Source organism: Roseateles sp. 22389, from assembly GCF_052044995.1.
In the GTDB taxonomy this organism is placed as follows: Bacteria; Pseudomonadota; Gammaproteobacteria; order Burkholderiales; family Burkholderiaceae_C; genus Roseateles.
In genome coordinates this window covers 1-57467 of record NZ_JBQEOF010000009.1, presented here as the reverse complement: position 1 = coordinate 57467, position 57467 = coordinate 1, and the positions used below count along the sequence as shown (strand labels likewise).

Below are 57467 nucleotides of genomic sequence, written 5' to 3'. Positions count from 1 at the left end.
GGCGGGCGTAGTCGCGGAACTCGTTGACCAGCTGCTTCATCGCCTGCACCTGGTTCACGATCGTGCCGACGGAACGCACCAGCATCGCCTGGTCGTTGCCCTCGAGCTTGGACTCCAGCTTGAACTGCAGCCGCTCGGCCGACAGCTGGATCGGCGTCAGCGGGTTCTTGATCTCGTGGGCGAGCCGGCGCGCGACCTCGCTCCAGGCCGCGGAGCGCTGCGCCGACACCACCTCGCTGATGTCGTCGAAGACCAGCAGCCGCGCCTCCTGCGGCAGCAGCGCGCCGCGCACCAGCAGGGTCAGCGCGGTCTTCTCGTCCAGTTGCAGCTCGAAGGAGTCCTGCCAGTGCTCGCGCTCGCCGGATTCGGGGCTCTGCAGCTCGAAGCGCTGCCAGATGTCCTTGCCGAAGGCCGCCAGCGCCGGCAGGTCCTCGAGCGGCCGGCCGACGTAGGCCGACAACGGCAGTTTCAGGATGCGGGTCGCGCCGGGATTGACCGTCTCGATGCGGCGGTCGCGGTCGAACACGATGACGCCGGCGGTCAGGTTGTCCAGGATGGTCTGCACATGGGTGCGCGCGCTTTCCAGCTGCGTCACGCTGAGCTCCACCTGGGCCCGCGCGTCGGCCAGCTGCTGGGTCATGTCGGCGAAGGACCGCGTCAGCCCGCCGAGTTCGTCGCGCGAGCGGAACACCGGCTTGGCCTTCAGGTCGCCGGTCGCGACCTCGCGCATGCCCTCGGCCAGCAGCAGCAGCGGCTGCACCAGCTGGTTGGACAGCGCCACCGCCAGCAGCAGCGCCGCGAACACCGCCAGGATCAGCACCAGCGTCAGCGTGCCCAGGTACATGCGCCGCAGGCCGTCGCGCAGCAGCGAGCGCTGCAGGTACTCCTGGTTGGCGGCCGACACGTTCAGCGCGTTGCTGATGACCTTGCCGGAGATCTGCTTGACGACCATCAGGTAGCGGTCGCTGTTGGTCAGCTGCAGCGCGCTGCTGGGCAGCAGCGCCAGCGAGCGGATGCGGGCCTCGCCCAGCACCGCCTGCTGCTCGTCCTCCAGGCCCTCCAGGCGCGAGGCGACGCCGTTGTTGCGCGCCTGCGCGAGCAGCGTGCTGCTGGGGCGCTCGGGGATTTCGCTCGACTCCCCGCCGGCGGACAGCACGACCTGCCCGTTCCCGGCGATCAGCGCGACGCTGCGCGCGTTCATCTGGTCGCGCAGCCGCTCCAGCGCCAGCGGCGCCAGCGCGCCGTCCTCCCAGCGCTCGGCCGCGGCGCGGGTGCGCGCGTTCTGTTCGGTGCGCAGGTTCTCCAGCGTGTCCTGGCCCAGCGCGAGGCCGGCTTCCAGCGCACTGGCCAGGCGCTGGTCGAACAGGCTCTCGATGCTGCGGTTCACGAACTGGTAGGACACCGTGTAGATCAGCAGCCCCGGCACGACGCCGACGATCGCGAAGATGCCGGCCAGTTTCAGCAGCAGCCGACTGCCGAAGCGGCCGCGCTTGACGCGCAGCGCCAACCGCGTGCCGGCCGCGCCGATCACGATGACCAGCGCGGTGGCGACCGCCACGTTCACCCAGAACAGCCAGACGAAATGGCGCTCCAGGAAGCCGCGCTGCGCGGTGGTGCTGATGGACAGCAGGAAGGCCAGCATGCCGCAGGCGCCCGCGATCGCGGCCACGGAGATCAACCACGCCAGGCGTGCCGACTTGGTCACGGGTCAGGATCCTTGCTGAGTCACGAGAGGCGGGAACGGATGGGGCGACGCGCGGTCAGGGCTGCGGCTTGTTGGGCGGCGGCGCGGCCGGCGCCTCGAGCGTGAGCGTCAGCGTGCGGTCGACGCCCAGCGTCCAGCCTTGGCTGCCGCCCAGGCCGATCTGCAGCGGTCTGGGCAACTGCGCGGTGTCCAGCTTGTAGCTGAACTCCAGGTAATAGCGGCCGTCGTCCTCGATCTCCTTGGCGTCCGCGACGCGCCAGCCGGAGACGCCGCGCAGCGAGGCGATCGCCTCGCCCAGGGTGTCGAAGCTCTGGTGCAGGCCGCCGGTGCTGACGCGGTACTGGCGGGTCAGCGGCTGCCAGGTCAGGCGCCAGGTGCGGTTGGCCTGGGCGACCCGGGCATCGCGCCAGTACCAGCGGCTGCGCAGCACCTGGACCTCGGCGACGAAGTAGATCGCCACGCCCTTGAGCAGCGCCTCCTCGGCCTGCCGGGGCAGCTCGAACCGCGTGCTGAAGCTGACCGCCAGGCCGTCCTCGGCGCGCTCCGCGTTGAGCAGCTGCAGCGCCACGCCTTGCGCCAGCGCCCAGCCGTGCAGCACCAGCAGCGCGCCGACCAGGGTCAGGCGCTGCCACCAGGCACGCAGCGGAACGGAACGGGACGGCGGGGACACGCGGACGGGATTCGACGAGGAGTTCGGGGATCAGACCTTGTGCAACAGCGCGTAATAGAAGCCGTCGGTGACGGCCGCCGCGCCGGGCGCGAGGTCCTGGCGGGCATTGTCCGCGAGCGGCAGCAGATGCCCGGCCCCCTGGTCGAACTGACGCGACCGCGCATCGCCATGGCGTTGCAAAAACGCGTCGATCTGGTCCTGTCCCTCGGACCGGAAGACCGAGCAGGTCGCGTAGAGCAGCCGGCCGCCCGGCTTGAGCAGCGGCCACAGCGCCTCCAGCAGCTCGGACTGGATCCGCGCCAGCGCCGGGATGTCGTCCGGCCGGCGCAGCCAGCGCACGTCGGGATGGCGGCGCACGATGCCGGAGGCGCTGCAGGGCGCGTCCAGCAGGATCGCGTCGAAGGCGCGACCGTCCCACCAGGCGGCGGTGTCGCGGGCGTCGGCGGCGCGCACCGCGCCTTCCAGCCGCAGCCGCTGCAGGTTCTGGCGGACCCGCTCCAGCCGCTTGGCGTCGGCGTCCAGCGCCAGCAGATCGAGGCGGTTGCCGGCCAGTTCCTGCAGATGGGCGGTCTTGCCGCCGGGCGCCGCGCAGGCGTCCAGCACCCGCGCGCCGGCGCCGAGCAGCGGCCAGTCCTCGCCGGGGGCCAGGTCTTGAGGCGCGCGCTGGCCGAGCAGCAGCGGCGCGGCGAGCTGCGCCGAGGCGTCCTGCACCGACGCATGCCCGTCGTCGAAGCCGGGCAGGGCCTGGACCGGTCGCGGCTCGTCGAGCACCACCGCCTGCGGGAACAGCGCGCCGGCCGGATGGGCGGCGATGCCGGCCTCGCCCAGCCGGGCGAGGTAGCCGGCGAGGTCGTCGTGGGCCGGATTGACGCGCAGCGTCATCGGCGGCTTCTGCTGGTTGGCCTGGAGCAGGCCTTCCCAGGCGGCGGGCCAGTCCGCGCGCAGCCGGTCCTGCCACCAGCGCGGATGGTTGAAGCGGGCGACCGGATCGGCCTGGGTGGCGGCGACCAGCGCCTCGCGCTCGCGCAGGAAACGGCGCAGCACCGCGTTCACGAAGCCGGCGCTGTTGGGCGCGCGCTGGCGGACCGCATGGACGGCCTGGTCGACCAGCGTGTGGTCGGCGTAGGCCGATTCGCCGGGCCAGAGCAGCGCCAGCGCGGTCAGCAGCAGCGCGTCGACGCGCGGCGGCGGGTTCTTGGGGGCGAGCGCCGCGCGCACCGCCTGCGCGGCGCCCAGCCGTCGCAGCACGGTGAAGCTCAGCGCCTGCACGCCGGGTCGGATCTCGGCGGGGCAGCGCGACAGCCAGTCGGTCAGCGAGTGGCCGTCGCGCACGGCCTGGACCGCGTCGGACGCATTGGCCAGCAGCCGGTGCAGCGGGGGCGCGCCGCCGCTGGCGGCGTTCTTGGGGGAGGGGACGGAAGACACCGCGCGAGTTTAGTGGGCCCGTCCCGACCGGGCCCCGCGCAAGGCCAAGCCCCGGCTTTCGCAATCCCGGGCGGAAGCCGCGACAATCGCCGGTCCCCCATGAGAACGCAGGCTTCATGACGAGCACCCCGATCCTGAGCCCCGAGGACTTGGCCGCGCTGCCGGCCTCGGAGCGCATCCGCTACCGGCTGGTCCAGGCCGGGCGGCGCCACCACGCCAACGACAACATCGCCGAATTCATCGAGGCGGGCGAGCTCGACCAGCTGCAGGCCGAGGTGCAGGCGCGCATGCAGGGCGTGCTGGAGGCGCTGGTCATCGACACCGACAGCGACCACAACACCCAGGAGACCGCCAAGCGGGTGGCCAAGATGTTCCTGAAGGAGGTCTTCGCCGGCCGCTACGCGCCGCCGCCGCCGGTGACCGAGTTCCCCAACGCCGAGCGCCTGAACGAGCTGATGATCGTCGGCCCGATCACGGTGCGCAGCGCCTGCTCGCACCACCTGTGCCCGATCATCGGCAAGGTCTGGATCGGCCTGCTGCCCAGCGAGCATTCCAACCTGATCGGCCTGTCCAAGTACGTGCGCCTGACCGAATGGATCATGAGCCGCCCGCAGATCCAGGAAGAGGCCGTCGTGATGCTGGCCAACGAGCTGCAGGAACGCGTCCAGCCCGACGGGCTGGCGATCGTGATGGACGCCGACCACTTCTGCATGCACTGGCGCGGCGTCAAGGACATGGACTCGACGATGACCAACAGCGTCATGCGCGGCTCCTTCCTGAAGGACGCGACGCTGCGGGCGGAGTTCCTGGCGCTGATGAAGCAGAAGGGCTGAGGCGCCCCAGGCGCTCAGCGGCTCAGAGGCTGCGCGCCTCGCTGAAGCCGACGAAGCTCATCAGCACGCGGGTGGGGAACTGTCGGATCGCGGCGTTGTAGGCCTCGACCGCCTGGTTGAACACCTGGCGCGAGAACGCGCGCTGGCGCTCGATCATCTTGAGCTCGTCGACGGCGCCGGCCAGGTCGGGCTCGATGCTGAGTTCGGCGTGATGCTCCACCAGCGACACCAGCCGCGTCAGCGCCGCGCCGTGCACCGCCGCGGCCACCGCCAGCGTCGCCACCGGATCGGCCGCATGCGGCCTGACGCGCACCGCCTGCGTCGCGGCGCGCGCCTCGACCTGCGCCGCGGCCAGCGCGTCCAGGCTGGCCTGCTCGCTGGGCAGGCGCTCGCGCAGCCGCTCCAGCAGCAGGTCGCCCTGCGCGAAGCGCCGGGTCAAGGCGTCGTCCAACTGCGCGAAGGCCCTGGCGATTTCATTGCGCAGCAGCATCACGCGGTTGTAGGCGCCGATGCTCCAGAACACCAGCACCGCCGCCAGCGCCCACAGCCCCCAGTTCCAATGCCACTGCATCGCGTCCGCCGCGCTCAGGCCGAGACCGCCGCGCCGCCGGAGCGGGCGCGCTGGAACTCGTCCCAGCCCCGGGCGCGTAACTCGCAGGCCGGGCAGTGGCCGCAGCCCCAGCCCCAGGCATGGCGGGTGGTGCGCTCGCCGAGGTAGCAGGTGTGCGTGTGCTCGACGATCAGGTCGTTGAGCGCCGTGCCGCCCAGCGACTCGGTCAGCGCCCAGGTCTGCGCCTTGGTCAGGAACATCAGCGGCGTGTCCAGCGTCATCGGCGTGTCCAGCCCCAGCGACAGCGCCACCTGCAGCGCCTTGAGCGTGTTGTCGCGGCAGTCGGGGTAGCCGGAGAAGTCGGTCTCGCACATGCCGCCGACCAGCACCGACGCGCCGCGCCGGTAGGCCAGCGTCGCGGCGAAGGTCAGGAACAGCAGGTTGCGGCCCGGCACGAAGGTATTGGGCAGGCCGTTGGCCTGCAACTCGATCTCGCGCTCCTGCGTCAGCGCGGTGTCGGAGATCTGGCCGAGCAGGCCGAGGTCGAGCAGGTGGTCCTCGCCCAGCTTGGGCGCCCAGTGCGGGAACTGCGCGGCGATCTCGGCGCGCACGGTCCGGCGGCAGTCCAGCTCGATGCGATGGCGCTGGCCGTAGTCGAAGCCCAGGGTCTCGACCTCGGCGAAGCGGTCCAGCGCCCAGGCCAGGCAAGCGGTGGAGTCCTGGCCGCCGGAGAACAGCACCAGCGCCTTGCGGCGCGAGGCGTGGACGGCGGGGATCGGGGCGGAGGCGGCGTCGGACATGGCGGACCAGCGGTTGACAAGGAAAACGGCAGGCCGGAAGTGTGCCAGCACCGTGATAGCGTGGCCGCCCCAAGGAGGAAAAGCAATGCAACGACTGTTCACGACGCGCGCCGTCGCGGGCGCCGCGCTGGCGGCGATGGCGGCCGGCCCGCTGGCCCTCGGCGAGGCCCGCGCGGCCGCCGGATCCGCGGGGGCGTCCACCATGTCGCAGGTGCTGCTGTACCCGGGTGGCGCGCAGGTCGACCGCGCGCTGCGCGTGCCGGCCGGCGCGACCCAGGCGCGCTTCGCCTGCCTGCCCGCCAGCCTGGAGCGCGACGCGCTGCAAGTCCAGGCGCCGCCGGGCGTGAACCCCGGCGAGCTCAAGATCGAGCGCGCCCCGCGCGACTCGCTGCCGGAATGCCGCCAGCGCGATCCGCGGGTGCGTGAGATCGAGCAGCAGCGCGCCGCCGTGGAAGCGGAGATCGCCGGCGTCGACCTGGCGCTCGGCTACCTGAAGGGCCTCTCCGATCGCGAGGCGCGGCCCGGCGCCGCGCTCGGCGCCAGCCTGGACACGCTGCGTCGCAACGGACAGGAGCTGACCGCGCGGCGTCAGACGCTGAAGGATCGGCTGACCGATCTCGGCAACGATCTGGCGGCGGCGAAGGCCGTGGCGCCGACGGCATCGGCCCAGGTGTCGGTGGTGACGCTGCGGCTGTCGACGGCCGAGGCCGCCGATGTCGGCCTCTCCTATCGCGTCGCGGGCGCGGGCTGGCAGCCGCAATATCGCGCGCGCCTGGACACCGCGACCGGCGCGCTGGCGATCGAGCGCCTGGCGCAGATCGCGCAGACCAGCGGCGAGGACTGGACCGACGTGAAGCTCAAGCTCTCGACGGTGCGGCCGCGCGATGCCGTCGCGCTCGAGCCGCTGGTGCCGTGGACGCTGGCGGTCCAGCAGGAGGTCTTCGAGAAGATGACCCGTTCCCGGATGGCGATCGCACCGGTGGCGATGGCCGCACCGGCGCCGGCTGCGGATCTGCGTTCCGTCGAGGTGACCGGCTCGCGCGTCGCGGAGACGATCCGCTTCGATCCGAGCGTCTTCGAAGGGGAGTTCGGCGCCGAATACGACCTGCCGCAGCGCGTGACGCTGCGCGCGGACGGCGCGATGTCGACGGTCAGCCTGGGCCGCACGGCCGAGCAGGCCCGGGTGCTCGCCCGCGTGCAACCGCGGACCGAGGCGGCCGCCTACCTCGTCGCCGAGCTGCCGCGCCCGCAGGGCTCGTGGCCCGCAGGGCCGGTGCAGCTGTTCCGTGACAACGCGCTGATCGGCCAGGTGCCGCTGCAGTTCGGCGGCGAGACGACGTGGACGCTGCCCTTCGGTCTCGACGACCGGCTGCGCGTGCGCGTGGAGCCCGACAAGCGCGATGGCGCGAACGCCGGCTTCATCGGCGGGCGCCGCGAGGTCGTGGTGACGCGCCAATGGCAGGTCGAGAACCTGCGCGGCAAGCCGGTCACGTTGCAGGTGCTGGAGCCGGCGCCGGTGTCGGAGCACGAAGACATCCGCGTGCAGACGCAGTTCACGCCGCCGGTGACCAAGGCCGACTGGCGCGACCAGCGCGGGATCCAGATGTGGGAGCTGCCGCTCGCGCCTAACCAGACGCAGCGCTTCCAGGCGATCTACAAGGTCAGCGTGCCCAAGGACGCCAACGTCCCGAACCTGCCCTGAGGCCGCGTGCGGCCGGGCGGGCGGGACCGCGTCAGGTCCTGATCTCGCCCTGGCCCAGCACCACCCACTTCATCGAGGTCAGGCCCTCCAGACCCACCGGGCCGCGGGCGTGGAACTTGTCGGTGGAGATGCCGATCTCGGCGCCCAGGCCGTACTCGAAGCCGTCGGCGAAGCGCGTGCTGGCATTGACCATCACGCTGGCCGAATCGACCTCGCGCAGGAAGCGCATCGCGCTGAGGTGGTTGGTGGTGAGGATCGCGTCGGTGTGATGCGAGCCATGGCGGTTGATGTGCGCGATGGCCTCGTCCAGCGAGTCGACGATCTTGATGCTGATGACCGGCGCCAGGTATTCGGTGTCCCAGTCCTGCGGCGTGGCGGGCTTGAGCAGGTCGCGCGGCACCGCTTCCAGCAGCGCCAGCGCGCGCTCGCAGCCGCGCATCTCCACGCCCTTGGCCGTGAACACCATGCCGATGCGCGGCAGGAAGTCGGCCGCCTGCTTCGCATGGACCAGCAGCGACTCGGTCGCGTTGCATGGGCTGTACTTCTGCGTCTTGGCGTTGTCGACGACGGTCACCGCCAGGTCCAGGTCGACCTCGGCGTCGACGTAGCTGTGGCAGTTGCCGTCCAGGTGCTTGATCACCGGCACGCGGGCCTCGCGGCTGATGCGCTCGATCAGGCCCTTGCCGCCACGCGGGATGATCACGTCGACGAAGGCCGGCATCGCGATCAGCAGCCCGACCGCGGCGCGGTCGGTGGTGTTGACCAGCTGCACCGCCTCGCGCGGCAGGCCGGCTTCCTCGAGGCTGTCGGCCACCAGTGCCGCCAGCGCCAGGTTGCTGTGCAGCGCCTCGGAGCCACCGCGCAGGATGCAGGCGTTGCCGCTCTTGATGGCGAGCGACGCGGCCTCGATGGTCACGTTGGGGCGGCTCTCGTAGATCATGCCGAAGACGCCCAGCGGCACGCGCATCTGGCCGACGCTGATGCCGGTGGGGCGACGCTTCACGCCGGTGATCTCGCCGATCGGATCGGGCATCGCGGCGATCTGCTCGCAGCCCTCGGCGACGGTGGCGAGCACTTTCGGGGTCAGGCGCAGGCGGTCGACCATCGGCGCGTCCAGGCCGGCCTCGACGGCGGCGGACAGGTCGCGTTCGTTCGCGGCGGCCAGGGCCGGGCCGGCCTCGCGCAGGCGGCGGGCCAGCGCCAGCAGGGCGGTGTTCTTCGCGGCGGTCGGCGCGGCGGCCATCAGCGTCGCGGCCGCGCGGGCCGCCTCGCCGACGCCGGTCATGTAGGCGGTGAGGTCGGTCATGGACGGGGATTCTGACCGATGCCCCGCGGTCTCCACCGCCCTGGGGCCATCGCAAGCGGCCAGCCTAGCCTTCGCGAAGCTTCATCCCCTCTTCCCGCGAGGGGAAGAGGGCGTTGCCGAAGCCCGGTCAGGGCTTCGCGGCGGAGGACGGCATCGACGGCGCGGTCACGCCGACCGGCGCGCCCTGCGGATCGCGGATCTCCAGCGGCTTGCGGCCCAGCGCCTCCAGCTGCGGCAGCACCTTGGCCTTGTCGCCGACGGCCACGACGATCAGCGCCGCCGGGTCGACGTGGGTCCTGGTCGCCTGGTAGGCGCTGTTCGCGGTGACCGCGGCGAACTTGCGGGGCAGCGCGGTGATGCTGTCCGCCGGCATGCCGACCGCCCACTCGCTGGCGTAGCTCGACGCCACGACGCGGTTGGTGTCGAACAGGCCAGGCAGCGCCAGCAGCTGCGCGTTGCGCACCCGGTTCAGTTCCTCGGCGCCCATCGGCTTGGCGCGCATGCCCTCGATCTCCTTGAACATGTCGCTCAGCGCCGGACCGGTCACGTCGGTGCGGACGCTGCCGCGGATGCCGAACAGGCCGCTGTCGCGGTTCATCGTGTAGGCCGAATAGATGCCGTAGGTGTAGCCCTTGACCTCGCGCAGCTGCGTGTTGATCCGCGAGGTGAAGAGGCCGCCCATCGCGGCGTTCATGACCTTGATGTCCTCGGCGTCGGGCGTGCCGGCCTTCGGGCCCGGAGCCACGACGCTCAGCGCGGTCTGCGGCGCGCCCGGCTTGTCGACCAGCACGACCCGTGCGGCCACCGGCTGGGGCGCGGCGGTGTTCACCGTCGCCGCCGCGGTCGACGGGCGCGCCCAGCCGCCGAACAGGCGCTCGGCCAGCGCCTTGAGCTCGTCGGCCGAGATGTCGCCGGCCACCACCAGCGCGGCCTGGTCCGGCCGGTAGTGGGTGGACCAGAACTGGCGCAGCGCGGCCGCGTCGGTGGCCTTGATCGCCGTTTCATCGCCCAGCGAGGCCTTCGCCAGCGGATGGTCCTCGCCGTAGACCACCCGGTTGGCGACGATTGCGGCCACCGCCGGCGGCTGCTCGCGCTGCTGCTGCAGCGCGGCCAGGCGCTGGTTCTGCATGCGCGCGATCTCGGCCGCATCGAACGCCGGATGCAGCGCGACGTCCGCCATCAGCGCCAGCGTCTGCGGGAAATTGCGCTTGAGGCTGCTGGCTTCGATGCGGGCCTCGTCGCGGCCGGCGCCGCTGCTGATCGCGGCGCCCAGCGCGGCGGCCTCGTCGGCGATCTGCTGCGCGGTACGCGTCTGCGTGCCCTGCTGCAGCATGCCGGCGGTGAAGCTCGACAGGCCCGGCCGGTCCGCCGGATTGGCGGTCTGGCCCGCGCGCACGACCAGCGTCGCGCTCACCAGCGGCAGTCCCGGGTTGGGGATGTGGATCAGCGTCAGGCCGTTGGCCAGCGTCAGGCGCCGGCCCTCGGGCAGCACCGGCGCCTTGGCCTTGCCGCCCTTGGGTGGCGTCTTGCGCCAGGCGACGTCCGGGTTCATCGACTCGCGCTCGCCTTGGGCGGCCTTCGTGGGCGCCGGCGGCGTCGGCACCTCGGCGGCGAGCTTCTGCTCGCCCGGCGTGGCCAGCACGACGACCCGGGCGTTCTTCTTCAGCTGCTGCGCCACCACGTCGCGGACCTGCGCCGGGGTGATCGCCTGGTAGCGGGCCAGGTCCTTGCCGATGTAGTTCGGGTCGCCGGCCTGCTGGTTGTAGTAGTTGATCTGGTCGGCCAGGGCCTGGACCTTCTCCAGCCGCGACAGCGTGCCGGTCTCGATCGCGGCGCGGGCGCGGGCCATCTCCTCGGGCGTGGGCGGATTGGTGGCCAGCTCGGCGACGGCGTCGTCGACGATCTTCTGGATCTCGTCCAGCGACTTGCCCGGCCGCGCCACCACCTCGATCGAGAACACCGAGCCCAGCGACAGCGAGTACTGCTGCACCTGCACCGACTGCGCCAGCTGCTTGTCGTAGACCAGCGTCTTGTAGAGGCGGCTGGACTTGCCGCCGCCCAGCACGTGCGAGGCGATGTCCAGTTCCGCGTCGCCGGGCTGGAACACGGCGGGCGTGTGCCAGGCCACGTCCAGGCGCGAGAGCTCGATGCGGTCGGTCACCTCGATGCGCTTTTCCTCGGTCAGCCGGGGCTGCGCCACGTGCACCGGCGGCACCGGATCCCCGGCCTTGAGCGGGCCGAAGTACTTCTGCACCAGCCGCTTGGCCTGCGCCGGGTCGAAGTCGCCGGCCAGCACCAGCGTGGCGTTGTTGGGCCGGTAGTAGCTGCGGGCGAAGGCCTTCACGTCCTCCAGCTTGATCGACTGGATGTCCGCATGCGAGCCGATCACGGTGGCGCGGTACGGATGGCCCTCGGGGAACAGCGCCTGGTACAGCGCTTCCTCGACGATGCCGTAGGGCCGGTTCTCGACCGACTGGCGGCGCTCGTTGCGGACCACGTCCTGCTGGTTGGCCAGTGACACCGAATCGACCTCGTCGATCATGTAGCCCAGCATGTCCGACTTCAGCCACAGGCCCAATTCGAGCTGGTTGGACGGCAACGTGAAGAAGTAGTTCGTGCGGTCGAAGTCGGTTGTGCCGTTGGAATCGGTGCCGCCGGCGGCGTCGATGATCTTGTCGGCCTGGCCGCGCGGGATGTGCCGGGTGCCGGCGAACATCAGGTGCTCGAACAGGTGGGCGAAGCCGGTCTGGCCCTTGGCCTCGTTGCGGGGACCCGCATGCACCCACAGGTTGAAGGCCACCAGCGGCAGGCGGTGGTCCTCGACCAGGATCACCTCGAAGCCGTTGGGCAGCTTGACCTTCTCCAGCTTCACGTTGAGCGTGCCGCCGACGGTGGAGACGGCGCTGGTGCCGGCGGCGGCCGCCGGCGCGGCGACGGCCGCGTGAAGGCCGCCGAGCGCGGTCAGGACAGCCAGGGTGATGGCGGCGGGCGCCGCGGGCATGAATCGCATGGTGGGACGCTTCCCTTCAAGGTTGGTGCGGCGCACGCTATCCAAAGCGGGCGGCCCTCACAAGTGCCGGAACTCAGGCAGATCAAGGCGGGGCGAGGGTACCGCGCCCGCGTGGCCGACGGGCGTCAAGACCGCGTCGACGCGGCGTCGATAGGGCGTGGACATGGTGTCGACATGGCGTCGGCATGGCGTCGGCATGGCATGGAAGCCGCACCGATACGGCACCGCTTCGGCACCGAAGCGGCTCCGAGGCCGCCTCACAGCGGGCGCAGCATCCATTGCTGGTGCAGCGGCTGCGGCACCGCCCCCAGCGCCCGCAAGGCCGCGCCGCCGAGGTCGTCCCGCTGCAACTGCGGCACGCGCAGCCGGCGCCGCGGATGCACGGCGGCCAGCGCCTGGACCAGCGCGCGCGCGTCGGCCTCGCGCGGGGCGACCAGGCTGTGGACCATGACGGTCTCGTCGGGCAGGCTGAAGACGACCTGCGCGGTCGCGTCGCCGCCGGGCTCCTCTCCGTCGCCGGACGCCCCGACCTGCCAGGCGTGGTAGTCGACGCCATGGCGCAGCGTCGCCGCGGTCACCTGCAGCGGCAGCTCGGGCAGGCGTTGCTCCGCGGCTTCCAGCCAGGCGAGCGCGACCGGCATCTCCACCGCATGCGGCGCGGTCCGGCCTTCCGGCGGCGCCGTCGCGATCGTGCCGGGCTCGGCGGTGTAGCCGTCCAGCCGATGCCGCACGGTGAAGCCCCGGCCCTCGTAGAGCCGCCGCGCGCGCTCGTTCTGCGCGAAGACCTCCAGCTCCACCGCGCGCAGGCCGGCGGCGGCGGCGCGGGCGATGAGGTCGTCCAGCAGGGCTGGCGCGGCGCCGGTTCCGCGCGCGGCGGGCAGCGCGCCCATCGTGGCCAGGCGCCAGCGCCCGGCCAGCGGCCGTGGCGCGACGAACGCGAAGGCCAGCGCCGCGCCCGCCGGGTCGAGCGCCACGCGCGACAGCGCCAGGTCCACGCCCTGCCGCGCCAGGAACATCGGCCACTGCGCCGGCGGGATCTGGAACGGGCCGATCAGGTAATCGGAGAAGGCCGCGGTGAAGGCGGCATGCAGCGCCTGCGGGGCGATCTCGTCGCCGCGGACGAAGGCGAAACGCGGGGCGGAGGTGCTCGTCGGGTCGGAGGGCGATGCCGTCATGGGGCTCCTAACGATCGGTGGGAACGGCGATGGTGCCGCGCGCGGGCCGCGGCGCCGCTCGTCACGGCGCGCCGGCGCCGTCCAGCCAGGCGGGGATCGCCAGCCACAGCGGCGCGGTGAGCGCGAACAGCAGCGTGCCCACCACGATGGCGCCGGAGGCCTCGGCCTCGAGCGTGCGATAGCGCTGCGCGAACATCATCGCGTTCGATCCGGGCGGCAGCGCCGCCATCATGACGATCACGGCGAGCGGCATGCCCGACAGGCCGAAGCCCCAGTGCGCGATGCCCAGCACCAGCGCCGGCAGCACCAGCAGCTTGAGCACGGCCAGGCCCAGCAGCGAGCGGATCGCGCCGCGCGGCAGGCCGTAGTAGGCCAGCGACATCCCGATCAGCACCAGGCACAGCGGCACCACGGCGCTGCCCAGCATCTGCAGCACCTCGTCCAGCACGGTGGGCAGCGGGATGCCGGTGAGGTGCCAGGCGAAGCCGCACAGCACCGGCAGCACCACCGGGTGGATGACGGTGTTGCGGATCGTCGTGGCGACGGTGCGCCCGAGGCTGGCGCCGCCGGCGCTGTGGCGCGCCAGGTCCATCTCCACCAGCACGGTGGCGACGGTGAGCAGCGTCAGCGCGTGCAGGCTCACGACGGTGATGTGCACGGCCAGGCCGCTTTCGCCGAAGACGCCGGCCACCAGCGGCACGCCGACCTGCAGCGTGTTGCCGAAGCTGGCGGTGATGCTGCGCACCGCCGGGGCGGCGGGGCTGTCGGGATGGCGCTGGCGCTCGTAGAGGTAGACGGCCACCAGCATCAGCACCACCGGCGCGAAGAAGGCGGCGACGGTGAGCCAGGGCAGGGCGGAGAACTCCACCCGCGCGGTGGTGCGGAACATCAGCGCCGGGACGAACAGGTAGAACGCCAGGTTCGAGAGGATGCGGGCGGGATCGTTCTCGCCGCCGGCCTTGCCCAGCCAACGCATGTGTCCGACGAACCAGCCCATCCCCGCGGCGATGAAGATCGCCAGCAGCTTGTAGAACAGGACGGCAGTCATGGCCGGGAAGTATGCCCAAGCGCCCGCGCGCGCCGGGCGCCGCCCGCACAGTGGGCCGGGGCTAACGCAAGGGCCGTGTGGCCGTGAGGCCGGGGACCCGTGTAGCCGTGAGGCCGTGAGGCCGCGGACCGGGGGCGCGGGGGCAAGGGAGCGGGCGAGCGTCGGGGAAGCCGGGGGCTGGGCTACGAGGCCAGCGGCAGCTCGAGCGCGAAGCTGAAGCGGCTGCCCTCGTCCACCGAGGTCTGGACGGTGATCTCCCCGCCCATCAGGCGGACGAGCTGCTGGCTGATCGCCAGGCCCAGGCCGGTGCCGCCGGCGCGGCGCGAGAGGTCCGCCACCTGCTCGAAGGGCTGGAACAGCCGCTCCATCTGCTCGCGCGCCATGCCGATGCCGGTGTCGGAGACGGTGAAGCGCAGCATCAGGCTGCTCGGGCCCTGGGCCACGACGTCCACCGACAGCCCGATCCGGCCGTGGTCGGTGAACTTGACCGCGTTGGACAGCAGGTTCAGCAGCACCTGGCGCAGCCGCTGGCCGTCCGCGCGCACCCGCGTCGGCAGCTGCGCGTCGAGGTGGACGTCGAAGGCCAGGCCCTTCTCGGCGGCGCGCGGCCGCATCGATTCGCTGCAGATCTCGAGCAGCGCCCGCAGGTCCAGCGGGCTGAGCTGCAGGGTCAGCTTGCCGGCCTCGATGCTGGCGACGTCCAGCAGGTCGGTGATCAGCACCAGCAGGTGCTCGCCGGACTCGCGCATCAGGCGGATGCGTTGCTGCTGCGCCTCGCTGAGCGAGGCATCCATCTGCAGCAGCTGCGCGAAGCCGAGGATGGCGTTGAGCGGCGTGCGGAACTCGTGGCTCATCGTCGCCAGGAAGCGGCTCTTGGCCTGGTTCGCCGCCTCGGCGCGCTGCTTGGCCTGGGACAGCTCGACGGTGCGTTCGGTGACCAGTTCCTCGAGGTGGTCGCGATGCTGGGTGAGTTCCTGCTCCGCCAGCCGGCGCAGCGTGATGTCGCTGACCAGGCCCTCGATGCGCGGCGCGCCGTCGAGCACCAGGTGCAGGCTGAGCTCGACCCACAGGTCGCGTCCGTCGCGGGTGGTCACCAGCAGCGGCACCTGCTGCAGCAGCCGGTGGCGCTCCAGCGCGAGGGCCAGGCGCCGGTACTCGTCGCGCTCGATGCGCACCACGCGCCGCAGCGTGACGCCCTGCGCGTCCTCGGGCCGGCCCAGTCCCAGCATGTGGGCCAGCGCCTTGTTGACGCGCAGCAGCCGCCCATGGCCGTCGGCCTGGAAGATGCCTTCGGCCGCGTTCTCGAACAGGCTGCGGTAGCGCTGCTCGCTGCTGCGCAGGCCCTCGGCGAAGTCGCGCAGCTTGGCGCTCATCGCGTTGAGCTGGTCGGTCAGGTCGCCGATCTCGTCGGCATGCTCGGGCTGGATGTGGGCGCCGAGCTCGCCGCTGGCCACCCGCTGCGCCAGGCCGCGCAGGCGCGAGACCGGCCGCTCCACCAGGCGGCGCACCAGCACGTAGCTGGTCAGCGCGATCGCCGCCAGCACCGTGGCCAGCAGGCTGGCCACCAGCCGGCGCGTCTCACCCAGCGTCTGGTCGATGTAGCTGCGGGTGTAGACCAGCGTCGCGCGGCCGAGCGCCCCGGCCGCGCCCTGGGCGCCGGCGCGATGGCTGAGCTCGAATTCCAGCGTCAGCGGCCGCACCGGCGGCGTCTCGCGGGCGCGCTGCAGGGTTTCCAGGCCGGGCGCGGCCAGGGTGATGGACTGGACCTCGGGATCGGCCATCACCGCGTCCAGCAGCTCGGACAGCGCCGCGCTGTCCAGGTTCCAGACCGGCTCGGCGAAGCCGCGCGCCACCAGCTGCGCCATGCGCTGCTGGCGCTCGGTCAGCGCCTCGTTGAGTTCGTGCTCGTGGCGGTCGACCCAGTACAGACCGATCAAGCCCACCAGCACCGTCGCGCTCAGGCTCAGCGCGGCCACCAGCCGCGTCTGGATGCTCAGCGTCGATCGGCCCATGACCGCATGCCCTCTCCTGACTCGCACGTTGTTTGCGGCCGAGTGTCGCGCAAATGCGCGAGCGCGCCCGGCACGCAGGCACGAACCGGCCCCCAGGATTTCACGGGTTGCGATTTGAGGGCGCGCGAAAGGGGCGCCGCGGGCACTCGCGGCGCCTGGGCTGCGGCCGCCGCCGCGGATGCCACGGACGCCGCTAGGGCGCCGGCTCGAACTGCGGCGCGAGCTGCGCGGCGCTCCAGCGCCAGGGCAGCGCGCCCGGCCGGCGCAGGCCGGCGGTGACCCGCAGGCGCAGCCCGCGCGCGTCGTCCCGCCAGACGATCTCCGCATCCGCCGCCAGGTGGAGCAGCTCGCCGCCGGCGTAGTCCGGCACCAGCAGGCCGGCGCGCGGATGGCGCAGCAGGTTGCCCAGCGTCATGAAGAAGCGGTTGCCGGGGAAGTCGGGGATCAGCAGCTCGACGCCGCCATCCAGCCGCCGCTGCACCGCGACGAAGCCCGGCGGACCGCCGCGGTGCGACACGTCCACGCCCTCGGCGCGACCGTCGCCGGGCACAGGCGCCGAGGCGCTGGCGATGAAGAGGGTGTCGGCGGCCTCGATCAAGGCCAGCGCGCCGGCATCGAGCGCCGCGCCCAGCGGCTGCGCCAGCGCCGGCGGCGTGTCGTCCCAGCGCAGCGGGTCGCGCGCCTGGATGTACTTCGGGCAGTTGCCGAAGCTCTGCACGACGGCCACCTCGAGCCCGCCTTCCGACATCGCCGCGAGCCGGCCGTTCATCCGGTTGCGACGCCGGGTGTGCGGCTCCAGGCCCAGCAGGCCGACCGGCGCGCCCGGACCGCGCGCGCGCAGCGCGGCCAGCGCCGGGTCCTGTCCGTCGAGCGCCGTCGTGATCGTCATCGTCCGCGCGTCGGATGTCGCGACGAAACCCGGCGGGCCGGCCAGCATCGTCGCCCAGGGCTGCCCCGCGGCGTCGAGCGCGCCCAGCAGCATCGTCGGCAGCTTGCCGAAGAGCTCGCGATGCTGGTCCGGCATGTGGTCCCGGATCACCTGCGGGCCGATCTCGGCCATGCGCTCGCGCATGCCGACGCGCGCCTGCAGCGTCTGCTCGCCGGGGTGCCAGGACTTGTCCATGGGGAGCCTCCGGCGTCGTTCAGAGCTGGTTGGTGAGGGGGACGAAGCCGGGCAGCGCCTCGATGCGCGCGAGCCAGGCGCGCAGGCGCGGGTAGTCGCTCAGCGACACGCCGCCGATCGGCGCCTGCGAGGTGTAGCCGTAGAACGCGAGGTCGGCCAGCATCGGTCGGTCGGCCACGAGGAAGGCGGCGCGGGCGAGCCGGTCCTCGATGAGCGCGAAGAGCCGGTGCCCCAGCGCCAGCGAGGCCGGATCCACCGGCTGGCCGGTCAGCGCGCGGTAGCGCGGCGAGGCCGCGCCCGGACCGAGCAGGCTCACCGACAGGCTGAACCAGCGCTGCTGCCAGGCGGCCTCGACCGCGTCGCGGGGCAGCCAGCCGGCCTCCGGCGCGTAGCGGGTCGCGAGGTAGACCAGGATCGCGTTGCTCTCGGGCAGCACGAGCTCGCCGTCCTCCAGCACCGGCACCTGCGCCAGCGCGTTCAGCGCGAGGAAGGCCGGCTGGAGCTGGTCGCCGCGGCGCAGGTCGAGGTCGACCACCTCGTAAGGCAGGCCCAGCAGCGACAGCAGCAGCTCGACGCGGTGGCAATGGCCCGACGCGGCCAGACGGTGCAGGCGCAGCGGGGCGGCCGGGGCGCTCGCGGCGCCGGCGGTCGTGGCCATGGGTGTCGAAGCCCGAGAGCTTGCGGCGGGGGGAGAGGCGTTCATCGAGCGAGGCTCCATCGTGGATCAGCAAGGCCTCTACCGTATCCATTGCGGCGCGTGACCGGAATGGCCGGAGGAGATCATTGAGAATTGCAGCTGTCGAAATAATGAACGCCGTTCTGCCCGGACGGCGAATCGCCATGGACCACCTGGAACGCCTGCGCTGCTTCGTCGCCGTCGCCGACACGCAGAGCTTCGCCGGCGCAGCGCGCCGGCTGGGCTGCTCGGCGCCGGCGGCCACCCGCGCGATCGCGGCGCTGGAGCAGCGCCTGGGCGCGCAGCTGTTCCAGCGCAGCACGCGCTCGGTGCGGCTGACCGAGGCCGGCGAGCGCTTCCTGGTCGACTGCCGCCGCATCCTGGGCGACCTCGACGCGTCGGAAGCCGCCGTCGCCGGCGCGCAGGCCGAGCCGGCCGGGCTGCTGGCGCTGACCGCGCCGTCGATGTTCGGGCGCCTGCATGTCGCGCCGCTGGCGGCCGAGTTCCTCCAGCAGTACCCGCGGATGCGGATGAAGCTGCTGCTGGTCGACCGCGTCGTGTCCTTGCTGGACGAGGCCCAGGACCTGGCGGTGCGGATCGCCCACCTGCCGGACTCGGGGCTGACGGCGGTGCCGGTGGGCGCGATGCGGCGGGTGATCGTGGCGTCGCCGGACTACCTCGCCCGGGCCGGCGAGCCGCGGTCGCCGCGCGAGCTGGTGGGGCATCGCATCGTGGCCGGCTACTTCGACGGCCAGGGCATGACGCCCTGGCGCTTCCGCGAGGGATCGCAGGCGTTGACCCCGACGCTGATGGTCAACGACAGCGCGGCCGGCATCGCAGCGGCCGAGGCTGGCGTGGGGCTGGCGCGCTGCCAGGTCTACCAGGCGGCGGAGGCGGTGCGGGCGGGGCGGCTGCACATCGTGCTGGCGGACCATGAGATCCCCGCCGCGCCGGTGCACCTGGTGCACGCCGCCGGCCGGCGCGTGCCGGCGCCGCTGCGGCTGCTGATCGACCACATGGCCGCGCGGCTGCGCGACCAGCCGGTGCTGGCCGGCGAAGCTTTCCTGCGCTGAGGCGCCGCGGGGGCGCCTCCAACCATCAGCCCTTCGCGGTCGCCTTCTTGGCGGCGACCTTCTTGGCGGCCGGCTTGGCGCCGGTCTTGGCGGCGCGCGGCTCGAACTCGAACACCACCTTGCCTTCCTTCTTGTCGTAGCTCAGGAAGGCCTTGAACTTGCGGCGCGTCTTGTTGGAGACGAAGTTCTCCAGCAGGTCCGTCTTGCCGGTGGCCAGCAGCTTGGTGACCTGCTCCGGCTCGACCGGCTGCTGCAGGATGATCTTGCCGCTCTTGAAGTCGCAGGTGACCTTGTCGCCGACCGCGTGCTCGCAGACGTAGTTGCTGCCGAAGTCGAAGACGCGGCCGCCGCACTTGGGGCAATGGCCCAGCGAGGTCTGCCCGCTGAAGTCCACCGGCTCGCCGTTCTCCTCGGCCTTCTTCGCGTCCTCGCCGAAGTCGAACTCCAGCTTCCAGTTGTCGATCTCGGCGTCGAAGACCAGCGCCAGCTCGGCCGTGAAGGGCCAGCCCGCCTTGGAGCGGAAGCCCTCCAGCGGTCCGACCTTCTTGTCGCGCAGGAAGGCCTCGACCTCGTGCAGCTCGAAGCTGCGGCCGCCCGGGATCTTCGGAATCGAGAAGCCGCAGCCCTCGCCGTCACCGCTCCGGCCGGTGCAGGTGAAGCGGCGGTAGTTCTCCTTGACCACGCCGCCGCACTTCGGGCACGGGGTCTTCAGCGTCGCGTAGTCGCCGGGGATGGTGTCGCGGTCGTACTCCTTGGCCTTGCGCACGACCTTCTCGGTCATCGCGGCGATCTCGGCCATGAAGGCCTCGCGCTTGAGCCGCCCCTTCTCCATCTCGGACAGCTGGAACTCCCAGTTGCCGGTCAGCTCCGGCTTGGTCAGTTCCTCCACGCCCAGCCCGCGCAGCAGCGTCATCAGCTGGAAGGCCTTGGCGGTGGGAATCAGCTCGCGGCCCTCGCGCAGCATGTACTTCTCGGCCAGCAGGCCTTCGATGATCGCGGCGCGCGTGGCCGGCGTGCCCAGGCCCTTCTCGGCCATGGCCTCGCGCAGCTCGTCGTCGTCGACCAGCTTGCCCGCGCCTTCCATCGCCGACAGCAGCGTCGCTTCCGTGTAGCGCGCCGGCGGCTTGGTCACCAGCGCCTTGACCTCGGTGTCCTCGGTGCGCACCACCTCGCCGGTCTTCACCGGCACCAGCATCGCGCCGCTGGTGCCCGGCTCGGCGTTCTCGTCGGTGGCTTCCTTGCCGTAGACCGCCTGCCAGCCCGGCTTGACCAGCACCTTGCCGTTGGTCTGGAAGGCATAGGACTTGGCCGCCGTCTTCACCGTCGAGATGCGGGTCGTGACCTGGAACTCGGCCGGCGGGAAGAACACCGCCAGGAAGCGCTTGACGACCATGTCGTAGAGCTTGGCCTCGGCTTCGGTCAGGCTGCGCGGGGGCTGCAGCGTCGGGATGATGGCGAAGTGGTCCGACACCTTGGCGTTGTCGAAGACCTTCTTCGTCGGCTTGATGTAGCCCTTGTCCAGCGCCGTGCGCGCGTGCGGCGCGAGCGCCTGCAGCGGGCCGGGCAGGTCCTCGCTGGCGATCATCTCGGCGGTCTGCTTCGCCACGCCCAGGTAGTCCTCCGGCAGGTAGCGCGAGTCCGTCCGCGGATAGGTCAGCACCTTGTGCTTCTCATACAGCGCCTGCGCCAGGCCCAGCGTCGTCTTGGCCGAGAAGCCGAAGCGCGAGTTGGCCTCGCGCTGCAGCGTGGTCAGGTCGTACAGGCCGGGGCTGGCGGTGGTGCTGGGCTTGGACTCCTCGGTCACCGTGGCGGGCTGGCCCTTGGCGGCGGCCGCGATGGCATCGGCCTCGGCCTGCGTCCAGACGCGGTCGGCGCGCTGCTCGGGGTCCTCGGCGTTCTTCTTGAACGCGGGGTCGAACCACTTGCCCTCGTACTGGCCGGCCTCGGCGTCGAACGTGCCGCGGATCTCCCAGTAATCGCGGTAGACGTGCTTGCGGATCTTCTCCTCGCGCTCCACGACGATGGACAGCGTCGGCGTCTGCACGCGGCCCACGGTGGTCAGGAAGAAGCCGCCATCGCGCGAGTTGAACGCCGTCATCGCGCGCGTGCCGTTGATGCCCACCAGCCAGTCGGCCTCGGAGCGGCAGCGCGCGGCGTCGGCCAGCGGCAGCATCTGCTGGTCGGTGCGCAGGCGCTCGAAGCCCTCGCGGATCGCTTGCGGCGTCATCGACTGCAGCCACAGCCGGCTCACCGGCTTGGCCACCTGCGCCTTGGCGGTGCCGGCGTACTGGACGATCAGGCGGAAGATCAGCTCCCCTTCGCGTCCCGCGTCACAGGCGTTGATCAGCGAGGTCACGTCCTTGCGCTTGATCAGCTTGACCAGCGCGTTGAGCCGGCCCTTGCTCTTGTCGATCGGGTTCAGGTCGAAGTGGGGAGGGATCACCGGCAGGTGGGCGAAGCTCCACTTGCCGCGCTTGACGTCGAATTCCTCCGGCGCCTTGATCTCCACCAGGTGGCCGACGGCCGAGCTGACGACGTACTCGTCGTTCTCGAAATACTCGTCGTGCTTCTCGAACTTGCCCGACAGCGGGGTCAGCGCCTTGACGATGTCCTGCGCCACCGACGGCTTCTCCGCGATCACCAATGCCTTGCTCATGCGCTTGTTTCTTTCGTCTTCGTTCAGGCGTCCGAAATCCTCGTGAACGCCTGCCTACAATCCGGCCTCGCGCGCGCCCACGCACCTACGTACGTGTGTGCACGCGCGCGCACCCATGAATTCAATGTACCGGACTCGCTCCATGCCGCAACAGCGTCCCGATTCGCAGCTCCCGCCCACCGCTCCGGAGACCGGCGCCGCCGCCGTCCCGGCCGACAAGGCCAGCAAGTTCAAGAAGGCCAGGAAGGCGGAGAAGGCCGGCAAGGGGAAGAAGGCGGACAAGGCAGAAAAGGCCGAGAAGGCTGACAAGGCGGACAAGTCCGGGAAGGCCGGCAAGCCGGGCAAGCGCAGCGCCCGGATCGAGGTCCGGGCGTCCGGCGTGCATGGCCGCGGCGTCTACGCGGTCGAGCCGCTGAAGGCGGGCGAGAAGCTCATCGAATACAAGGGCGAGCGCATCGACTGGGACGAGGCGCTGCGCCGCCATCCCCACGATCCGTCGCAGCCGGACCATACCTTCTACTTCCACCTCGAGACCGGTGGGGTCATCGACGCCGCCGTCGACGGCAACCGCGCGCGCTGGATCAACCACGCCTGCACCCCCAACTGCGAAGCGCGGGAGAAGAAGGGCCGGGTGTTCATCCACGCGTTGACGGACATCTACCCGGGCGAGGAGCTGTTCTACGACTATGGGCTGGTGATCGAGGAACGCTATACGCCCAAGCTGAAGAAGCGTTTCGAGTGCCGCTGCGGCACGCCGGGCTGCCGCGGCACGATGCTCGCGCCCAAGGGGCGCTGAGGGCGGATCGGTCCCCCGGCCGGGAAGGCGTCGAGCGGGCGCCGAACGGGTGGCGGGGGGACCCTGTCAGGTCCTACAGCCACCGATTCGTGGTGCCGCTCCCCCGGAAGGGGGGCGTCTCCCTCTAGACTCCGCCCATCCACGACCACCGGACCGACCGGCCCGGGAAGACCAAGACGGGAATCGCAGGATCACATTCGCGGCGATGCAAGAACATCAGAACTGGGGCGCCGAAGCCCTTTGGCAAGACCTGGAGCCGCTGCTGCCGGGGCTCAGCATCGAGGTGCTGGCGCGGGTCGAATCGACCAACGCCACCCTGGTCGAGCGCGTGCGGCGCGATGAAGGCGCCGCGGCCAGCGGTGGCGGTGGTGGCGGCCGGGCGGGCGATCGTCCCTACGGACGCCGCCAGCACGACCTGCATCCCTGCCTGCTGATCGCCGAGCACCAGACCCATGGCCGCGGTCGCCAGGGCCGCAGCTGGCACAGCACGGCCGGCGCGTCGCTGACCTTCTCGCTGTCGCTGCCGCTGGAGATCGCGGACTGGTCGGGTTTGTCCCTGGTGGTCGGCGCGGCCATCGCCGAGGCGCTCGATCCCGACAGCCGCCGGCTCGGCCTGAAGTGGCCCAACGACCTGTGGCTGGACGAGCGCAAGCTCGGCGGCATCCTGATCGAGACCGTGCCCGCCGGGTCGTCGCGCATGGCGGTGATCGGCGTGGGGCTGAATGTGTCGGACCGCGCCAAGGTGGCCGAGTCGCAGCTCAACACCGGCTTCGCCTGCCTGCAGGAACTGCTGCCCGACATCACCCCGCCGCAGGCGCTGGCGCGGCTGGCGCCGGTGCTGGTGAAGGCGCTGGCCGCCTTCCCGCGCGAGGGCTTCGGCGCCTGGCGCGAGCGCTTCGCGGCGCGCGACCTGCTGCAGGGCAAGGCGATCACCGCCGGGGCGCTCGAAGGCACCGGGGCCGGCGTGAACGAACGCGGCGAACTGCTGATCGACACCGCCCAGGGCCGCCAGACGGTCAGCGGCGGCGAGGTGAGCGTGCGGCTCGGCGGCGCGTCCGCCGGCGCGCAGGGGTAAGCCGCGATGCTGCGCGCCGCGGTCGTCCTGCTGTTCGTCGCCAATGTGCTGGTGTTCGCGTGGAACAAGGGCTGGGTCGGGGGGGCGGCCGCCACCGCGCCGCGGCTGGAGCAGCAGGTCAATCCGCAGCGCCTGTCGCTGCTCAACCAGCAGGCGGTGACGCAGCTGGCCACGCGCAGCTGTGTCGAGCTCGGACCGCTGATCGGCGACGAGCTGCTCAAGCGCGCGAATGCGACGCTGGCCTCGGCTGGCGTGCCTGGCGCCGCGATCGAGTCGCGCGTGGTCGACACCGGCGGCGTGTGGGCGCTGGCCACGATCAAGATGCCCAGCAAGGACTTCCGCGAGCGCAAGGAAGAGACCTACCGCAATGCCCGGATCGCCTTCGAGCCGCTGCAGGGCTTCCCCGACGAGCAGCCGACGCTGGTGCTGAGCAAGCACGACAGCGAGGCGGCGGCGCAGGCGGCGCTCGACGCGATGACCCGTCGCAACTACAAGGGCCTGCGCGTGCTGCGACTGCAGGAGCCGCTGCGGCAGACGACGCTGCGCCTGGCGCGCCTGGATGGCGTGCAGATCGGCAAGCTGAACGCGCTGTCCAACCCGCCCTGGGGCGAGAAGCGCAAGGACTGCGCCGCCGAGGCGCCGACGGCGGCCTCCGAAGCCAGCGCCGCCAACGGCGCGGGATCAGGCGCGAGCGCCACCAACGGAGCCGGCTCGGGCGCCACTGCGCGTTGAGGCCCTCAGGACCTTTCGGGCTTTTAGGGCGTTGAGGGCCCTTTGACGCCAGCCCTCGGCCAGCGCAGCGCCACGATCGCCAGCACCAGCGCGGCCAGCCAGAAGGCGCTCATCGCGCCACCACCACCACCGCCCGACGAGGGTTCCGTAGGAGTGTCGGGCGTCGTCGGTGTCGTCGGTGTCGTGGGTGTCGTCGGCGTAGTCGGGGTGGTGGGCGTATTGGTCGTCGGCGCAACCGCAGCCACCGCCGCATTCGCGTCCAGCATGCCGGCGCCGCAGGTGCTGGTCGTGCAGTTGCACTCGAGCTGCGGCTGCGCGCTGTTGCCGGCCACGCATTGCGCGACGCCGCTCGCCGTCGGGAACGCGCGGGCCGAGCTCTGCAGCGCCGCCTTGATCTGCGCCGGCGTCAGCGCCGGATTGCTCGACAGCATCAGCGCGATGGTCGCGCTGACCAGTGGCGTCGAGAAGCTGGTGCCCGTGCCGCTGTAGTTGAACGCGCCGCTGCCCGCCACCGGGGTCGTCGTGCCGGCGTTGCTGGTCGACAGGATGGGATACAGGCAGGTGCTGCCGGCGGTGGTATTGACGCAGTTGCCGCCAGGCGCGCTGATCGTCACCTGCGGGCCGAGGTTGGAGAACCCGACCTTGGTGCCCACATGCCGCAGGCCGGCCACCGCGATGACGTTGTTGCAGTTGGCCGGCGTGCCGACGGCGATGCCGCCTTCCTTGGTCGGGTCGTCGTTCTCGACGCCGTTGCCCGCCGCCACCACGACCGTCGCGCCCGCGTTGTAGGCGGCGTTGATCGCGTCCTGGTAGGTCGAGCCACAGCTGCCGTCGCCGCCCAGGCTGAGGTTGATCACCTTGGCCTTGTTGGGATTCGTCGGCAGGCCCGGCACGTCCACGCCGGCCGCCCACCGCATGCCCGCGGCGATGTCGGAGGCCCAGCCGCCGCACTTGCCCAGCACCCGCACCGGCAGGATCTTCGCGTTGTAGGCCAGGCCGGCCATGCCCTGGCCGTTGTTGGTGAGCGCCGCGATCAGGCCCGATACCCGCGTGCCGTGCCAGGAACTGTTGCCGATGTCGTCGGACGTGCAGGTGCTGCCCAGCGCGCCCGAGTCGATGTCGGCCTGGCTGACCCAGTCGCCGGGATCGCTCGCATCGCTGTCGGCGCCGTTGCCGTCGTTGGCGGCGGCGATCTGGGTGGAGGTCGCCGTGCCGCCCTGGTTGTAGCCCACCAGGTCGTAGCCGCCGACGAACTGGCCGCTCAGGTCGGGATGATCGAAGCGCACGCCGGTGTCCAGCACCGCGACGACGACGCCGGTGCCGGTCGCCCGGTCCCAGGCCGCCGGCGCGTTGATCGACGAGACCACCGTCGCGTCCGGCGTCTTCAGGTACCACTGGCCGACGGTGACGCCCGCCGAGGCGGCGGTGGCGTACAGCGGATCGTTGGGCACCGAGAAATGCCGCCACCAGCGGTCGACCTCGACCGACTCGACCTCGGTGTCCTGGGCCAGCCGGCGCGCCAGCTCGGCCGAGCTCATGCCGCTGGCGGTGTAGACGTGGGTGCGGCTGTCCAGACTGATGCGGGCATGCAGGGACGCCGCATGGCGCAGACCCAGCGTCGTGCCGCGGACCTGGGCGATGTCGCGGGCCTCGGAGGCCGTCACCCGCATCGCCAGCGGGCGCGCTTTCACCGCGTCGGCCTGGGCCTTGAAGCGCACGATCACCCGGGCGAAATCGGGCTGCTGGTCGGGGCGGACCGACGTCCCGGTCACCGCGCTGGCGCCACCAGCTCCGAACAACCCGAACACGGCCACGGCAGCGGCCAGGCGCTTGGGCAAAGACAGCACGGACATGCGACGGCTCCACAAAACTGGGCTAACCAGTTTAGGGTGGCCATCACCGAGAAATCACTAATCCCCTGACACATTTGCAGTAGAGCAATAGCGATGAGGGATTTCTCACACCGATCGACTCGGCGCCCTGCGGCGGTTGTGACGGGCCGTATCCGGGACGCCAACGGTACGCGCACAAATGAAAAGCCCCGCCGGGGCGGGGCTTCGGGGAAAGGGGCCAGGTCGCTTACTTGGCGACGACCTTGACCATCTCCAGCACCTTGTTCGAGTAGCCCCACTCGTTGTCGTACCAGGACACCAGCTTGACGAAGGTGCCGTCCAGGGCGATGCCGGCTTCGGCGTCGAAGATCGAGGTGCGCGGGTCGCCGCGGAAGTCGGTGGCGACCACCTTGTCCTCGGTGTAGCCCAGTACGCCCTTCAGGGCGCCTTCGCTCTGGGCCTTCATCTCGGCGCAGATCTCCTTGTAGGAGGCCTCGTTGTTGAGCTCGACGGTCAGGTCGACGACCGAGACGTCGGAGGTCGGCACGCGGAAGGACATGCCGGTCAGCTTCTTGTTGAGCTCGGGGATCACCACGCCCACGGCCTTGGCGGCGCCGGTGGAGCTGGGGATGATGTTCTCGAGGATGCCGCGGCCGCCGCGCCAGTCCTTGTTGGACGGGCCGTCGACGGTCTTCTGCGTGGCGGTGGTGGCGTGCACGGTGGTCATCAGGCCGCGCTTGATGCCCCACTTGTCGTTCAGCACCTTGGCCAGCGGGGCCAGGCAGTTGGTGGTGCAGCTGGCGTTGGAGATGATGGCCTGGCCGGCGTAGGTCGTGTGGTTGACGCCGTAGACGAACATCGGCGTGTCGTCCTTGGACGGGGCCGACATGATGACCTTCTTGGCGCCGGCGGCCAGGTGCTTCTCGCCGGTTTCCTTGGTCAGGAACAGGCCGGTGGCCTCGACGACGATGTCGGCACCGACCTCGTTCCACTTCAGCTCGGCGGGATCCTTGACCTGGGTCAGGCGGATGCGCTGGCCGTTGACGATCAGGGTGTTGCCGTCGACCGCCACATCGCCGTCGAAGCGGCCGTGCACGCTGTCGTACTTCAGCATGTAGGCCAGGTAGTCCGGCTCCAGCAGGTCGTTGATGCCGACGATCTGGATGTCCTTGAAGTTCGCCACGGCGGCGCGGAACACCATGCGGCCGATGCGACCGAAGCCGTTGATACCGATCTTGATGGTCATGAGGAAAGTCTCCTGCGAGTGAAATGAATCGATGACGTCATGGGCGCGTCGCCCAGCCAGTGGACGTCGTGCCGCGGAGGTGTTCGGTCGGTGCATCCGCGAGGCCCGGCACGAGGGCCGGGCGCGGGCGCCGGAAACGCACGATTTGAACAGATCGGCGCGCCCGCTCGTTTCGAACGGGTTACCGGGTTTCACCGCGCGGAACCGCGCGGTTACATCACGGCGCCAGGGGCGCGGCGGCGGCCGTCGTGGCCGGCTGCAGGCGCAGCGTGCCGCAGGCGACCTTGATCTTGACCATGCGGCCCAGCAGGTGCTCGAAGCGATCCGGCGTCAGGTCCATCTCCAGGCCGGCCAGCCAGGCCAGGAACTCGGCGCGGTTGGGGTCGCGTTCGGTACCGATCTCGCCGACGCGGTTGGCCAGCGCCGGCTTGCCCAGCGTCCAGGCGACGGTGAGCGGGCAGTTCATCGTGTCGAAGTCGAACTCAGCCTGTTGCTGGCGGATGCCCTTGATGTTGGACAGGAACTCGCCCAGCGTGACCTCGTCCTTGAAGCTGGCGCGGCCGGCGTCGTGCTTGCGGTAGATGAAGTGCTGGACGAAGCTCATCGGCCGGTCCTCGGCCGAGAGGCAGGGCAGGCGGTAGCTGCGGGCGCGGTCGAGGATCGCGTCCTGCGTGTTGCCGCTGGTGGAGGCGTACAGGGCCTGGACCTCGGGCGGCTGGTCCGGGGCGGTGAAGGTCATGCGGACCATCACGTTGCCGACGGTCTTCTGGTCGAAGCGCGAGGCATTGACCTGCAGCTGGTCGTCGGGCGTGCGCAGGCAGGCGCGCATGGCGCGGGCGCGGTCGGTGTCCTGGAGCTCGACCGGCTGGGACCAGCGCACCGGCACCGGCTCCCGCAGGCGGAAGACGAAGGTTTGCACCGCGCGCACCGTGCCGCGGGCGGCGGCCTGGCAGGGCAGGCGGTAGGCGGCGACGCGCTCGCGCACCGCGTTGACGAAGCGCTCATCGGCGAAGCGCGCGAGGACCTCGACCTCCGGCGGCCGGTCCGGCGCCGTGAACGCCAGGCCGACGCGCACGGTGCCGTCCAACTGCAGGCGGCGCGCCTCGGCGGGGTACTCGAGTGGGGCCTCGGGCTGCTGCAGGCAGCGCAGCGGGCTGGTGGCCGGGTCGACGGGAAGCGGCGAGATGTCGTTCTGCTGGGCCGACGCCGGGCCGTGCGCGATCAAGGCGGCGAGCAGGCCGAGCAGGGCCGTGGCGGCCAGACGAGGTCGAGTCATGGGAGTCCTCCGTGTTGTCCTGTCCCTGGGCCCGCGCGCCGGCTCGTGGGGCGGGTCGCTGGCGGGCGCGGGCAGTCTAGGCGCGGCCGCGTGAAGCGGCCGTCAGGAAACAGGGGACTCGGCGGCCTCCGATGGGCGGAAACGACAAAGGGGTGCCAGAGGCACCCCTTCGAGGGAGACGACTGGGGCCCACTTGGGCCCGGGGCGCCGATCAGCCCTTCAGCCGGGCCTTGCCGAGCACCACCTTGACGGTGTCGGCGACGTTCTCCGGCGTGAAGCCGAAGTGCTTGAACAGCACGTTGGCCGGGGCCGATTCGCCGTAGGTGTCCAGGCCGACCACGGCCGAGACGCCGTACTTCCACCACAGGTCGGTCACGCCAGCCTCGATGGCCACGCGCGGCAGGCCGTCCGGCAGCACGCTCTGCTTGTACTTGGCGTCCTGGCGGTCGAACAGGCTGGTGCAAGGCATCGAAACCACGCGCACCGGAATGCCGGCCACGGCCAGCTGCTGCTGCGCCGCGATGGCCAGCTGCACTTCCGAGCCGGTGGCGATCAGCACCGCCTGCGCCTTCTTCTTCAGGCCGATGTCGGCCGGTTCGCTCAGCACGTAGCCGCCGCTGGTGATGGCGTCGACGGCCTCGCCCGACTTCTTCAGGTAGACCAGGTTCTGGCGGCTCAGCGCCAGCGCGCTCGGGCGCTGGGCGTTGGCCAGGGCCATGGTCCAGGCGACGGCCGTTTCCGCTGTGTCGGCCGGACGCCAGACGTCCAGGCCGGGGATCAGGCGCAGGCTGGACACGTGCTCGACCGACTGGTGCGTCGGGCCGTCCTCGCCCAGGCCGATGGAGTCGTGCGTGAAGACGTGGATCACGCGCAGCTTCATCAGCGCGGCCATGCGGATGGCGTTGCGGCTGTAGTCGCTGAAGGTCAGGAAGGTGCCGCCGTAGGGAATGAAGCCGCCATGCAGCGCGACGCCGTTCATGATCGCGGCCATGCCGAACTCGCGCACGCCGTAGTTGATGTGGCGGCCGCCGTTGGAGCTGCCGTCGGCTTCCAGGCGGAAGGCGGGCGTGCTCTTGGTGTTGGTCAGGTTGGAGCCGGTCAGGTCGGCCGAGCCGCCCAGCAGCTCGGGCAGCGCGGCGGTGAAGGCTTCCAGCGCCAGCTGGCTGGCCTTGCGGGAGGCGACGGTCTCGGCCTTGTCGTGCGCGCCGATGACGGCCTGCGCCGCGACGTCGGCGAAGTTGGGCGGCAGCACGCCGGCGATGCGGCGCGAGAACTCGGCGGCCAGTTCGGGGAAGGCGGTGGCATAGGCCTCGAACTTGTCGTCCCAGGCGGTTTCCACCGCGGTGCCGGCGGCCTTGGCGTCCCAGTCGGCGTAGACCTCGGCGGGCAGCACGAAGGGCTCGTGCGACCAGCCCAGCGCCTCGCGGGTCAGCTTGATTTCCTCGGCGCCGAGCGGCTCGCCGTGGGCCTTGGAGGTGTTGGCCCGGTTCGGGCTGCCCTTGCCGATGTGGGTCTTGGCGATGATCAGCGAAGGCTTGTCCTTGCTGGTCTTGGCCAGCGCGATGGCGGCGTCGACCGCGTCGACATCGTGGCCGTCGACGGGACCGACGACGTTCCAGCCATAGGCCTCGAAGCGCTTGGCGGTGTCGTCGCCGAACCAGGGGCCGACCTGGCCGTCGATGGAGATGCCGTTGTCGTCGTAGATCGCGATCAGCTTGTTCAGCTTCCACGAGCCGGCCAGCGAGCAGGCTTCATGGCTGATGCCTTCCATCAGGCAGCCGTCGCCCAGGAACGCGTAGGTGTGGTGGTCGACGATGGCGTGGCCGTCGCGGTTGAATTCCTTGGCCAGCTGCTTTTCCGCGAGCGCCAGGCCGACGGCGTTGGTGATGCCCTGGCCGAGGGGGCCGGTGGTGGTCTCCACCCCCGGGGTGATGCCCACTTCCGGGTGGCCCGGCGTCTTGGAGTGCATCTGGCGGAAAGCCTTGAGTTCCGCGATCGGCAGGTCGTAGCCGGTCAGGTGCAGCAGCGCGTAGATCAGCATCGAGCCGTGGCCGTTGGACAGCACGAAGCGGTCGCGGTCCGGCCACAGCGGGTTGGCCGGGTTGTGGCGCAGGTGGCGCTTCCACAGCGCGACAGCGATCTCGGCCATGCCCATCGGGGCGCCCGGGTGACCGGAATTGGCCTGCTGGACAGCGTCCATCGCCAGGGCACGGATGGCATTGGCCATCTGGGTGGTGTTCGGGGAGACGGCAGCTGCGGCAGAGTCGGCCATGGTGATCTGGGGCGGGAGTGGGCAAACCCCGCATTCTAGTGACCCGCCGCGAAGCCGCTTTGGGCGCTCCGCGTTGTTGCAAATCCTCGCCATAGCCAGGCTATGGCTCCGGTTCGCGCCTAGCGGAGCATCCCAAAGCGACTCCGCGGCGGGTCACTAGAGGGGAGCGCTCTAAACTGTCGGGCTAATTTTTCTGGTGAATCGATGCGAGCCATGATCCTCGCGGCCGGGCGCGGCGAGCGCATGCGGCCGTTGACCGACCACACACCCAAGCCGCTGCTGAAAGTGCGCGGCAAGCCGCTGATCGAATGGCACATCGAGGCCTTCGCTCGCGCCGGCATCCGCGACGTCGTCATCAACACCGCCTGGCTGCATGAGCAGTTCGAGGCGACGCTCGGCAACGGCGGGCGCTGGGGCCTGCGGCTGCATTACAGCCACGAAGGCGCGCGCTACGGCCGCGCACTCGAGACTGGCGGCGGCATCGCGACGGCACTGGACCTGCTGTGCGCCGACGGCGACGAGGCCTTCTGGGCAGTCTCGGCCGACATCTTCATCCCCGACTTCGTCTTCGATTCGGCCCAGGCCGCGGCCTTCGCCGCGAGCCCGCTGCTGGCGCACCTGTGGTTCGTGCCGAAGCAGCCGCGCCATCCGACCGGCGACTTCGGCATCGACGCGGCCGGCTTCGCGACGATCGACGGCAACCTCGAGGTCTACAGCAACATCGGCCTCTACAAGCGCGCCTTCTTCGACGGCGTGCAGCCAGGAGAGCACCAACGCATCCGCGTCAGCCTGGACCGCGCGATCCAGGCGCGCGCGGTGACCGCGGAGCTCTACACCGGGCCCTGGGCGAACGTGGGTTCGCCGGATCAGTTGGAAGAACTGAACGATGGGCGCTGAACGCCGGGCGCTGACAGGCCTGACCCCGCGCTGACAACAACCGCTCCTTTCCTTCGGGACACCTGCTGAGGAGGGATGCGCAGGACCTCCTTGATCGAGATCAGACATGGCTCCGCCGGATGCGCACAGCATCCTGGCTCCGCTTCCAATCGCGGCTGGCCGAATGGCATCGCGATTGGCCCCGCCGAGCCTGCCTCATCGATCTGGAGTCCCGTCCGTGGAAGTCTTTCATCGCACTCAATTGGCCGCCGAGCTGGCCACGCACATCCTGGATGACGATCTCGCGCCCGCGAGTTCGGGTCTGTTCCTCGGCGCCCGCCGACGCACCGGGAAGTCGACCTTTCTTCGAGAAGATCTCTGCCCCGAATTGAGGCAGCGCGATGCCATCGTGATCTACGCCGATCTCTGGCAGGAGCGCGATCAGGATCCGGGCGACGTCATCACCGAAGCCATTCGCGAGGAAATGGCCCGCCATGACGGCGTGGTCCTGCGCTTCGCCCGCGCGGCCGGCATGGAGCGCGTCCAGGTCGGAGGACTGGCCTTCACCATGGACCGTGTCGGCCTCGGCAAGCAGGTCTCCCTGGCGCGCGCGCTGGCCACGCTCTCCGATGAATGCGGGCGGATGATCGTGCTGATCATCGACGAAGCCCAGCATGCGATCACGACCGCACGAGGCAGCAACGTCCTGTACGCGCTGAAAGCCGCGCGCGACAAACTGAACATGGGTCCGCACCACGGCTTGCGCATCGTCGCCACCGGTTCAAACCGCAACAAGCTGGCGATGCTCGTCGAATGGAAGGACCAGGCCTTCTTCTGCGCGCCGATGCAGGAATTCCCCGTGCTGGGCGCCGACTATCTCGCCTGGGTGCGCGATCGAGCGCCGGCGTCCGCGGCGTTGACGGTCGATGGCCTCATGGCCATCTTCGATCGCGCGGGCCATCGCCCCGAGTGGATGCAGGCCGGGTTGAGCGCGCTGGCCGCGCGTGGCGACTGGACGGCCGACGAAGCACACGCCACCTTCGCCGAGGCGGTCGAGTCCCGCGCGCGGGCCCGCATCCACAACCTGCTCGCGCTGGTCGGCCTGCTCAGCCCGTTGCAGTCCGCCGTGCTCCGCGTCCTGGCCGCGCAGGGGCGTAATTTCGTCCCCTTCTGGACACGGACGATGGACACCTACCGCATGGTCATCGAGGTGGACGACGGGAACGAAGTCACCGAGCCCATCAACCTCCACACCGTGCAGGCGGCCCTGGATGCGCTCAAGGAGAAGGGCTTCCTGTGGCGCTCGGTCCATGGCGTCTACGCCCTCGAGGAGTTCGGCATCCGCGAAGCGCTGGAGGAAGGCGGCTTGCTGACGAACTCGACCTGGCGCGTCACGGTGATGGGGCAGAAGGCCGCGTGAGCGGCAGGGCAGGCCGCCGCGCCCCCGCCAGCCGCACAGGAACAACCCCGGGTCGAATCCCGGCGCACGGGCTCAGCGCGCGTTCGCGACCGGCCGACCGGCCCAGCGCTCGCACTGCTGGCGCACCAGCTCGTTGAGCAGCTGTTCTTTCTCCACCACGCCGCGCGCCCAGGTCGCGTCGTTGCCCTGCCAGCGCATCTCCTCGCGCACGTAGCGCAGCGCCGGCTCGGCCTTCAGCGCCACCGCGTGCGGCTCCAGCGCATGCAGCGTGACGTTCAGGTCCTCGCGCAGGCTGCGGTGCTCGCCGCTCTTCGGGTCGACGAAGGTGCCGTCCAATCCGAAGCGGCAGGCCTGGAAGCGGTTGAAGGTGTAGGGCAGGTAGTCGTCCTCATGCAGTGCGAACGGGTGATCGTGCGAGATCCACCGCGCCAGGCACTGGATCAGCGCCGCCAGCGCCGAGGCCTTCTCGATCGTCAGCGGCGTGTCGAGCACCCGCACCTCGATCGTCCCGTACTCGGGCTTGGGACGGATGTCCCAGTAGAAGTCCTTCATGCTCTTCACGACGCCGGTGTGCGTCATCTTCTCGAAGAACACCAGGAAGTCGTCCCAGGTCAGCACGAAGGGCGCGCGCCCCGACAGTGGGAACGCGAACACCGAGTTGAGCCGCGCCGAATGGAAACCGGTGTCGTTGCCCTGCACGTAGGGCGAGGACGCCGACAGCGCGATCAGGTGGGGGATGAAGCGCGACAGCCCGTGCAGCAGCCGCAGCGCATGGTCCGGCCCCTCGCAGCCGATGTGCACGTGCTGGCCGAAGACGGTGAACTGCTTGCTCAGGTAGCCGTAGAGCGAGGAGATCTCCTGGAAGCGCGGCTTGTCGAAGATGCGCTGCTTGCTCCAGTGCTGGTAGGGATGCGTGCCGCCGCCCGACAGGCCGAGGTTGAGCTTGTCGGCGCTGCGCACCAGCGCGTCGCGGGTGATCGTCAGCTGTTCCAGCACCTGCTCGTAGTTCGTGCAGACGTTGGTGCAGAGCTCGATCATCGAATCGGTGATCTCCGGCGTGACGTCGCCGGGCAGGGTCTCGCCCTTCATTACGCGCAGCAGGTCCTTGGACCCCGGCATCAGGTCGTAGTCATGACGGTTGACGATCTGGAGCTCCAGCTCCACGCCCATCGTCAAGGGCTTGGATGTGGCGAATGGTTCGAGGCTCATCGCTTCGCAGCCTCCTTCACAGGGGTTTCAGGGTGATGCTCGCCGGCCAGGCGCAGGCCCCATTGCACGGCGATCGGTCCGACCAGCTCCATGAGCGCGATCGTCGACAGGATGACCGGCGCCAGCAGCGCGGCGGTCTGCGGGTGATGCAGCTGCACCTCGCTGAACAGCACCAGCATCGTGCCCGACACCGGGCTCAGGCACACCGCCAGCGCGACGCCCTGGCGGGTGTCGATGCCGCTCAGCCGCGCCATGCCGGTCAGGGCGATCGCCTTGGCCACCAGGCGCAGCAGCAGCAGGGCCAGTGCCAGCACCGCGCCCGCGGCCAGCGCCTGCAGCGTCCAGGCGGAACCGACCGCCACGAACAGCATCAGCACCAGCACGCCGCCCGCCGTGCCGAAGTGGCGCGGCCAGACCCAGGGCCGCTCGGTGGTGTTGCGCAGGATCATGCCGGCCAGCAGCGGCACCAGCAGCGTGGACAGGTTCAGCACCCGCGCCACGCTCAGCGCCACCAGCACCAGGCCCAGCAACATCAGCACCGAGTTCTCGTTGCGCAGGTCCAGCCGCCGCATCAGGCCGGCCGTCAGCCGCGCCAGCAGCGCCGCGACGATCACCGAACCGACGAAGGCATACAGCGGCTGCGCGACGGCCTCGAGCCAGTCGCCCTTCTGGTCCAGCGCCAGCCAGCCCAGCAGCAGCTTGTGCGCGAGCACGCCGTAGATGGTGTTCAACGAGGTCAGCGCCAGCATGCGTTCGCTGACCTGGCCGGCCGCGCGCAGCTCGGCGCCGACGCGGCCGACGACCGCGGCGCTCGAGGCCATCGTCAGCACCGCGCAGCTGATGGACACCAGCGGGCTCACGCCCAGCAGCGTCAGGCCGTAGCCGACGACGACGAAGCTGACCGCGGCCTCGGCCGCGCTGGCGCCGAGCAGCGCCTTGTTGTTGCGCAGCCAGCGCAGGTTCACGCGCGAGCCCATCTCGAACAGCAGCAGCGCCAGCGCCAGGTCGACGACGAGCCGCAAGCGCGCGTCCAGCGCGCCGTTGGCGAAGATGCCATGGCCCAGCGCCGCCAGGATCATGCCGACGACGCTGTAGCCGACGACGCGCGGCAGGCCCAGGCGACGGTTCACGAATTCGCCGAGCACGCCGGCGGCCACCATGGTCAGCGAGGCCCAGAACAGCCAGTCCGGGCGCGGCGGCCAGGCGCTGAACTGCAGGAAGTTCGCAAGGTCGTTCATCAAAACGAAGGTTCTCCTCGATTCGTGGACGGCGGCCAATCCGGCCGGGGGAAGCCCCCGATCATCGGGCCATTCCGGTCGCCGTGGAGCGAAGCCGGGGCAGGCGCTGGCAGCCTTTACTTGTCGGCTTTACCGATTGCCGGTCATCGGCACTCGGCGGGAGCGCCATTTGCCGCGCTCGTGCCGTTCTCATCCAGCGCTCGGCAATTGGCGGGTCCGCCCCTGGGGGGACCAGCGCGGCCGAGCGTCCAGGGTCAGGACTTGCCGGTCTCGATCGGCCGCGCGACGGCGGCTCCGGCATCGGCCGGCGGCGAAGAGCGCACGACCTTCAGGTCGCCGCTGGCCAGCCAGTCTGCCATCGATCCGCGCGAACGCTGGCGCAATGCGCCCTCGAGGTCCGTCACGTCCGCCGCGACACCCTCCGCGACGTCGACACCATGAACGGCCCCGGCGATGCCGGTCACGCCTTCCCAGCCGTTGCGCCCGGCCCGCTTGACCGCATACAGCGCCTCGTCGGCCAGGGCCACCGTCGCGGCCCAGTCCAGCGCGCGCGGCAGCGCCGGCGACAGCGGGAAGACCGCGAAGCCGACCGAGCAGGTGACGTCCACCTGCCGGCCCTCGCCGAGCTCGAAGGGCGCGCCGCTGACCTGCAGCCGCGCGCGCTCCGCGAGCTCGGCCGCATGCCGGCGGGAGGTGCCGCGCGCCACGATCAGGAACTCCTCGCCGCCCCAGCGGACCAGGTAGTCGGCCTCGCGGAACACGGCGGTCAGGCGGCCGCGCATCTGCTGCAGGACCGTGTCGCCCGCCGCGTGGCCGAGACGGTCGTTGAGCGCCTTGAAGAAGTCGAGGTCGAGCAGGAAGAAGATCAGGTCGCCATCGTCGGGCGGCGCATAGCCGTCGTCGCGCGCCTGCTCGTGACGACGCACCGCGAGCGCCACGTCGGCCTCGATGTGCTGCGTCAGGAAGCGCCGGTTGCGCAGGCCGGTGAGCGGATCCGACAGGCTGGACTCTTCCAGCGCCACGCTCTTGGCCTGCAGGTCGGCGGAGAGCCGTTCCAGCTCCGCGGTGCGGGCCTTCACCTTGATCTCCAGCGCCAGCTGCGAGCGCCGCAGGTAGGCCGTGCGCAGCGCCACCAGCGCATAGACCAGCGCGATCAGCGCCGCGCCGCCGAGCGTGCGGGCCCACCAGGTCTGCCACCAGTCCGGCAGCACGCGCACCGGGATGCTGAGCTCCAGCGGGCTCCAGACACCGTTGCGGTTGGTGCCGCGCACCCGCAGCCGGTAGCGGCCGGGATCGAGGTTGGTGTAGACCGCCACGCGCAGGTCGGCGCCGGTGCTGATCCATTCCGGATCGAAGCCCTCGAGCTGGTAGGCGTAGCGGTTGCGCTGCGGCTCGCTGAAGTCGAGCGCGGCGAACTCGACGCTGAAGCTGCGGTTGCTCGCGGTCAGGGTCAGTCCTTCCTCCGGCAGGCGGCCCGCGCCCAGGCGCTGGCCGTCGACCCGCAACTCGGTCGCGACCAGCGCCGGCTGGTAGGTCCAGGCCTCGAAGCGCTCCGGCGTCACCACCAGCACGCCCTTGCTGCCCCCGAAGAGCAGGCGCCCGTCGCGCGTCTTCAGGTAGGCGCGGAACCAGCCGGTGCCGATGTCGACGCCATCCGCGCTGGTCAGCTCGTAGTAGCTGTCCTTGGCCGGGTCGTAGACGAAGCTCTGCGTCCAGATGCGGCCGTCGCGGTCCTCGAGCAGGTTGGCGCCGAAGGCCCGGCCGATCACGCCGTGTTTCTCGCTGATGCGCTCGAAGGCCGCCTCGCGGCCGTCCCAGCGAGCCAGCAGGTGCAGGCCGGACGCGGTGTCCACCCACAGGCGCTGCCGCGAATCGACCAGCAGGCCGACGATCGAGTGATGGCTCAGGTCGCGCCCCGGCTGGGCGCGCGCCGCGATCAGTTCCTTGGCGCCCGGCGCGAACCGGTACAGCCCCTTCTCGGTGCCGACCCACAGGCCGCCGTCGGCGGTCTCGGACAGGGCGTTGACGTCGCCCGTCAGCGGCTGGCCGCCGTCCTGGCGCAGGCGCTCCGGCGCGGCCTGCGGGCCGGCGTCCGGCGGCAGCCGATAGAGCCCGTCCTGCGTCCCGATCCAGAGCGTGCCGTCGCGGCCCGCCAGGAGCCGGCGCGCGCGACCGGTGCCGGCCTGGATGACGCGCAGCAGCTGGCGGTCGCGGGTGTATTGGTGCAGGCCGCCGTCGCTGCCCAGCCAGACGCTGCCGTCCTTCATCTGGACCAGGCTGGAGATGCGTCCGCCCGACAAGCCGCCGCGCTGGCCGGGTGCGGGCCGCAGCGTCGCGATCGAGCGCAGCTGCTCGTCGAGCACCGTCACGCCGCTTTCGTTGCTGCCCAGCCAGATCTCCCCGGTGTCGAGCTGCACCATCGCGCGCGTGCTCGGGTCGACCAGCTGCGGCAGCTGGCCCGGGTCGCGGCCGCGCACCCAGGTGCTGGTGTTGGCCGGGTTGTGGCGCTGCAGGCCGCCGCCGTAGCCGCCGGTCCAGATCCAGCCGGCGCGGTCGCGCATCAGCGCGCGGACCTCGTTGCCGCCCAGGCTGTCGCGATTGAGCGGATCGTGCTTCATCACCCGCAGCAGTGCGCCGTCGGCCGTCGCGCGCAACTCCAGCCCGCCGTTGCGGCCCAGCCAGACATGCCGTTCATCCACCGCGACGAAGCTGTTGACCGAGCCGTGGACGGCGTCCTCGGCGCGCTCGAGCATCCGGCCCTCGCCGGTCTTCGGATCGATCAGCGCGAGGTCGCCCTGCTGGGTGCCGGCCCAGAGCCGGCCGTCGGGCGCCTCGAACAGGCTGAGCACGATCTTGCCGGCCAGGCCGGGACGGCCCGGCGTCGAGAACACCGGCTCGAAGGCGTCGGCGCCGGCGCGCTTGCGCGCCAGGCCGCGCCAGGTGCCGACCCACAGCGAGCCCTCGCGGTCGATCGCCAGTGACTGGATCCGGTCGTCGGGCAGGCTGCCGGCCTGCCGGGGCTGGTGGCGGAAGTGCTGGAAGCGGCCCTCGACCGGGTCGTAACGGTCCAGGCCGTGGCCGATCGTGCCGATCCACAGCTGCCCGTCGCGGTCCTCGGCCAGCGCGCGGATCGTGCCGGCCGACACCGCGCCATGCGGCTGCAGCGGGCTGGCATCGGAGCGGAACAGCGACAGCTTCTCGCTCTGCGGATCGTAGGCGGCCAGGCCGTCGGCCTCGGTGCCGATCCACAGGCGGCCGTCGCGCGCCACCAGCAGGCAGCGGATGAAGCCCAGGCTGCGGGCGGACCGCACGCCGTTCTCCAGCGGCGCGCCGGGCTGGCGGAAGTGGTAGCCGTCGAAGCGCACCAGGCCGGCGCCGGTGCCGATCCACAGGAAGCCGGCGCGGTCCTGCGCCAGCGCGGAGATCACGTTGAGCGGCACCGGGGCGTCGATGCCGACGGTCTCGAAGCGCGGCTCGGCCAGCAGCGGCACCGCCGCCGGCGCGGCCCGCTCCGGCTGGGGGGTGTCCGGCAGCGCCGCGACGCCGCCCGGCGCGACGGCCAGGGCCAGCGCGACGGCGGCACACAGGCTCGGCAGCAGGGGCAGGGCACGTCGTCGCAGCATCGCCGGGGATGCTAGCGGCGCCCTTCTCCGCGGTTGCGGCAGCGGCGCGACAGACGAGCCCCGTCAATGGGGGGCTTGGCGGGCGGTGTGCGGATAAACCCCGACGACGACGCGCCGCGGCGCAGCGGGCACGCCTGGCGAGGCGGCCCGGGCCTACTTCGCCAGCGGGAGCGTGATGGCGTCGATGCGCGCGAGGATCTCCGGCGTGAGCCGCGGCGTGACGGCCAGCGCGCCGAGGTTGTCCTGCAGTTGCGAGAGCCGGCTCGCGCCCAGGATCACCGTGGAGACCCGCGGGTTGCGGTTGATCCAGGCGATGGCCAGCTGCGCCAGCGTGCAGCCGAGTTCCTGCGCGATCGTGGCGAGCTCGCCGACGGCGGCATTGCGCTGCGGCTCCTGCAGCTGCTCGCGCAGCCAGGACATGCTCTCCATCGCGCCGCGACTGCCCGCCGGGATGCCGTCGCGGTACTTGCCGGTCAGCAGGCCCGACGCCAGCGGGCTCCAGGTCGTCAGGCCCAGGCCGATGTCCTCGTACAGGCGGGCGTATTCCTTCTCGACGCGCTGGCGGTGGAACAGGTGGTACTGCGGCTGCTCCATCACCGGCTTGTGCAGGTGGTGGCGCTCGGCGATCTCCCAGGCGGCGCGGATCTCGTCGGCGCTCCATTCGCTGGTGCCCCAGTACAGCGCCTTGCCCTGCGTGATCATGTCGCTCATCGCGCGCACCGTCTCCTCGATGGGCGTGTGCGGGTCGGGGCGGTGGCAGTAGACCAGGTCGATCTCGTCCAGGCCGAAGCGCTTGAGCGAGCCATCGATGGCCTGCATCAGGTACTTGCGGTTCAGCGTGTCCTTGTAGTTGACGGTCGTGCCCGACTTGTCGATGCCCCAGTAGAACTTGGTCGAGACGACGTAGGTGTGGCGGCCCCAGCCCAGCTGGCGCAAGGCCTGACCCATGATCTCCTCGCTCTTGCCCAGCGCGTAGGCCTCGGCGTTGTCGAAGAAGTTGATGCCGGCGTCACGCGCGGCGGCCAGCATCTCGACGGCCGAGCCGGTGTCGACCTGGTTGTGATACGTCACCCAGGAGCCCAGGGACAGTTCGGACACCTGCAGGCCGCTGCGGCCGAGTCGACGGTATTGCATGCGCTTTTCCTCGTGCGTGGTTCGGGTCGGGGCGCAAGGGTAGCGGACGCACCGCGCGGTGGTGGCGCGGCATGCCGAATGCCCCGGAGGGCGGGGACGGCTTGTGCGAGAGGCGGCACCGACCATGACCAAGACACCCCTGCTCAACTGGATCAAGAACGACGACGCCGCCTCGCCAGCGGAGACCGTCGACCACGCCCGCCGCCAGCTGGTGCGCGGCGCGCTGGCCGCCGGCGCGCTGGCCGGGCTGCCGCTGGCCGGCTGCGGTGGCGGAGATGGCGGCGGCGATGGCGGGGACGACGGCGGCCCGCGCGTCGCGGTCGTGTTCAGCCACGGCGTGGCCAGCGGCGATCCCCTGGGCGACCGGGTCATCCTCTGGACCCGAGTGCTGGCGCAGGACGCCGCGGACACGCGCGACGTGCCGGTCACCTGGGAGGTGGCCAGCGATGCCGCCTTCGGCACCCTCGTGGCCAGCGGCAGCGCGACCGCGCGCGCGGCCGGCGACTTCTGCGTCAAGGTCGATGCCACCGGCCTGCAGCCGGGCACGCGCTACTGGTACCGCTTCAAGGCCCACCAGGCGGTGTCGACCGTGGGCCGCGCGAAGACGCTGCCCAGCGGCAACGTCGCGCAGGCGAAGCTGGCGGTGTTCTCCTGCGCCAACTATCCGACCGGCTACTTCAACGTCTATGCCGAGGCCGCCAAGCGCGCCGAGGCCGAGGACTACGACCTCGCCGTGCACCTGGGCGACTATCTCTACGAATACGGCCCCGGCCAGTACGCGAGCGGCAACGCCCAGGCGCTGGGCCGGGTGGTCGAGCCGCAGCAGGAGATCGTGGCCCTGGCGGACTACCGACGCCGCTACGCGCAGTACCGCTCGGACGCCGACCTGCAGCGGCTGCACGCGCTGCTGCCGATGATTGCCGTGTGGGACGACCACGAGATCGCGAACGACGCCTGGCTGGGCGGCGCGCAGAACCACCAGCCGGCGACCGAGGGCGACTTCGCCGCGCGCCGGGCCGCCGCGGTGCAGGCCTGGCACGAGTGGCTGCCGGTGCGCGATGGCGCCGATCCGCTGACGACCTACCGCAGCTTCGATTTCGGCTCGCTGATGTCGCTGCACATGCTGGACACGCGGGTGATCGCGCGCAGCGAGCAGCTGGACTACGCGGACTACCTCGGCGCCTCGGGCCTGGACGGCGGCCGGTTCCAGGCCGGCATGGCCCGCGCCGACCGTACGCTGCTGGGCACGACGCAGGACCAGTGGCTGCAGGCGCGCCTGCAGGCATCGACGGCGACCTGGCAGGTACTGGGGCAGCAGGTGCTGATGGGCCGGATGGACATCCCGTCGCCGATCCTCTTCGAGGCCAATGCGCCCGGCACCGGCGTGACCGTGTCGCAGTACGCGGCCATCGTCGCCAAGGCGCAGAACGATCCGGCCAGCCTGACGCCACAGGAACAGGCGGTGCTGAACGCGCCCAGCCTCCCCTACAACCTCGATGCCTGGGACGGTTACCCGGTCGCCCGCGAGACGCTGCTGGGCGCGGCGCGCCAGCTCGACAAGAACCTGGTCGTGCTGGCGGGCGACACCCACAACGCCTGGGCAAACGACCTGCTGGACGGGGCGAACCGCCAGGTCGGGGTCGAGTTCGCGACCTCCTCGGTGACCTCGCCGGGCTTCGAGGAGTACCTGCCCAACGAGGACCCGCAGCAGCTCGCCGGCGCGCTGACGCAGCTGATCGGACCGCTGGTCTACGCGGACACCTCGCGGCGCGGCTACATGGTGGTCACCGCCACGGCGGCCGAATGCCGCTGCGACTGGATCTTCGTCAGCACCATCCTGAGCCGCGACTACACCGCGTCGCTGGCGCAGTCGCTGCGCACCTTGCCGGGCGCGGGGCAGCGCCGGCTGGTCGCGGTGTGACCGGCGGCCGTCGCCCGGTCGCGAGGCTTCGCGCGCCGATGCGCGCTGGCGCAAGCCGCTGCAAGCCCGCCGCGCCACGGCGAAAGGGCCGGCGCTATAGTCGTCCGCAGCCGGCCGCCTGACGCGGCCGGCACCAGTTTTCCCGGGTCGACGTCATGTCCCAAGCTCCAGACTCCGCCGCTCATGCCGCCTCGACGGCGCCCGAGGCCTTCGACGCCGCCTTCGACGGCCAGGCCCCGCCGCTGCGTCTGGCCGTGATCGGCGCGGGACCGGCCGGGCTCGCGCTGGCGCTGCTGGCCGCGCGCTACCTGCCGCACGCGCAGGTGAGCCTCTTCGACGCCCGGCCGCTGGAGCGCGATGTCTCCGGCGATCCGCGCACGCTGGCGCTGTCGCTGGGCAGCATGCAGCTGCTGCAGCGCCTGCGCGTGTGGCCGGCGGCGCAGGCGCAGCCAATCCGCGAAGTCCATGTGAGCCAGGCGCCGCCGACGCTCTCCAGCCCCTGGTTCGGTCCGTCGGGCGAGCCCGAGGTCCGCATCAGCGCCGCCGAGCAGGCGGTGCCGCAACTGGGCGCGGTGCTGGCCTACGGCCAGCTGGTCGCGCCGCTGCAGGCCGCCTGGCAGCAGGCCAGCGCGCTGGAGCCGCGGCGGCTGGTCAGCCGTTTCGGCCAGGCGGTGGACGGCCTCAAGCAGGACCGGCCGGACGAGATCGATGCCGGCATCGCCGAGCGCTTCGACCTGGCGGTGGTGGCCGAGGGAGGCGTGTTCTCCGAGCAGGCCCGCAAGTCGCTGACGCGCGACTACCGGCAGAACGCCTGGGTGGGGACGGTGACGCTGGCGCCGGACAGCCCGGTGGGCGTGGCCTATGAGCGTTTCACGCGGCGCGGGCCGCTGGCGCTGCTGCCGCTGCCCGACCGCGACGGCCAGCGCCGCGCCGCGCTGGTCTGGTGCCAGCCGCAGGACGAGGACGAGGTCGAGGGCCTGAGCGACGCGCAGCGGCTGGCGGTGATCCAGCAGCAGTTGCCGGATCGCGTCGGCCGCCTGCTGGGCATCAGCCCGCTGAAGTGTTTCCCGCTCGGCCTGAATGCCGAACGCACGCTGGTGGAGGGCCGTCGCATCCGCATCGGCAACGCGGCCCAGACCCTGCATCCGGTGGCGGGGCAGGGCCTGAACCTGGGACTGCGCGACGCCTTCGCGCTGGTCGAGGCGCTGCGGCGCGACCCGCAGGTCGACCAGGCGCTGCGGCGCGTCGAATGGCAGCGCGCGCCGGACCGTTGGGCGACGATCCTGACCACCGATTTCCTCGCCCGCACCTTCGCCTGGCGCTGGCCGGGCCTGCCGGCGGCGCGCGGGCTCGGCCTGGCGGCGCTGCAGGCGATGCCGCCGCTCAAGCGGGCGCTGGCCGGGCAGATGATGTTCGGCCGCCGCTGAGCGGCCACCGCCCGCCCACCTCCCGATGAGCAGTTCCCCGGGCCCGGCGCCCGCCGCTGCCCCGCACGGCGAGCACGCCGAGCCCGGCACGCGCGCCTACCGCCGCATCGCGATCGCGCTGTTCCTGGCCGGTTTCACCACCTTCTCGCTGCTGTACAGCGTGCAGCCGCTGCTGCCACTGTTCGCGGCGGAGTTCCAGGTCGGCGCGGCGACAAGCGCGCTGTCGCTGTCGCTGGCGACCGGTGCGCTCGCGTTCGCGATCCTCTGCGCCGGGGCGCTGTCGGAGAGCATGGACCGCAAGCGGCTGATGTTCGCGTCGATGGCGATGGCGGCGCTGCTGAACCTGATCGCCTCGGTGGTGCCGGGCTGGCACGGGATGCTGGCGGCGCGGGCGCTGGAGGGCCTGGTGCTGGGCGGCGTCCCGGCGGTGGCGATGGCCTACCTGGCCGAGGAGATCCATCCGAAGGGCCTGGGCCGGGCGATGGGCCAGTACGTCGGCGGCACGGCCTTCGGCGGGATGATGGGCCGGGTCGGGGTGAGCCTGCTGAGCGATGCCTTCGGATGGCGGCCGGCGCTGTTCATCGTCAGCGTGCTGGGGCTGCTGGCGGCGATCGGCTTCTGGCTGCTGCTGCCGCCATCGAAGCACTTCGTGCGCCGCCGCGGCGTGACGCTGTCGGAGCACGTGGCCACGTGGCGGGCGCATCTCACGCATCCGATGCTGCCGCTGCTGTTCGCGATGGGCTTCCTGATGATGGGCATGTTCGTCGCGGTCTACAACTACGCCGGCTTCCGGCTGATGAGGCCGCCGTTCTCGCTGAGCCAGAGCGCGATCGGGCTGATCTTCTGCGCCTACCTCTTCGGCATTGCCGCCTCGGCGACGGCGGGCAGCCTGTCCGACCGCTTCGGGCGGGCGCCGGCGCTGCTGTCGGGCATCGCGCTGGCGACGGCGGGCGTGGGGCTCACGCTGCTGGCCTGGCTGCCGGCGGTGATCCTGGGCATCGTGCTGCTGACGATCGGCTTCTTTGTCGCGCACTCGGTGAGCAGCGCCTGGGTCGGCGCGCTCGGCGGGCGCAGCAAGGGCCATGCGGCTTCGCTGTACCTGCTCGCGTATTACCTTGGCTCCAGCACGCTCGGCGCGATGGGCGGGTGGTTCTGGGACCACGGCGGCTGGGGCGCGCTGAGCGGGTACGCGATGGCGGTGTTGTTGGTGGCGGCGATAGCGGCGTGGATGCTCAAGTCGAGGCAGTCGGCGCTCGCCCCGAATCCTGCCTCATGAGTTTTTGGTTCAGCCGCCGATGACGCCTTCTGGATAGGGCGCAGTTTGAGCCAAACGAACTGCTCGGTAAAACAACGACTTAGCGCGACGACCAACGATCCGGGGAGTCATCATTTTGATTAGTCGTATCGGATATGTCCGCACTTGAACCAAATCAGGCCAGGCTGTAGCGAGTGCCCTTTCGTTGACCGGTGGCGACGATCCGACCCTCTTGCACCAACTGCTGCATGCTGCGTCGGATTCGGGACCTGGGTATCTCTTGGCCGACCCGCTCATGGATGTCGCCGATGGCGGATGCGGGATATCGCTTGATGTCCTCCATCAGCAGCGCCATCAGACGGTGGGGCTCGATGCGCTGAAGCGTCGTGGTACCGACGAAGTCCAGGCTCTTCAGCATGGAGGGGTCGACGAAGTAGCGGGTCGCCTGCGTTTTCCCAGTGCTTCGCACCAGCTCGATGTTCATCAGTCGCTTGATCCAGGCTTGCAAGGCATCGACGGCATCGAGTTCGAGCGCTCGCATGAGCTCACGCGCCGTCATGCCGTCGCTCTGCGCGAGGAGGGCCAACGCAATGCGTTCCCGTTGGGAAAGTTGGAACGCCTGGTCCGCTTTCGCGATGAAGTCGATGACCTCAGGCCGGGCGATCCGCCGCGAGATGCAGACTTGAACACGATCGTGCGTTTCGAGCAGCGCCGGTGCCGGTCGCCCCTGCGAGAGAAGAATCTCGTAGATCTTGTCGAAACCGCTCCCCTCGCGCTCCATCAGTTGCAAATCATGGAAGAGGCGAGCCATTTGCTCGTTGCGGCGGACCGTCGTGTGCAGGACATTCCGAGGCGTCACCCCGATGGGCAACGAACCAGGGTTGACGATGTCCATCTGTCCCGGACGCAGGTTGATGAAGATGTCCCCGCGCTGCGTATAGGGACGATGGACGAGGGCATTGACCAGCAGTTCCCGGATCACGATCTCGTCGTAGGCCGGAACCTGCTGGCGGTAGAGGCCGTCCGGCAACTCGTAGCTTTCACGGAAGTCCGGAATTTCCGCCCAGACCGCCTCCACCAGTTCAATTGGGTTCAACGTGTGGTCGTCCCAGACCAGCTTGTTGATTTTCTGGTCGCGCTCGTCGAACTTGACGGCTTGAATGACCGGCGATGTGCCCAGCTGCGCGCGGTGCAGCGGAAGGCCGAGGCACAGGACGCCGAGGTTGGTCAATCGGCCCTCGTGGGCGAGGCAGTAATGGACGAGCAGCTCGTCGTCGGATTTCTCCTTCACGGAGGGCTTGACGCGGTCCGAGCTGCGCAATGCGACCAAGAGGGCGTTGAGCTTTCGCGGATCCGCCAGGCCGACCGGCACGTCCAATGAGCGGTGCGTCTCCCAGGAGACTGCGCTCCGGTCTGAGGCCAGCCTCAGGACCTCGTCGCCGGTGACGGGTGTGCTGCAGTCTCCGATACGAAGAAAGTATCGACCGTCAGTCGTGGAGGCGACTGCCGAGGATCGCGGAACCTTGACCCTATCGCCGCGACCCCATCGCCCGCGCACCGGGCCGTTGACGCACGTCCACAGACCTGACACCACGCTGAACGCCCCGCTCCGGGTTTGCGAGTACGTAATCGCATGCGTGCAATCCGACACGCTTCATGCACCATGTTCCGAGAAGGCTGACGCCGTGCGTCCGGCTGTTTGTTGTACCGGCGCTCGAGGGTTGGCGTTCCGACCCCTCATGGACCAGACCATTCGGAGACAAACATGATGTTCAGCGCGCGTTGGATCACCGCTACCGCCCTGGCCGCCGCCAGCTTCGCCGCCCTCGCGGCCGACCCGATCAAGATCGGCGTCTCCGGCCCCTTCACCGGCGGTTCGTCGTCGATGGGCGTCAGCATGCGCGACGGTGTGCGATTGGCAGCCCAGGAAATCAACAAGAACGGCGGGGTCTTGGGCCGCCAGATCCAGCTCGTCGAGCGCGACGACGAGGCCAAGAACGAACGCGGCGTCCAGATCGCCCAGGAACTCATCAACCGCGAGAAGGTCGTCGCCACCGTCGGCTTCATCAACACCGGCGTCGCGCTCGCCGCGCAGCGCTTCTACCAGGACGCCAAGATCCCGGTGATGAACAACGTGGCCACCGGCTCGGTGATCACCCAGCAGTTCAAGGACCAGCCCGAGAACTACGTCTTCCGCAACGCCGCCCACGACTCGATCCAGGCGCCGATGATCGTCGAGGAGGCCATCACCCGCCGCGGCTTCAAGAAGGTCGCCATCCTGGCCGACTCCACCAACTACGGCCAGCTCGGCCGCGCCGACCTGGAGAAGGCGCTCGAGCTCAAGGGCATCAAGCCCGTCGCCGTCGAGAAGTTCAACATCAAGGACGTCGACATGACGGCCCAGCTGCTCAAGGCCAAGGAGGCCGGCGCCGAGGCCATCCTGACCTACGGCATCGGCCCCGAGCTGGCGCAGATCGCCAACGGCATGACCAAGCTCGGCTGGAAGGTGCCGATGGTGGGCAGCTGGACGCTGTCGATGGCCAACTACATCGACAACGCCGGCCCCGGCGGCGAAGGCGCGCGCATGCCGCAGACCTTCATCCAGGAACCGACCACGCCCAAGCGCCAGTCCTTCATCGTCAACTACCTCAAGACGTTCAACCCGAAGAACAGCCGCATCGATTCGCCGGTCTCGGCCGCGCAGGGCTACGACTCGATCTACCTGCTGGCCGCGGCGATCAAGCAGGCCGGCAGCACCGAAGGGCCCAAGGTCAAGGCCGCGCTCGAGGACCTGAAGGCCCCCGTCGAGGGCGTCGTCACGACCTACAACAAGCCCTTCACCAAGACCGACCACGAGGCCATCACCGCCAACATCCCGGTGTTCGGCGAGGTGAAGGGCCAGCGCGTGGTCTATGCCTACGAGGCCGACTTCAAGGCGGCCTCCGAGGTCAAGGTCAAGGACGTCAACGCCAAGGGCGCCTTGACCCAGAAGAAGTGACCCCACGAAACGGCCGCCCGGTGCGGCCGTTTTTTCTTCCCTGACGTCCCGGACTCCGTATGCAGATCCTGACCCAACTGGTGTTCAGCGGCATCGCGCTCGGCATGATCTACGCGGTCATCGCCTTCGGCTACCAGCTGACCTTCTCCACCTCCGACACCCTCAACTTCGGCCAGGGGGACGCGCTGATGCTGGGCGCGCTCGTGGGCCTGACGCTGGTCGGGCACGGCGTGAACTACTGGCTGATGATCCCGCTGGTGTGCCTGTTCGGCGCGCTGCAGGGCGCCTTCGTCGAGCGCATCGGCGTGCGGCCGGCCATCAAGATCAAGTCGGAATTCGGCTGGATCATGTCCACCATCGCGCTGGGCATCATCTTCAAGAACGTGGCCGAGAACGTCTGGGGCCGCGACGACCTGAAGTTCCCGTCGCCGCTGCCGGAGGCGCCGATCAAGCTGCTCGGCGCCAACGTGCTGCCGATGGAGATCCTGGTCGTGGTGGGCGCGCTGCTGATGATGCTGGCGGTCGAGCTCTTCAACCGGCGCTCGATCTACGGCCGCGCGGTCGTGGCGACCTTCAACGACCGCGACGCCGCCAAGCTGATGGGCATCAACACCGGGCTGGTGATCACCTTCTCGTACGCACTGTCGTCGCTGACGGCGGCCTTCGCCGGGGTGCTGATCGCGCCGCTCACGCTCACGGGCGCCACGATGGGCGCGGTGCTGGGCCTGAAGGCCTTCGCGGTGGCGATCATCGGCGGGCTGACCTCGGGCATGGGCATCATCGTCGGCGGGATCATCCTGGGCATCGCCGAGACGACGACCGGCTTCTACCTGTCCACCGGCTACAAGGACGTGCCGGGCCTGGTGCTGCTGCTGATCGTGCTGGCGCTCAAGCCGGCCGGCCTGTTCGGCAAGACCGCGATCAAGAAGGTCTGAGCCCCCATGACGACCAAGACCAATCCGAAGAAATTCGTCGCGGGCGCCGTCGCCATCGTGGCGCTGTTCGCGTTCCCGCTGGTGTCGGGCAACCCGTACTACATCCACCTGGTCGAGACCATCATGATCTACGCGATCGTGCTGTTCGGCCTGGACATCGTGGTGGGCTACACCGGGCAGGTCTCGCTGGGCCATGCCGGGCTGTTCGGCATCGGCGCCTACACCGCCGGCGTGCTGATCACCAAGTTCGGGCTCTGGATCCTGGTGACGCTGCCGCTGGCGGTCGGCGTGACGGCCGCCTTCGGCGCGCTGCTGGCCCTGCCGGCGCTGCGCGTGACCGGGCCCTACCTGGCGATGGTGACCCTGGCCTTCGGCACCATCATCCAGATCCTGATCAACGAGATGGACTTCCTGACCAACGGCCCCATGGGCATCACGCTCACCAAGCCCAAGCTGCTGGGCCACCAGCTCGACGAGACGGAGTTCTACTGGCTGGTCGCGGTGATGCTGCTGGCGTCGCTGGTGTTCGTGCATCGCGTGCTGCGCTCGCACCTGGGCCGCGCGTTCGAGGCGCTGCGCGGCAGCCCGGTGGCGTCGGACTGCATGGGCGTCTCGGTCTACCGCTACAAGGTTTACGCCTTCGTGGTCAGCGCCGGGCTGGCGGGCCTGGCCGGCGCGCTGTACGCCTACTCCGAGCAGTACATCTCGCCCAACACCTACAACTTCGAACTGACGGTGATGTTTCTGCTGGCCATCATCATGGGCGGCCGCAAGACCCGCACCGGCGCGCTGCTGGGCGCCGCGATCATCGTGCTGCTGCCCAAGCTGCTCGACGACCTGCAGCTGTTCCGCTACGTGTCGGTGGCCTTCGCGCTGCTGGTGGTGGCGGTGACCGTCGTGGCGCTGCGCCGCGGCAAGGTCGGCGGCGTGCAGGCGGCGGTGCCGGTGGTGGGCAGCATCGCGTTGGCGGGGCTGTCCTTCGTGCTGGAGACGATGACCGACTGGCGCCTGTCGATCTTCGGGCTCATCACGCTGTTCGTCGTCTACTACCTGCAGGACGGCATCGTCGGGTTCGTGCGCGGCGCGCTGCACATCAAGGCCAAGCCGGTGGGCGAGGGCGGCCCGGTGGCCGAGAAACCCGCGGACGCCATCGCGCGGGCCGGCGGCGCGGATGAGCTGCTGATCGACGCGCGGGGCGTGCTGATGCAGTTCGGCGGCTTGAAGGCGCTCAACAACGTCGACCTGCAGGTGCGCCGCGGCACGATCCACGGCCTGATCGGCCCGAACGGCTCGGGCAAGAGCACGATGATGAATGTGCTGACCGGCATCTACGTGCCGACGGCGGGCGAGCTGCGCTTCGTCGACCGCTCGCTGGTGGGGCGCACCTCGGCCGACATCGCGCTGTCGGGCATCGCGCGGACCTTCCAGAACGTGCAGCTGTTCGGCGAGATGAGCGCGCTGCACAACGTGATGGTGGCGCTGCATCACAGCTTCGGCAGCAACCTGGTGCAGGTGGCGCTGCACTCGCCGCGCTACAACGCGGAGGACGCGCAGGCCCGGGCCCGGGCGCTGGGCCTGCTGGAGTTCGTCGGACTGGGCGAGCTGGCCTTCGAGGAGGCGCGCAACCTGCCCTACGGCAAGCAGCGGCTGCTGGAGATCGCGCGGGCGCTGGCGCTGGACCCGAAGCTCCTGCTGCTGGACGAACCCGCGGCCGGCCTGACGGCGCCGGACATCAAGGAGCTGATGCGCATCATCGGCAAGATCCGCGACCACGGCATCACGGTGATCCTGATCGAGCACCACATGGACGTGGTGATGGGCATCTGCGACGTGGTGTCGGTGCTGGACTTCGGCCAGAAGATCGCCGAGGGCAGGCCGGCGCAGGTGCAGGCCGATCCCAAGGTGATCGAGGCCTACCTCGGCGGCCAGCCGGCCTGAGCGCGGAGCGGAACAGACATGCTCAAGATCGATCAACTGCATGCCGGCTACGGCAAGGTCGAAGTGCTGCACGGCATCTCGGTGGAGGTGCCCAAGGGACGGGTGGTGACGCTGATCGGCTCCAACGGGGCCGGCAAGACGACGACGATGCGGGCGGTGTCCGGGATGATCGCGCCCAGCGCCGGGCAGATCACGCTCAACGGCAAGCGCATCGACGGCCTGGAGTCGTACCACATCGCGCGGCTGGGGCTGGCGCATTCGCCGGAGGGACGGCGCGTGTTCGCCACGATGAGCGTCACCGACAACCTGCGCCTGGGCGCGTTCCCGCGCTACACGGGCGCGCGTCCGAAGGGCGATGTTGAGGCCGACCTGGAGAAGGCGATGGAGCTCTTCCCACGCCTGAAGGAGCGGCGCCAGCAGCTCGCGGGCACGCTCTCGGGCGGCGAGCAGCAGATGCTGGCAATGGCGCGCGCCACCATGCTCAACCCCGAGGTCGTGCTGCTGGACGAGCCCTCGATGGGGCTCGCGCCGATCCTGGTGGACGAGGTGTTCCGCATCATCGAGCGGCTGAAGGGGCAAGGCGTGACGATGCTGCTGGTGGAGCAGTTCGCCGCGGCCGCGCTGGCGGTGGCCGACTACGGTTACGTGCTGGAGAACGGGCGCATCTCGCTGCACGGTCCGGCGGAGAAGCTGCGCACCGATCCGGCGGTGAAGGCGGCCTATCTGGGCGGCGGGCACTGACGCCGGGCCCAGGCGCCCGCCCGACCCGCGGCGACGACTCCGATCGGGCATCGCGCGCCTCCAAGCAGTTGGAATCGCCGCGATGTCCATCGCGAATGCAGGAGTGCCGCGGGTCGACGCGCTGTCTAGAGTGACTGCCTCGCCCCGCTCCGGGGCTTCTCCTCCAGCGAGGTGCAGTCATGACGAACGCTCCCCAGCGCGAGCCCGATCGACCGCCGGTCGAGGCCTGGCAGGCGCAGGGCCTCTATCCGTTCTCCCGCGATCCGGAGACGCCAGTCGAACTGTTGGAACGACAGCTGTTCGACCAGGTTGCGTGGCACCTGTCGCGCTTTCATCCGGTGTTTCGCACCCTGGCGCCGGAGGCGGTGGCCCTGCAGTTCCGGGTGCTCCGGCAGGCCGTCGAATGTGGTCCCGAGGAACTCCAGGCGCTGTTGACCGAGGTGCTCAACCTGCCGGCGGAGGACCGCCAGAGGATGGCGGAACTGCTGAAGGACGTGTCCTTGTCCTCGGTGATCCGCGAATCCCATGTGGTGACCCAGCGCCTTCAGCTGCTCGACGGGCTGGAGACGCTCCTGTTCGATGAAGTGCTGCGACCGCACGTCAAGGAGCGTGGGGAACTGCACCGCATCGTCGCGCGCAACCCCTGGCTGTTCGGCGACGAGTTCGCGCTTTCCGTGGACAACCGATCATTGACGGAGGTGCTGCGCAAGCACCGGGAACTGCTGGGACGCGATGTCGCGATCGATGAGCCCATCGAGGCGGTCGGCGACAAGCGCTCGATCATCGACCTCATGTTCTCCCGTGCGACCAGGCGGCACCAACCGTCGACGCTGGAGCACCTCGTCGTCGAGTTGAAGGCGCCGCGTGTCGCGATCGGGCGCAGGGAGATCAACCAGATCTCCGACTACGCGCTGGACGTCACGGGCGATGAACGATTCCTGTCTGTGAAAGTCAAGTGGTCGTTCTGGCTGGTGGGGCGGGACATTGAAGAAGGCTCGCGGAACCGCGCGAGGCTGCAGGAAGAGCTGCATTTGCGCAGCCCGTTCAACTATTCCGTCCACGTCGTGACCTGGGCGCAGTTGATCGACGAGAACCGGGCCCGCCTGCAGTTCCTCCAGGAGACCCTGGATTACAAGGCCAGTCGGCAGGCGGGACTGAAACATCTGCAGCGTCGCTATCCCGACTGCCTCGGAGAGGTGGTGCAGCGCGCGCAGGAGCCGCGGGCTTCCTACGCGCGCGCCCGGTGAGACCGATCAGACGAACATGCCGCCCGATGCTTCCACGCGCTGCGCGTTGACCCAGCGGTTGTCGTCCGACAGCAGTGAGGCGACGACCGGCCCGATGTCATCCGGCAAGCCGACGCGGCCCAGCGCCGTGACCGACGCGACAAGGGCGTTGACCTGCGCGTTGTCGCGCACCGTGCCGCCGCCGAAGTCGGTCTCGATCGCGCCGGGGGCCAGTGTGTTCACGCGGATGCCACGTGCGCCGAACTCCTTGGCCATGTAGCGCGTCATCACCTCGACGCCGCCCTTCATCGTCGCGTAGGCGCCGTAGCCAGGCATCGCGAAGCGCGCCAGGCCGCTGGACACGTTCAGCACGCTGCCGCCGTCGTTCATCAGCGGCAGCAGCGCCTGCGTCAGGAAGAACGGGCCCTTCAGGTGCACGCGCATCAGTTCGTCGAACTGGGCCTCGGTGGTGTCGGCCAGCGGCGCATGCACGCCCATGCCGGCGTTGTTGACCAGGTGGTCGAAGCGCTCGCGCTGCCAGTGCTGCTGGAGCGTCCGCCTCAGCGCCTGGGCGAAGGCCGGGAAGCTGCCGCTGTCGCCCACGTCGAGCGGCAAGGCAGCCGCGCGGCCGCCCAGCTGGCGGATCTCGTCGATGACGGCCTGCGCCTCGGCCTGCTGGCTGCGGTAGGTCACGATGCTGTCGATGCCGCGGCGGGCGAGATGCACGGCGGCGTTGCGGCCCAATCCGCGGCTGCCGCCGGTGATCAGCGCGATGCGGGTCGGGGTGGAGGTGGAAGCGGAAATGGAAGCGGTGGTCGTCGTCATGGTGAGCTCCTGCTGGGGTCGGTGAATCGGATGCAGGAACTTTATTGATCGATGGCTGGCGTATAAATCGTCATGAACCGATTTGACCGTTCACGCGAGACGAACAAATGAGCGATGCCCCCCTCCGCTTGCCGGCCTCCCCGCCGCCCTCGATCGAGACGCTCCAGGTCTTCGTCCGGGTCGCGGAACTGGCCAGCTTCACCCAGGCCGCGCAGAGCCTGGGCCTGCCCAAGGCCAGCGCGTCCACGGCCGTGCAGCGGCTCGAGGCCAGCCTGGGCACGCGGCTCTTCCACCGCACGACGCGGCGCGTGCAGCTGACGCAGGACGGGCAGGCCTGCTACGAGCGCTGCAAGGACCTGCTGGCCGACCTCGACGACATGCAGACCATGTTCCAGCCGGCCGCCAGCGGCCTGCGCGGCCGGCTGCGGGTGGACATGCCGATGCGGATCGCCCAGGACCTCGTCGTCCCGCGACTGCCGGAGTTCCTCGCGGCGCATCCGGGGCTGGAGGTCGAGCTCAGCAGCACCGACCGCCGCGTCGACCTCGTGCGCGAGGGTTTCGACTGCGTGCTGCGGGTGGGGCCGCTCGGCGATTCCACCCTGGTGGCCCGGCCGCTGGGCGCGCTGGCGATGGCCAACTTGGCCAGCGCCGCCTACATCGCCGAGTTCGGCATGCCCGAGTCCCTCGAGGACCTGGCCCGCCACCGGCTGGTCCAGTACGTGACGACGCTGGGTCAGCGTTGCCCCGGCTTCGAATGGTGCGACGACGCCGGCGCGACGCACTTCGTGCCGATGACCGGCGCGCTGACGGTCAGCGATTCCGGCTCCTACGCGGCGGCCTGCCTGGCGGGGCTGGGCCTCACGCAGGTGCCGCGCCACGGGATCGAGGCGGAGGTGCTGGACGGCCGTCTGGTGGAGGTGCTGCCCCGCTTCCGGCCCGCGCCGATGCCGGTGCACCTGCTCTACGCGCACCGGCGCCAGTTGCCGCGGCGGGTGCAGGCCTTCATGCAATGGCTGGCCGACCTGCTGGCGCCGCGGCTGTTGCCGCTATCCTCTGCCTCCTCGGCCCCCACCTCCTGAACCGCCTTGCGTTCCGATCCCGTCCTGGACCCGCCGTCCGTGCTTTCCCAGCAAGCCCGCGCCGTGCTCGCCGCCGGCGATGTCGCCGCGGCGCAACCGCTCGGCGAGGAGTGGCTGCTGCTGGCGCTCGAGCAGGCGGACGAGGCGCAGCAGGCCCAGGCGCTGCTGCACCTGGCGCGCTGCGATCGCGCGCTGCATCGACCGGGCGAGGCCCGGGGGCGCAGCGAACTGGCGGCCCGGCTGTTCCGCCAGCAGGGCGACGCGTCCGGCGAGGCCGGGGCGCTGTCGGTGCTGGCGCACAGCGCGTCGCTGGCCGGGCATCACGAGGAGGCGATCGAGGCGGCGCTGCTGGGGCTGCGGCTCGCGCAGCTGCGCGGCGACGGCGCGGCGCTGGTGCTGGCGCTGGAGGACCTCGGGGCCTGCCACGTGTGGGCCCGCAACTTCGACAAGGCGGCCGAGGTGCTGCGCCAGGCGGCGGACGCCGCCAACGCCAGCAAGCCCAGGCGCAGTCCGCTGACGGCCTGCCTGTGGCTGGCGATGGGCTCGCTGCTGGCCTACGCCGGCGAGCGGGAGCAACGAGGGCAGTTGCCGCCGCTGGGGCCGCTCGAAGGGCACCTGATCAACGCGCGCCACCTGCTGGCCGAAGGCGATGCCGAAGCGCAGTGCTGGTGGACGCTGATGCAGACGATGGCGCAGATCTGGAAGGGCGCCTCGGCGTTCGCGCAGCCGGAACTGCAACTGGCCTTGGCCCAGTTGCCGGCGCAGGAGCGGCATTGGCTCGCCTCGCTGGCCGGCTGGGTGCAGGCCGAGCTGGCCTGGGCGCGGCGGCTGTGGCCTCAGGCGCGTCGGGCCGCGGCGCAACTGGTGACCGAGGCCGACCTGGTCCAGCACGAGCCCCTGGCGCAGCTGGGCGAGCTGATCGCCAGCCAGATCGAGGAACAGCAGGGGCAGCCGCAGCGCGCGCTGCAGCGCCTGCGCGCGCTGCGCGAGCGCGAGGCGCGGGTGCGGATCGCCAGCCTCGCGAGTCGCGAGTCGACGGTGCAATGGCAGCTCGACGCGCGCCGCAGCGAGCGCGACCGCGTGCAACTCGCCAGCGAGGCGCAGCGGCTGGAGAAGCTGTCGATGGAGGATCCGCTGACGGAGCTCGCCAACCGCCGCAGCTTCGAGGATCACGCGCGGGCGCAGCTCGCGGCCGGCGGCGTGGTGAGCCTGGCCTTGATCGACGTCGACCACTTCAAGCAGGTGAACGACCAGCACTCGCACCTGGTCGGGGACCAGGTGCTGAGCCAGATCGCACGGCTGATGCGCCAGCATGTGCGGGAGCACGACGTCGCGGCGCGCCTGGCCGGCGACGAGTTCGTGCTGCTGCTGCGCGGCGCGACCGAGGAGGTCGCGCAGCAGGCCTGTCGCCGGCTGGACGAGGCGGTGCGCCGGCACGACTGGAACGCGGTGTCGGACGGCCTGCGCGTGAGCATCAGCATCGGGGCCGCGCAGCGGCAGGAGGGCGACACGCTGGAGACGCTGATGGCGCGCAGCGATGCCGCGATGTACGCCGCCAAGCGCGAGCGTCAGGGCGCCGGCGTGCGCCTCACCGACGAGAGCGGAGGCGAGGGCGACGCGCCGGATTGAATCGGCCGGAAGGTCCGTGCTCATCGGGGCCGTCGGGCGACGGCGTCGGCACAAATACACAAGAACCTGCGTGGCGGTTTCGCCGAAAACGCGCCGTGGGTGAAGGTCGACCGGTTCGGTCGATGCCAAGAATGGAAACCTCTTTCGCACCTTGCCTGCCAGGAGGTTTCATGACTGATGCCCATGCTGCCGGATCGTCGGGACGGATCGCCCCGATGGGAGATCCGAGGTTTCCTTCCATTCCGGGTCCGTTGACCGATGCCGGTCGACGACGACTCGACTACGTTCAATCGCTGATCGACTGCCGCTCCCGGAAGCGGGTCGTCGCGCCGGGGGAGGATGCCCGACCGTTCGACCTGCCCGAACGATTGATCGCGATCTACGCCCGCAATCCCGATGTCCTGAACTATCCGCCGCGTGCGGGTGAACTGCAGGCTGCGCTGATGGAGATGCGCCATGGTTGCGGTGGTTGTTGACGCGAACGTCGCGCTGGGCTGGATCGAAGCGCTGGACCAAGGGCCGGACCTGCATGACTACGCCGCCAAGCTCGGCCGAGCGCTTGCGAACGACGAGGCCTATCTCATCGCGCCGTATGTGTTCCACGCCGAATGCGCTCACTCGCTGCTCAAGCGGAGTCGATCAGGGGGCTGGCCGCCGGGGACCGTCCAGGACTACGCGGCCATGATCGAGTCCTATCGCGTGGTCCTGCATCCCGAGATCACGCCCTTGCTCGAGCATGTGGACGCTGCGGTCAAGCGACATGTGCAAGGCTTTGACCTGCTGTATCTGGACCTGGCGCTGGCCACGGGCGCGTCGATCGCGACCAAGGATCGAGGCTTGATCGCCGCGGCGGAGCGTGTCGGTGTGCGCGTGTTCTGAGCTGCGGGGCCCTCAGTGCCCCTGGTGAGCATCAGCATCGGGGCCGCGCAGCGGCAGGAGTGCGACACGCTGGAGACGCTGATGGCGCGCAGCGATGCCGCGATGTACGCCGCCAAGCGCG

43 protein-coding genes (1 of these 43 running past the window's edge) are annotated in these 57467 nt (G+C 70.5%); 20 read left to right on the top strand and 23 right to left on the bottom strand.

What is annotated here, in order from left to right:
• The 3 genes in view from ACTJKJ_RS14030 to rsmB are tightly spaced (at most 55 nt apart) and all read right to left on the bottom strand, a layout consistent with a single transcriptional unit that may run on beyond the window.
• Positions 1–1705: the 5' portion of a sensor histidine kinase gene (locus tag ACTJKJ_RS14030; RefSeq protein WP_183493466.1), read on the bottom strand. It extends 539 nt beyond the left edge of the window; 1705 of the gene's 2244 nt are visible here — the first part of the coding sequence; its start codon is at positions 1703–1705; the stop codon falls past the left edge of the window.
• Between the two features lie 55 nt (positions 1706–1760).
• A complete protein-coding gene (locus ACTJKJ_RS14025; protein ID WP_297381480.1) occupies positions 1761–2375 on the bottom strand; it encodes a DUF4390 domain-containing protein in 615 nt (204 codons plus the stop codon).
• 30 nt (positions 2376–2405) lie between these two features.
• Positions 2406–3800: a 16S rRNA (cytosine(967)-C(5))-methyltransferase RsmB gene (rsmB, locus tag ACTJKJ_RS14020; RefSeq protein ID WP_297381482.1), complete on the bottom strand. Its 1395-nt coding sequence runs from the start codon at positions 3798–3800 to the stop codon at positions 2406–2408.
• A gap of 116 nt (positions 3801–3916) precedes the next feature.
• Between rsmB and folE the strand changes: the two genes are divergently transcribed.
• A complete protein-coding gene (gene folE, locus ACTJKJ_RS14015; protein WP_091730833.1) occupies positions 3917–4633 on the top strand; it encodes a GTP cyclohydrolase I in 717 nt (238 codons plus the stop codon).
• 22 nt (positions 4634–4655) lie between these two features.
• On the opposite strand, the gene ACTJKJ_RS14010 is transcribed toward folE, so the two are convergent.
• Positions 4656–5204: a LemA family protein gene (locus ACTJKJ_RS14010; protein WP_091730837.1), complete on the bottom strand. Its 549-nt coding sequence runs from the start codon at positions 5202–5204 to the stop codon at positions 4656–4658.
• A gap of 14 nt (positions 5205–5218) precedes the next feature.
• Positions 5219–5983 carry a 7-cyano-7-deazaguanine synthase QueC gene (queC, locus tag ACTJKJ_RS14005; RefSeq protein ID WP_440820839.1) on the bottom strand — a complete coding sequence of 255 codons (765 nt, stop codon included), beginning with the start codon at positions 5981–5983 and terminating at the stop codon, positions 5219–5221.
• 85 nt (positions 5984–6068) lie between these two features.
• On the opposite strand from queC, the gene ACTJKJ_RS14000 reads away from it, so the two are divergent.
• Positions 6069–7685, top strand: coding sequence for a DUF4139 domain-containing protein (locus ACTJKJ_RS14000; protein ID WP_440820838.1), 1617 nt, complete (start codon positions 6069–6071; stop codon positions 7683–7685).
• Positions 7686–7716: 31 nt separating this feature from the next.
• On the opposite strand, the gene ACTJKJ_RS13995 is transcribed toward ACTJKJ_RS14000, so the two are convergent.
• The 7 genes from ACTJKJ_RS13995 to ACTJKJ_RS13965 all read right to left on the bottom strand — a co-directional run bounded on the left by ACTJKJ_RS13995 (position 7717) and on the right by ACTJKJ_RS13965 (position 18017).
• Positions 7717–8991 carry a glutamate-5-semialdehyde dehydrogenase gene (locus tag ACTJKJ_RS13995; RefSeq protein WP_343602271.1) on the bottom strand — a complete coding sequence of 425 codons (1275 nt, stop codon included), beginning with the start codon at positions 8989–8991 and terminating at the stop codon, positions 7717–7719.
• A gap of 127 nt (positions 8992–9118) precedes the next feature.
• Positions 9119–12001 (bottom strand): M16 family metallopeptidase, encoded by a 2883-nt coding sequence (locus ACTJKJ_RS13990; RefSeq protein ID WP_297389807.1) that lies wholly within the window; start codon positions 11999–12001, stop codon positions 9119–9121.
• 257 nt (positions 12002–12258) lie between these two features.
• A complete protein-coding gene (locus ACTJKJ_RS13985) occupies positions 12259–13176 on the bottom strand; it encodes a GNAT family N-acetyltransferase (RefSeq protein WP_297389810.1) in 918 nt (305 codons plus the stop codon).
• Positions 13177–13237: 61 nt separating this feature from the next.
• On the bottom strand, positions 13238–14224 hold the full coding sequence (locus ACTJKJ_RS13980) for an AEC family transporter (RefSeq protein WP_440820837.1): 987 nt from the start codon (positions 14222–14224) through the stop codon (positions 13238–13240).
• 182 nt (positions 14225–14406) lie between these two features.
• Entirely contained in the window at positions 14407–16236 is a 1830-nt protein-coding gene (locus ACTJKJ_RS13975) for an ATP-binding protein (protein ID WP_440820836.1), read from the bottom strand.
• A gap of 193 nt (positions 16237–16429) precedes the next feature.
• Positions 16430–17359, bottom strand: coding sequence for a pyridoxamine 5'-phosphate oxidase family protein (locus tag ACTJKJ_RS13970; RefSeq protein WP_440820835.1), 930 nt, complete (start codon positions 17357–17359; stop codon positions 16430–16432).
• Between the two features lie 19 nt (positions 17360–17378).
• On the bottom strand, positions 17379–18017 hold the full coding sequence (locus ACTJKJ_RS13965; RefSeq protein ID WP_440820834.1) for a glutathione S-transferase family protein: 639 nt from the start codon (positions 18015–18017) through the stop codon (positions 17379–17381).
• 182 nt (positions 18018–18199) lie between these two features.
• Here ACTJKJ_RS13965 and ACTJKJ_RS13960 point away from each other — a divergent pair, with 182 nt between their 5' ends.
• Positions 18200–19108, top strand: coding sequence for a LysR substrate-binding domain-containing protein (locus ACTJKJ_RS13960; RefSeq protein ID WP_440820833.1), 909 nt, complete (start codon positions 18200–18202; stop codon positions 19106–19108).
• A gap of 25 nt (positions 19109–19133) precedes the next feature.
• Here ACTJKJ_RS13960 and ACTJKJ_RS13955 read toward each other — a convergent pair whose 3' ends face one another.
• Positions 19134–21764 carry a DNA topoisomerase III gene (locus tag ACTJKJ_RS13955; protein WP_440820832.1) on the bottom strand — a complete coding sequence of 877 codons (2631 nt, stop codon included), beginning with the start codon at positions 21762–21764 and terminating at the stop codon, positions 19134–19136.
• A gap of 358 nt (positions 21765–22122) precedes the next feature.
• Here ACTJKJ_RS13955 and ACTJKJ_RS13950 point away from each other — a divergent pair, with 358 nt between their 5' ends.
• The 3 genes from ACTJKJ_RS13950 to ACTJKJ_RS13940 all read left to right on the top strand — a co-directional run bounded on the left by ACTJKJ_RS13950 (position 22123) and on the right by ACTJKJ_RS13940 (position 24367).
• The gene (locus tag ACTJKJ_RS13950) at positions 22123–22560 is read left to right on the top strand and encodes an SET domain-containing protein (protein ID WP_254783533.1); all 438 of its coding nucleotides are present in this window, start codon (positions 22123–22125) and stop codon (positions 22558–22560) included.
• 205 nt (positions 22561–22765) lie between these two features.
• Positions 22766–23635 carry a biotin--[acetyl-CoA-carboxylase] ligase gene (locus tag ACTJKJ_RS13945; RefSeq protein ID WP_440820831.1) on the top strand — a complete coding sequence of 290 codons (870 nt, stop codon included), beginning with the start codon at positions 22766–22768 and terminating at the stop codon, positions 23633–23635.
• A gap of 6 nt (positions 23636–23641) precedes the next feature.
• Positions 23642–24367 (top strand): hypothetical protein, encoded by a 726-nt coding sequence (locus ACTJKJ_RS13940; RefSeq protein ID WP_440820830.1) that lies wholly within the window; start codon positions 23642–23644, stop codon positions 24365–24367.
• Positions 24368–24390: 23 nt separating this feature from the next.
• On the opposite strand, the gene ACTJKJ_RS13935 is transcribed toward ACTJKJ_RS13940, so the two are convergent.
• The 4 genes from ACTJKJ_RS13935 to tkt all read right to left on the bottom strand — a co-directional run bounded on the left by ACTJKJ_RS13935 (position 24391) and on the right by tkt (position 30993).
• Positions 24391–26220, bottom strand: coding sequence for a S8 family peptidase (locus ACTJKJ_RS13935; protein WP_440820829.1), 1830 nt, complete (start codon positions 26218–26220; stop codon positions 24391–24393).
• 226 nt (positions 26221–26446) lie between these two features.
• The gene (gene gap / locus ACTJKJ_RS13930; protein ID WP_091730889.1) at positions 26447–27445 is read right to left on the bottom strand and encodes a type I glyceraldehyde-3-phosphate dehydrogenase; all 999 of its coding nucleotides are present in this window, start codon (positions 27443–27445) and stop codon (positions 26447–26449) included.
• Between the two features lie 217 nt (positions 27446–27662).
• Positions 27663–28721 carry a hypothetical protein gene (locus ACTJKJ_RS13925; RefSeq protein WP_440820828.1) on the bottom strand — a complete coding sequence of 353 codons (1059 nt, stop codon included), beginning with the start codon at positions 28719–28721 and terminating at the stop codon, positions 27663–27665.
• Between the two features lie 211 nt (positions 28722–28932).
• Positions 28933–30993 carry a transketolase gene (gene tkt, locus ACTJKJ_RS13920; RefSeq protein ID WP_440820827.1) on the bottom strand — a complete coding sequence of 687 codons (2061 nt, stop codon included), beginning with the start codon at positions 30991–30993 and terminating at the stop codon, positions 28933–28935.
• Between the two features lie 213 nt (positions 30994–31206).
• On the opposite strand from tkt, the gene ACTJKJ_RS13915 reads away from it, so the two are divergent.
• Positions 31207–31890, top strand: coding sequence for a nucleotidyltransferase family protein (locus ACTJKJ_RS13915; protein ID WP_440820826.1), 684 nt, complete (start codon positions 31207–31209; stop codon positions 31888–31890).
• A 241-nt stretch (positions 31891–32131) separates the two neighbouring features.
• Positions 32132–33289: an ATP-binding protein gene (locus ACTJKJ_RS13910; RefSeq protein ID WP_440820825.1), complete on the top strand. Its 1158-nt coding sequence runs from the start codon at positions 32132–32134 to the stop codon at positions 33287–33289.
• A gap of 72 nt (positions 33290–33361) precedes the next feature.
• Here ACTJKJ_RS13910 and ACTJKJ_RS13905 read toward each other — a convergent pair whose 3' ends face one another.
• The 4 genes from ACTJKJ_RS13905 to ACTJKJ_RS13890 form a co-directional block, all read right to left on the bottom strand.
• Complete coding sequence (locus ACTJKJ_RS13905) at positions 33362–34498, bottom strand: YbdK family carboxylate-amine ligase (protein ID WP_091730910.1); 1137 nt, start codon at positions 34496–34498, stop codon at positions 33362–33364.
• Positions 34495–35736: a cation:proton antiporter gene (locus ACTJKJ_RS13900; RefSeq protein ID WP_255488912.1), complete on the bottom strand. Its 1242-nt coding sequence runs from the start codon at positions 35734–35736 to the stop codon at positions 34495–34497. Before ACTJKJ_RS13900 ends, ACTJKJ_RS13905 begins: the two co-directional genes overlap by 4 nt.
• Positions 35737–35990: 254 nt before the next feature.
• Positions 35991–39359, bottom strand: a complete 3369-nt coding sequence (locus ACTJKJ_RS13895; RefSeq protein WP_440820824.1) for a two-component regulator propeller domain-containing protein — start codon at positions 39357–39359, stop codon at positions 35991–35993.
• 153 nt (positions 39360–39512) lie between these two features.
• Entirely contained in the window at positions 39513–40493 is a 981-nt protein-coding gene (locus ACTJKJ_RS13890) for a potassium channel beta subunit family protein (RefSeq protein ID WP_091730919.1), read from the bottom strand.
• Between the two features lie 124 nt (positions 40494–40617).
• Between ACTJKJ_RS13890 and ACTJKJ_RS13885 the strand changes: the two genes are divergently transcribed.
• The 3 genes from ACTJKJ_RS13885 (at position 40618) to ACTJKJ_RS13875 (ending at position 45117) form a co-directional block, all read left to right on the top strand.
• Positions 40618–42414, top strand: coding sequence for an alkaline phosphatase D family protein (locus tag ACTJKJ_RS13885; protein ID WP_440820823.1), 1797 nt, complete (start codon positions 40618–40620; stop codon positions 42412–42414).
• 155 nt (positions 42415–42569) lie between these two features.
• Entirely contained in the window at positions 42570–43841 is a 1272-nt protein-coding gene (locus ACTJKJ_RS13880) for an FAD-dependent monooxygenase (protein WP_440820822.1), read from the top strand.
• A gap of 25 nt (positions 43842–43866) precedes the next feature.
• The gene (locus tag ACTJKJ_RS13875) at positions 43867–45117 is read left to right on the top strand and encodes an MFS transporter (RefSeq protein WP_440820821.1); all 1251 of its coding nucleotides are present in this window, start codon (positions 43867–43869) and stop codon (positions 45115–45117) included.
• A gap of 154 nt (positions 45118–45271) precedes the next feature.
• Here ACTJKJ_RS13875 and ACTJKJ_RS13870 read toward each other — a convergent pair whose 3' ends face one another.
• Positions 45272–46468: an ATP-binding protein gene (locus ACTJKJ_RS13870; protein WP_440820936.1), complete on the bottom strand. Its 1197-nt coding sequence runs from the start codon at positions 46466–46468 to the stop codon at positions 45272–45274.
• 393 nt (positions 46469–46861) lie between these two features.
• Between ACTJKJ_RS13870 and ACTJKJ_RS13865 the strand changes: the two genes are divergently transcribed.
• The 5 genes from ACTJKJ_RS13865 (at position 46862) to ACTJKJ_RS13845 (ending at position 52955) form a co-directional block, all read left to right on the top strand.
• On the top strand, positions 46862–48094 hold the full coding sequence (locus ACTJKJ_RS13865; protein WP_091730935.1) for an ABC transporter substrate-binding protein: 1233 nt from the start codon (positions 46862–46864) through the stop codon (positions 48092–48094).
• 59 nt (positions 48095–48153) lie between these two features.
• Complete coding sequence (locus ACTJKJ_RS13860; protein WP_091730939.1) at positions 48154–49029, top strand: branched-chain amino acid ABC transporter permease; 876 nt, start codon at positions 48154–48156, stop codon at positions 49027–49029.
• Between the two features lie 6 nt (positions 49030–49035).
• Positions 49036–50967, top strand: coding sequence for a branched-chain amino acid ABC transporter ATP-binding protein/permease (locus tag ACTJKJ_RS13855; RefSeq protein ID WP_440820820.1), 1932 nt, complete (start codon positions 49036–49038; stop codon positions 50965–50967).
• 18 nt (positions 50968–50985) lie between these two features.
• Positions 50986–51708 carry an ABC transporter ATP-binding protein gene (locus ACTJKJ_RS13850; protein ID WP_147240762.1) on the top strand — a complete coding sequence of 241 codons (723 nt, stop codon included), beginning with the start codon at positions 50986–50988 and terminating at the stop codon, positions 51706–51708.
• Between the two features lie 179 nt (positions 51709–51887).
• The gene (locus tag ACTJKJ_RS13845; protein WP_440820819.1) at positions 51888–52955 is read left to right on the top strand and encodes a histidine kinase; all 1068 of its coding nucleotides are present in this window, start codon (positions 51888–51890) and stop codon (positions 52953–52955) included.
• Between the two features lie 6 nt (positions 52956–52961).
• Here the strand turns inward: ACTJKJ_RS13845 and ACTJKJ_RS13840 are convergent, their stop codons facing one another.
• Positions 52962–53759 (bottom strand): SDR family NAD(P)-dependent oxidoreductase, encoded by a 798-nt coding sequence (locus ACTJKJ_RS13840; RefSeq protein WP_440820818.1) that lies wholly within the window; start codon positions 53757–53759, stop codon positions 52962–52964.
• A 107-nt stretch (positions 53760–53866) separates the two neighbouring features.
• Here ACTJKJ_RS13840 and ACTJKJ_RS13835 point away from each other — a divergent pair, with 107 nt between their 5' ends.
• From ACTJKJ_RS13835 to ACTJKJ_RS13820, 4 genes are all read left to right on the top strand, one after another.
• Positions 53867–54838, top strand: a complete 972-nt coding sequence (locus ACTJKJ_RS13835) for a LysR family transcriptional regulator (RefSeq protein ID WP_440820817.1) — start codon at positions 53867–53869, stop codon at positions 54836–54838.
• A 39-nt stretch (positions 54839–54877) separates the two neighbouring features.
• Positions 54878–56467, top strand: coding sequence for a GGDEF domain-containing protein (locus ACTJKJ_RS13830; protein ID WP_440820816.1), 1590 nt, complete (start codon positions 54878–54880; stop codon positions 56465–56467).
• 170 nt (positions 56468–56637) lie between these two features.
• Entirely contained in the window at positions 56638–56943 is a 306-nt protein-coding gene (locus ACTJKJ_RS13825; RefSeq protein WP_141225407.1) for a hypothetical protein, read from the top strand.
• On the top strand, positions 56924–57346 hold the full coding sequence (locus tag ACTJKJ_RS13820; RefSeq protein ID WP_147240850.1) for a PIN domain-containing protein: 423 nt from the start codon (positions 56924–56926) through the stop codon (positions 57344–57346). Before ACTJKJ_RS13825 ends, ACTJKJ_RS13820 begins: the two co-directional genes overlap by 20 nt.
• The last annotated feature ends 121 nt before the right edge of the window (positions 57347–57467 follow it).

Coding starts and splice junctions, on each gene's coding strand:
- folE (WP_091730833.1), top strand. CDS start 3,917: ATGACGAGCACCCCGATCCTGAGCCCCGAGGACTTGGCCGCGCTGCCG.
- ACTJKJ_RS14010 (WP_091730837.1), bottom strand. CDS start 5,204: ATGCAGTGGCATTGGAACTGGGGGCTGTGGGCGCTGGCGGCGGTGCTG.
- queC (WP_440820839.1), bottom strand. CDS start 5,983: ATGTCCGACGCCGCCTCCGCCCCGATCCCCGCCGTCCACGCCTCGCGC.
- ACTJKJ_RS14000 (WP_440820838.1), top strand. CDS start 6,069: ATGCAACGACTGTTCACGACGCGCGCCGTCGCGGGCGCCGCGCTGGCG.
- ACTJKJ_RS13995 (WP_343602271.1), bottom strand. CDS start 8,991: ATGACCGACCTCACCGCCTACATGACCGGCGTCGGCGAGGCGGCCCGC.
- ACTJKJ_RS13990 (WP_297389807.1), bottom strand. CDS start 12,001: ATGCGATTCATGCCCGCGGCGCCCGCCGCCATCACCCTGGCTGTCCTG.
- ACTJKJ_RS13985 (WP_297389810.1), bottom strand. CDS start 13,176: ATGACGGCATCGCCCTCCGACCCGACGAGCACCTCCGCCCCGCGTTTC.
- ACTJKJ_RS13980 (WP_440820837.1), bottom strand. CDS start 14,224: ATGACTGCCGTCCTGTTCTACAAGCTGCTGGCGATCTTCATCGCCGCG.
- ACTJKJ_RS13975 (WP_440820836.1), bottom strand. CDS start 16,236: ATGGGCCGATCGACGCTGAGCATCCAGACGCGGCTGGTGGCCGCGCTG.
- ACTJKJ_RS13970 (WP_440820835.1), bottom strand. CDS start 17,359: ATGGACAAGTCCTGGCACCCCGGCGAGCAGACGCTGCAGGCGCGCGTC.
- ACTJKJ_RS13965 (WP_440820834.1), bottom strand. CDS start 18,017: ATGGCCACGACCGCCGGCGCCGCGAGCGCCCCGGCCGCCCCGCTGCGC.
- ACTJKJ_RS13960 (WP_440820833.1), top strand. CDS start 18,200: ATGGACCACCTGGAACGCCTGCGCTGCTTCGTCGCCGTCGCCGACACG.
- ACTJKJ_RS13955 (WP_440820832.1), bottom strand. CDS start 21,764: ATGAGCAAGGCATTGGTGATCGCGGAGAAGCCGTCGGTGGCGCAGGAC.
- ACTJKJ_RS13945 (WP_440820831.1), top strand. CDS start 22,766: ATGCAAGAACATCAGAACTGGGGCGCCGAAGCCCTTTGGCAAGACCTG.
- ACTJKJ_RS13940 (WP_440820830.1), top strand. CDS start 23,642: ATGCTGCGCGCCGCGGTCGTCCTGCTGTTCGTCGCCAATGTGCTGGTG.
- ACTJKJ_RS13935 (WP_440820829.1), bottom strand. CDS start 26,220: ATGTCCGTGCTGTCTTTGCCCAAGCGCCTGGCCGCTGCCGTGGCCGTG.
- gap (WP_091730889.1), bottom strand. CDS start 27,445: ATGACCATCAAGATCGGTATCAACGGCTTCGGTCGCATCGGCCGCATG.
- ACTJKJ_RS13925 (WP_440820828.1), bottom strand. CDS start 28,721: ATGACTCGACCTCGTCTGGCCGCCACGGCCCTGCTCGGCCTGCTCGCC.
- tkt (WP_440820827.1), bottom strand. CDS start 30,993: ATGGCCGACTCTGCCGCAGCTGCCGTCTCCCCGAACACCACCCAGATG.
- ACTJKJ_RS13915 (WP_440820826.1), top strand. CDS start 31,207: ATGATCCTCGCGGCCGGGCGCGGCGAGCGCATGCGGCCGTTGACCGAC.
- ACTJKJ_RS13905 (WP_091730910.1), bottom strand. CDS start 34,498: ATGAGCCTCGAACCATTCGCCACATCCAAGCCCTTGACGATGGGCGTG.
- ACTJKJ_RS13900 (WP_255488912.1), bottom strand. CDS start 35,736: ATGAACGACCTTGCGAACTTCCTGCAGTTCAGCGCCTGGCCGCCGCGC.
- ACTJKJ_RS13895 (WP_440820824.1), bottom strand. CDS start 39,359: ATGCTGCGACGACGTGCCCTGCCCCTGCTGCCGAGCCTGTGTGCCGCC.
- ACTJKJ_RS13890 (WP_091730919.1), bottom strand. CDS start 40,493: ATGCAATACCGTCGACTCGGCCGCAGCGGCCTGCAGGTGTCCGAACTG.
- ACTJKJ_RS13885 (WP_440820823.1), top strand. CDS start 40,618: ATGACCAAGACACCCCTGCTCAACTGGATCAAGAACGACGACGCCGCC.
- ACTJKJ_RS13880 (WP_440820822.1), top strand. CDS start 42,570: ATGTCCCAAGCTCCAGACTCCGCCGCTCATGCCGCCTCGACGGCGCCC.
- ACTJKJ_RS13875 (WP_440820821.1), top strand. CDS start 43,867: ATGAGCAGTTCCCCGGGCCCGGCGCCCGCCGCTGCCCCGCACGGCGAG.
- ACTJKJ_RS13865 (WP_091730935.1), top strand. CDS start 46,862: ATGATGTTCAGCGCGCGTTGGATCACCGCTACCGCCCTGGCCGCCGCC.
- ACTJKJ_RS13860 (WP_091730939.1), top strand. CDS start 48,154: ATGCAGATCCTGACCCAACTGGTGTTCAGCGGCATCGCGCTCGGCATG.
- ACTJKJ_RS13855 (WP_440820820.1), top strand. CDS start 49,036: ATGACGACCAAGACCAATCCGAAGAAATTCGTCGCGGGCGCCGTCGCC.
- ACTJKJ_RS13850 (WP_147240762.1), top strand. CDS start 50,986: ATGCTCAAGATCGATCAACTGCATGCCGGCTACGGCAAGGTCGAAGTG.
- ACTJKJ_RS13845 (WP_440820819.1), top strand. CDS start 51,888: ATGACGAACGCTCCCCAGCGCGAGCCCGATCGACCGCCGGTCGAGGCC.
- ACTJKJ_RS13840 (WP_440820818.1), bottom strand. CDS start 53,759: ATGACGACGACCACCGCTTCCATTTCCGCTTCCACCTCCACCCCGACC.
- ACTJKJ_RS13835 (WP_440820817.1), top strand. CDS start 53,867: ATGAGCGATGCCCCCCTCCGCTTGCCGGCCTCCCCGCCGCCCTCGATC.
- ACTJKJ_RS13825 (WP_141225407.1), top strand. CDS start 56,638: ATGACTGATGCCCATGCTGCCGGATCGTCGGGACGGATCGCCCCGATG.
- ACTJKJ_RS13820 (WP_147240850.1), top strand. CDS start 56,924: ATGGTTGCGGTGGTTGTTGACGCGAACGTCGCGCTGGGCTGGATCGAA.